This is a genomic window from Flavobacterium sp. CFBP9031, from assembly GCF_034044945.1.
Lineage (GTDB): Bacteria > Bacteroidota > Bacteroidia > Flavobacteriales > Flavobacteriaceae > Flavobacterium.
Window position 1 is genome coordinate 288,357 of the sequence record NZ_JAXCWF010000006.1, and the last position, 52,018, is coordinate 340,374.

Consider the following 52,018-nt stretch of genomic DNA (forward strand, 5'->3'; position numbering starts at 1 on the left):
ATATCCTGTTCCCCATTCCCACATCATTGCCGTGTCGTTGGCACCAGCTGCTGCGTAAAACTTAGGAAATCTTGTTTGGTCTAGCGTATTTTGTTCTGTTTTAATACCCAAACCAAATTTAATCTGCTTGTATGACGCAGAAGGCACATTGCTCAAAACATAGCTTAATGAAGCTACTTTTGCCTGATCGATTACTGTTGCACCTTTGTCTAAATCATTTACGTTGTAAGGCACTTCACTTCCATCATCTTTTATTAGACGAATATTACTAATCACATATTTTACTTCAGAAAAATGATGCACTTGTCCTACCGCTGAAGTATTTGTAGACGCAGATGTTGAAGTTGCATCTCCCAAAACAATGGTTTTATCTTTGAACGTATTGTTGAATTCTAACGTTACATTGTTTGCTGCTGGAGCATCGTCATCGTTTGAACATGAAACAAATGCCAAAGCAGCCACTGATAATAAAAGGTATTTTTTAAAATTTTGCATTTTTATGATTTTAATTTCTGTACTGATTTTAAACCATTTAGCTAAATTATTCTAACACATAGAAACATAGTTTTCTAAACTTAAAAAAGGCGTTTCACTAATTTAAATTCACCTAGCAAACTATGTGTTAGAAACTAGTTTCTTTCAATTTCCTTTACCAAAAAAGAAAAATATATGCTTCTATGTGTTAAAATTCAATCTAACGCAATGGCTATTTTATTAATCGAAAGGAAGATTATAAAATAGGCGGCGGTACAAAAATTTCAAGGCAAGGTTCTAGTCGATCCGATTCTTTGTAGATTGACACTTTCTTGAGGGTTATAGTTTTTAATAGTGGAACCTGAAACTCAAATGCTGTGTTTAAAGCAATATCGATCTTTTTGCTAATGCTTCTCAATTCCAAATCGGTATTTTTTTCCGATTCTTGAAGTTCTTTCTTCAAATGGCATTTACCATGACATTGCAATTTTGGCTTGGCTTTGTTAACACAAAATTCTTTTTCTATAGCAACTTGATTCAGTTTAAAGTGCACCACGATAAGCGCCTGCTGGAAAGAAACCAGCAGGAACAGAATCGTCATTGTGATACTAAAAACTTTTTTCATTTTTAATTATAATTTCCTTTTTATGCACTTTTTTGTCATCCTGACAAACGTTGTCGTAGAACTATGTGTTAGAAACTAGTTTCTTTCTATTCTCTATTCTCTATTCTCTATTCTCTATTTTCTTTTCAACATTAAAAAAACTATGTTTCTATGTGTTTCAATTTAATTTTACTAAACAGATTAGAAATTCAATTTTAAAGACGTGAAAATATTACGTCCCATTCTCGGGATATTTCCCCAGTCAGCATAAGTACTGTAATACGCATTTAATACGTTCTCTGCACCAATTTGTATTGTGCTTCTCACCTTATTTATTTTAAAAGAATAATCGGCAGAAATATTCCAAATGGCATAAGACGCTGTCTGATCTTCTCCATATTCTGGACTGTAATTAATCTGTTCAAAATCACCATTTACAGAAGTCTGGATTCCAAATTTTTTATACATATAATGAATAGAAGTCAAATAGCTTAACGGACGTATAAAAGGCAGATTTCCTCCTTTATTATCCATTCCGCGTGCATAGGTAAGTGTTCCTTTCCAATGCAAATGCTCTAAAATATCGTAACTTACATTGGCAGACATATTTAAAAGCGTTGCATAATCTAATGACGTATATCCTTTTACTCCAACCGATTGATAATTCATCGGACTTCCCATGCTCAGGATTTTGCCAATAATATAATTCTGAATATAGAAATAGTTGACTTTTCCTTGAATGCTTAATCTTTCGGTTTTAAAACCTGCACTAGCATTTCCTTCATACGAAATTTCATTTTTTAGATTCGGATCTCCAATGTAATCATAACGGTCAAAACTATTATAGATATAATAACCGTAACCCTCAGAAACAGAAGGCGCTCTATGGCCATAACCCGTTCCGACAGAAAAATTAAACTGATCAATATTTAAGTTATATGCCGCATTTAGACTCGGCAGAAATCTCGTTTTTTCCTGAGGTGCTCCTGGATGAAAAATCCAATTGAATTCTACATATTTAGAATAATTGTAATTCACTCCCAATGAACCTCCCAAATGCACTTTGCTTTTTTCAGAAATGTCCCAAGAATTATTCATAGAAAGTCCTGCATAGCGAGTGGTAACCCAGGGCCAGCTGTAAGCAAACATCGTTCTTTCGCTACGATCTTGCGGATACATGCGCATTTCTGCAATAGACAAATTATCGTAAGCATTTAGCTGAATTTCAGAAGAGTAATCATTCTTTTTCAAATTCGCTTTCGAAACCAATCCGTATGTTGTGCTCCAACCCGGCATATCCATATGAACCAAGTTTTCTGGTCGTGTTGTATCGTCCATATAATGCTCAATGGCATTAAAATATACTTTAGTGTCCACTACTCTAACCAAACCTTCTTCGAACAATTGCTTATAAGAAGCTGAAGTAATTAGCGCTCGCGAAAGCCACAAATCCATTGGCAAAGCAGGATAACCCACATCTTTTGCCACATCAAAAATCGCGTCTAACCTAACCGATGATAAATCGCTGGTTTTATAAGCCAAACCTAACGAAGTATTGAATTTATTGTATTGAGAATGCTTTACTTCGTTGTTGTTTCCGTCGTAATAATTATCGGCCGTACGATACGAAATGCTTCCGTCTGCCACAAATTTTTTACCTGAATAAGCAATATTTCCTAAATTGAAAAACTGCTTATTATTAAATTCAAATCCTGTTTGATACGCTCCATTCCATTTCTTCTGAAGTCCAAATGGCGTGCTTTTTCTTTTTAAATCAATACTTCCCGCAACAGTTGCTCCATGCAAGCTTCCCTCCTGACCCGATTTAATATCTACTGCTGCCAGATTATTACTTTCAACATAAGACGTAATTGGATCCATTTTATCGGTACAAGCGCCAAAAACATGCATTCCGTCAATGGTAACCGTAGAACGTTCTGTACTCATGTTGTTTAATAAAGGTTCCCAAGCGTAAGCTCCGCGTTTTATAAAACTAATATTATCTGATGAAGACAAAAATTCATCCACAGAAACAGCCATTTTCATCTCGGTTTCTATTTTCTTTTTCGTCGCGTTTTTTACCGTTACTTCTTCTAAGTTTTTTATGCTATCGTGATGTGCATGCTGATTTTGAGCTGTAACTGAAAAACCCAAGAAAAGCAGCATTATAATATATTTCATGTTTTTAAAATAAAGTGTCAATATAAAGTTCACTTTTCACGCCTTCTACTCCTGGCGTATGATCAGTTGGAACTATAGTTCCCTTTACGATTAAACCGTTTTGGTTCATCATAATTAAGTTTAAGGTCCAGTTTCCTGTCATCGTATAATTAACAACACCGTGATACAAACCATCGTTTTCTTGTGTCAAATCCTTATTATTTGGCGAAGAATGATTTCCCATAGAAGGTTCTGGCATTCTAGGATCTAACTTTAAAGTGTATCCCACAACTTTAGAATAAGAAAACTGCGACGGATCTGGAAAAGTTCCTGCTGGAGTTGTTGGCTTATTGTATTTGTAAACACCCGCAACCAACGCGTTTTCTGAAACTGTAGGTTTTTGAGGCGAAATCAAGGCAATTACATATTGCTCGCCATCATTTCCTGCAAAAGCAGTCATATTGAGGTTTTTATTGCTTTGTTTTTGAACAGTAACATCTTTATTGATCTCATACTTTTGGTTATCAGCTGTAAAACTGATGTACAATTTCCAGCTTGCTGTTGTAGTGCTTTCTCCCGTAAAAACAGCATAACCGTTGTAGTATTTATTGGTAGAATCATACAACACATTATACTCATGCGGACAAGAACTTTTGCTTCCGTCGGCATTACTTATTATGGGTAAAAAAGTTACCGCAGCTGTCGTCAATTCTTGGTTGTTTTGAGTATTGATAATTTTAAAATGAAGCTCATTATATCCTTTATAAAAAGTTCCGTTTAAAGCTTCTATACTAATCTTATAGTTACCGCTTGTAAGAGATGTTGCTTCTTTAAATTCTAGATTTTCAGGAACTTCAGAACCTATTTCAGCTTCGTAATCTGTTTTATCAATTGTACAGGAAGTAACCGCAAACAATAGTGCGATTATCCAAAAATTAAAAGATTTCATTTGATGATATTATAAAAAACGTTTAAAATATAGCACCCTGCCATAAATTTTTGAATACCAAAAAAAGAGCCAAAATGCTGTGAGTGAGCCAAAAGAATGGCAACGTAAATGAAAATGGAAAAATTTTCCCTTTCAATTACAAAGAAGATCAAAATCAGTTTTTAGAATAATAAATTATATAATCCTAGCCTAAACTTAGAATTTTTAATTCGAGTAATTCTGCCAATCCATTCAAAATTCAGAATTGAATTTGGAATCTGGAACTTGGAATTTGGAATTTGGAATTTGGAATTTGGAATTTAAAACTAAATAGTGATCTCTACACTGTGTAGAGAGGAGGATGAAAAGTAAGATTAGAAGCTCCGATTGGTTTCTTCTCAAACAAAATTGAAGTGTTATCTTTTGATTCCATCACTGGAATTGCGCCAAAAGTGATTTCAGCAGTATTTTGAACATACACAAGCTCTAATTTGTCTTTTAGACTGTCTTGCATTTTTCGTTCATTATCAGAATATTTTTTAATGCTTTTTTGAAGTTCGCATCGACCGTTACAACTGTTAAAAGCCTGTTTACGCTGAACGCAAATCGTTTTCGCAATTTCTTTCTGATTGATTTTAAAAGAAGCATAAATAAACAAGCTGCCAAAAGATGGCGACATAAGTAAAATAGAAAGTGCTATGATGATTAACCTTTTCAAGTGCTTGTTCAAATAGTTTGCTGGCAAAAGTACATACTATTTTGTATTTATTTTAACTATTCTGATTTTTTATTTAATAAAAGACAGATCAATCTTTATTTACAAAAAACGGATTATTCATAAAATAACGAAATATCGTAAATAAAAAAACATCCATTTTTAAACAAACCCCTTAAAATAAAGACACTGCGAATAAGGCACGTTAATTGGCAATTGTTATGGCATTCTACTAAATCACTTAAAAATGCTACACATTATGAGACCAAAATTACAGCCATTTTCAGGTCAAAATCCAGCTTTTTGTAGAAAAGAAAAAGCAAACTTCTCTAGGAAAGATTCCGATAAGCTAAATTTTTTAACATCATTTTTCACTTCTTAATCTAGGTTAATCGATGCAGATGCTTTTCCGTAATAAGTTTGCATCAGAAACATCACAACATTGAACATCTATTAAACCATTTGTTAAAAAGTTAAACATATTTATTAAGTATTCAAATATTTCAAAATAAAATTAATCCTAAAATCAAAAAAATCATGAGCACATTTACAGTAAAAGACGGAACACAAATTTATTACAAAGACTGGGGAACAGGACAACCAATTGTTTTTCACCACGGATGGCCTTTATCAAGTGACGATTGGGATGCACAAATGATGTTTTTTCTTCAAAAAGGCTACAGAGTTATTGCACACGACAGACGCGGACATGGTCGTTCTAGTCAAGCCTCTGAAGGAAATAACATGGAAACTTACGCATCTGATATTGCTGAATTGGCTGAAGCTTTAGACTTAAAAGATGCTATTCATGTTGGGCACTCAACAGGTGGTGGTGAAGTAATTCGTTACGCTGCAAAATACGGAAAAGGTCGTGTTGCAAAAGCGGTAATCATAAGCGCAGTTACGCCAATAATGATTCAAAACGAATCTAATCCAGAAGGAGTTCCATTGTCAGTTTTTGACGAAATCAGAAAAGGAACAGGATTCAACAGAGCACAATATTTCTACGACTTCCCTATTCCTTTCTACGGATGGAACCGCGAAGGGCAAACTGTTCAAGAAGGTATCAAAGCAAATTGGTGGCGTCAAGGAATGATGGGTTCTGTATTGTCTCACTACGAAGGAATTAAAGCATTCTCTGAATCTGATTTTACAGAGGATTTAAAAAGTTTAGATATTCCAGTTTTAGTATTGCACGGAGAAGATGACCAAATCGTTCCTTATGGTCAAGCACCAAGAGCTGCAAAATTGTTGAAAAACGGAAAATTAATTTCTTATCCTGGATTTCCTCATGGTATGCCTACAACAGAGGCAGAAACGATCAACAACGATATTTTAGATTTCATCAAATAATCCATAACCACTGCCTGTAAAGGTTTATTTACAGGTAGTTTAATCTTCTCAAATTATGAGTTTTTTCCAACAACCCTCTTTTGATACGGTTACAGAAGCTTTGCAATGGTTGAGTACACAAGGTTTTACAGAAAACTTTAATCTGGATTCTAACTGTATTCGCTACAATAACAATACGCAAAGCATGTCACCAGAAGAATTCAAAATCGAATATCTATTCCGTTTTGAAGGAGATACCGATCCAGGAGATGAAGATATTGTCTACGGGATTAAATCTGAAATCTACAATATCAAAGGTGTTTTAACCAGCGCTTTTGGAATTTATGCAGATTCAATTTCTTCTGAAATGATTAAGAAATTGTCTACGCACTAATCTTAAAAAAACACGAAATATCGCTAATGATTATTGTATTTCATTAGCCTAACCAATTAAAAATCTTAAAAATAAATAGTATGAAACCATCAGTTAACTTATTATCACCAGATAATCACGCATTAGTATTAATCGATTTTGAAGGACAAATGGCCTTCGCAACGCACAATATTCCAGTAAGCGAATTACGCACGAATGTGGCAATTGTTGCTGGAGCATCGAAAATTTTCAACGTAGCAACAGTTGTAACTACAGTTGCAGAAGAAAGCTTTTCTGGACCTGTTTTTCCAGAATTAGAAGAGTTTTATCCAATTGCTACTTCTGGGTACATTGACAGAACTACCATGAATACTTGGGAAGACGAAAATGCTTATAAAGCTATCGTAGCAAAAAACAAAAAGAAAATTGTGCTTGCTGGACTTTGGACAGGCGTTTGTATCGTAGGACCTGCATTGTCTGCAATTGAAGAAGGTTACGAAGTGTACATTATTACAGATGCTTGTGGTGATGTTACTGCTGAAGCTCACGAACGTGCTGTACAAAGAATGATACAAGCTGGAGCAATTCCGGTAACTTCTATTCAATATTTATTAGAACTTCAAAGAGACTGGGCACGTGAAGCAACTTACGGTCCTGTTACTTCTTTAATGAAAAAATATGGCGGTTCTTACGGAATTGGTATTCACTACGCACATAACATGTTGAAACACTAATCGGACTAATTCATTTTATTATAAATCTCTTACGCTTCATTATGTTGGAATCATCAAAATCCATATTATCAAAAATCATTTTCCTTTGTATTGTTTCTTTTCTTTTGATAGGAAACACGGCATCGGCTCAAAGTTTTAAGCTGCTCCGTTACGATGAAAATTATGAATTCTTAAAAGATTCAAATAGAAACTTTTACGAACGATTAAAGTTCATTCCCTTAAATCAAGATAAAGACGTTTACATGTCAATTGGTGGCGAAGCCAGATATGAATATGTTGATTTCAACAATGAAGACTGGGGACGATTCAATATTGGGCACAACAATTTCTTACTCCAGCGTTACGATCTTCATGCCGATGTGCATTTGGGAAAACGCTTTAGAATATTTGCCCAATTAAGAAGCGCCCTAGAAGATGGCCGTGTAAATGGCGCTCGCGGAATAGACGAAGATCAGCTGAATGTGCAGAATCTTTTTGTAGATGTGAATGTATGGCAGCAAAAAGACAAAAAAATAACCGTCCGCGCTGGAAGACAAGAATTGGACTATGGTTCTGGAAGGTTAATTTCTGTTAGAGAAGGTCCAAATACGAGGCTTTATTTTACAGGAGGAAAATTAATGTACACTTCGTCAAGAGTATCAGTTGACGCCTTTGCCATGATGGCCGACACGGTTCATAACGGTGTTTTTGATAATAAAATGTCTAAACAGCTTAACCTTTGGGGAGCCTATTCTAAAATAATTTTTCCAAAAGCAGGAAATCTAGATCTGTATTATCTCGGATTCAGAAGAGATGAATCTGTTTTTGAAGAAGGAATTGCTCCTGAAAGAAGGCATACAATCGGTTCGAGATTATGGAAATACGGTGGCGGTTTTATTTACAACCTCGAAGCAGCCTATCAATTCGGAACTTTTGGTTCTGGAAATATCAATGCCTGGACTGGCTCTGTAGATATTGGGTATATGTTTGAAAACGTAAAATTTAAACCCACCATAAATCTTAGAAACGATTATATCTCAGGAGATAAAAATCAAGGCAACGGAAATCTTCAAACATTTAATCCGCTGTATCCAAAAGGAGGATATTTTGGTTTTAGTCCGCAAGTTGGACCAGTAAACCTTATCGATATTCATCCGTATGCTACGATGGATTTATTGCCACAGCTAAAGATGCAGGTCGATGTGGTTCTAAACTGGAGATTTTCAACACAAGACGGAGTTTATAGGCCAAGCGGAATTCTAAATCTTCGCGGAAGCGAGTCTGACGAAAGATATATCGGAACTGCCTATCTCGCCAATTTTACCTATAGCGTAAACAAATATATTTCGATTGTCAGCGGTATTCAGTATTTCAAAACAGGTGCTTTTATCGATGACATGATTCCGAACTCAAAAGACGGGGTTTTCTTTAATGCTCGTCTTGGATTCAAATTTTAATCAAATACATAAATTAATTTTTAACACATAGAAACATAGTTTTTGAGACGTAAAAAAGGCGTTTCACTTGCAATAACACACATAGAAGATGTACTGGCGCTATTTGCATTACAAACTTTGTCAAAGTTTAAAACTTTGACAAAGTTCTCACAAAGCATTCAACAAACTATGTGTTAGAAACTAGTTTCTTTCTCTACTCTTTTTCAAAGTAAAGAAAATCTATGTTTCTATGTGTTTAAAAAATTTCAACAACACTAAACCCTTAACAATGAAAACAAACACTTCAAAATACAGTTTTAGATATTCCCATCTAATACTTCTAATTATAGCATTTGCAGGCTCTCTTAGTAACAATGCTTTTGCACAAACAGCTTCAATCGGTTCTACAGTAACTTGGGGGAAAGTAGACGGAATTGCAGTAAACGGATTGGTTCAAGGACCATCTGCAGCAGAAGCTGACTTGCAAGTTGCCTGCGTTTTTGAATATACAGAAGGTGATATTTTTAACCCTCCTGCCCTTCCTGCCAACTTAAACGGAATGGTGCATTTAGACGATGCGTTAAAAGGCATTATTACAGAATTACGCAAAAGCGGCAGATTTACAGGTCATTCTCTTGAAACTTTATTGATTACGCCTCCAAAAGGAACTTTAGCATCCAAACAATTACTATTAATCGGATTGGGAGACCGCAATAAATTTACTCCCGATTTAATGATTAGTGTTGGAAGCACTGCCATGCGCGAAGCTTTACGTTTAGGGGTTTCAAACTATTCTTTTGCAAGCGATATTAAAGATGCAGGAATCGATTCTCCAACTGCTCTAGTAGCCGAAAATGTGGTTTTAGGTTCTTTCGAAGCTTATAGAACTCAATCGTATTTAAAAGAAAAAAAGCTAACAGATTATAAGCCTCTAACCAAAGTTATCTTGCTTGCTGGCCCCGCTTTTTATACCGTTGCCGGAGAAGGAATAAAAGAAGCAATTACCAAATTGAACGCTAAATAACGGAACTATGAAAGCAGATTTAATTTTATTCAACGGAAAAATTCATAGTTTCAACGCTGAAACTCCAAACGTTACAGCTGTTGCAATTAAAGACGGAAAATTTATTGCAGTAGGAAATGACAGCGATATAATGGATTTTGCATCTGAAGAAACCAAAATAATTGATCTTCAGAATAAAAGAGTCGTTCCTGGAATCAACGATTCGCACATTCACCTTATTCGAGGCGGATTAAATTATAATCTTGAGCTACGTTGGGATGGCGTTCCTTCTTTGGCAGATGCGCTTCGAATGTTGAAAGAGCAAGTAGATCGTACTCCAAATCCGCAATGGGTTCGTGTCGTTGGTGGTTGGTCAGAATTTCAGTTTGCAGAACGAAGAATGCCTACCTTAGAAGAAATCAATGCGATTGCACCAGATACTCCTGTTTTTATTCTGCATTTGTACGACAGAGCCATTATGAACAGAGCAGCATTGAGAGCCGTTGGTTACAACAAAAATACGCCTGCACCTCCAGGCGGACAAATAGAACGCGATTCAAAAGGAGAACCAACTGGACTTATTATTGCGACTCCAAATGCAATGATTTTGTATTCGACTTTGGCAAAAGGTCCAACGCTTTCTTACGAGCATCAGATTAATTCGACGCGTCATTTTATGAAAGAATTGAACCGTTTCGGAATCACAAGTGTAATTGATGCTGGAGGAGGATTTCAGAACTTTCCAGATGATTATAAAGTGGTTAACGAATTGAACGAAAAGAAACAATTGACCGTAAGAATTGCCTACAATCTTTTCACTCAAAAACCAAAACACGAATTTGAAGATTTCTCCGATTGGATTGATACCGTAAAATTATATCAAGGAAACGATATGTACCGTCATAACGGAGCTGGTGAAATGTTGGTTTTTTCTGCTGCCGATTTTGAGGATTTCCTTCAGCCAAGACCAGATCTTCCTGAAAACATGGAAGCTGAATTAGAAAAAGTAGTTCGCCTTTTGGTAGAAAATCGCTGGCCTTTTAGACTTCATGCGACTTACAACGAAAGCATTACAAGGTTTTTGAATGTTTTTGAAAAGATCAATCAAGATGTTCCTTTCAGCGGACTTCCGTGGATTTTTGATCACGCTGAAACGATTGACGAAAGAAATATCGAACGTGTAAAAGCTTTAGGAGGCGGTATTGCAGTTCAAAGCAGAATGGCGTATCAAGGAGAATATTTCACTGATCGTTACGGAGCAAAAGCAGCTGAAAACACACCGCCAATTAAAAAAATGATTGAGATGGAAGTTCCTGTCGGCGCAGGTTCAGATGCTACACGTGTGAGCAGTTACAATCCGTGGGTTTCTATGTATTGGATGACTGTCGGAAAAACTATTGGAGGATTGCAATTATACAATGAAACCAGATTGAACAGACAAACTGCTTTAGAATTGTACACCAGAGGAAGTGCTTGGTTTTCGCAGGAACAAACTAAAAAAGGAGATATTAAAGTGGGAATGTTTGCCGATTTAGTGGTTTTAGATCGAGATTATTTTACCATTGACGACGAAGACATCAAAAAAATCGAAGCCGATTTGACGATTGTCGATGGGAAAATTGTGTATGCTAATGGAGATTTTTCTTCGTTCTCGCCGCCTCACATTCCGATTTTGCCAGATTGGTCGCCAACCAATATTTACAACGGATATCCTGCGAGAAGTAGTTTCCAGAGTGCGATTGAAAAAAACGTAAAAGCGGATGCAAAACCAAAACTGACTTCGCAGATTCACAGCTGTACTGGAAGTTGCGATGTTCATTTGCACAATCACGATGCTGCGAGAATGAGCAATGTTCCAGTAAACAATTATAATGCATTCTGGGGCGCTTTGGGCTGTTCTTGTTTTGCTTTCTAAATTTTAAAAATATGATCGAAATTATAAAACAAATATTGAATTCCGATTTAGGAAATTCATTCAACAACGCGGCGCTTTTAGCATTTAGAGTGCTGCTGGCGATTGAGCTTTTCAGAGTACACGGAATGAAGAAATTCAGAGTCGAAAACGGTCAGAAAGAACAAGTTCCAAATCCGTTGCATTTGCCCGAAAAATTAAACGGTTTAGTTGCAACATTTTCAGATACTGTAATTCCGTTTTTCATTATTCTCGGACTCGGAACACGTCTTGCCGTTCTCCCAACAATTGGTGTCACTGCAATTGGGTATTTTGTGGTTCATAGAAATGATTCGCTAGAAGTGCGCGATGTTCCGTACATGTACACATTATCCTTACTATTGCTTCTTGCCCTAGGCGCAGGAACGTATTCACTTGATTATTATTTATTATCGTTACTAAACAATTAATTTTTAACACATAAAAACATACCTTTTTCAACTTTGTCAAAGTTTAAAACTTTGACAAAGTTCTCGCAAAGAACTATGTGTTAGAAACTAGTTTCTCTCTTTATTCTTTTCCAAAAACAAGAAAAATCTATGTTTCTATGTGTTTAATTTAATTCCCCTTAAACATAAATATTATTTACTAAACCTAATTTAAAAATGAAAACAAACATCGGAATTAAGCAAGATAACATCTCAAAAATCGTTGATGTATTAACTAAAATTCTTGCAGACGAATTCGTACTTTATACCAAAACAAAAAGAGCACACTGGAACGTTGAAGGCCCAGATTTCTACAACAAACACCTTTTCTTTGAACAGCAATACGACGCAATTGACAAAATTGTAGACACGGTTGCAGAAAGAATTAGAGCTTTAGGTCATTATGCTCCAGCGACTTTAAAAGATTTTTTAGCGCTGACACATTTAACAGAAGAATTAAAAGAGAAAAACGACAGTAATGGTTTTATCAAAGAATTGCTTTTAGATCACGAAAGCATTATTATTTATCTTCGAGAAAACATTAACCCTATTGCCAATGAATTGCAAGATGCTGGAACAAGCGATTTTATCACAGGTCTTGTAGAAAATCATGAAAAAATGGCGTGGATGCTTCGTGCACATTTAAACTAAAAACAAATTATGGAAATTCAACAAAAAAATATTTGGTACGTAACCCTGCTTCTCACCATAATAGCAGGGTATTGCGATACCGTCACTTTTGTCGCAGCCGATTCTATATTTTCGGCGCACGTAACAGGTAACTTTATCGTTTTTGCCTATCAGATTGTAAAAGGTTCAGACATTCATGCCTGGGTAAAACTGCTTACTTTTCCTGTTTTCATTATTGCTGTAATTACAGGAGGAAGAATTGCGCTAAAAGCAACCAATCGCTACACTATTTTATTTTGGGAAGGCATAATATTGGTTTTAAGTGGTATCGCATCCTATGTCTTTGGCTATTTGCAAAACTTCGAACAATGGACCATGTATACGGTTGCTATGACAACAGTTTTTGCAATGGGACTTCAGAATGCTTTTGGAAAACTTTATGCTAAAGAAACCTATGGACCAACCACTATGATGACAGGAAATGTGACTCAAGCTTCTCTTGATTTAGGAAGCTTATTAAAAAATGGGTTTAAAGATGCCGAAGTTCTTTTAAGTTTTAAAAAACAGTTTATAACCTTAATCGGATTTCTTGTTGGATGTTTTCTAGGAGCAGTTGCAGGAAAGTTTTTCGGATTAGGAACTTTAATTCTACCAGGAGCAGCCATGATTATTTGCTATTTATACCACCGAAAAAGCTAGTCAAACCTACATTTTCGGATTGCAGATTTCTGATAATATAGTATCTTTAAAAAATGATTTTAGTTCCCTTTTCTCGAAAAGGGAATTCTAAAATTGGTCCAAAAGAAATTTCTAAAAAACTCCAAATTCTTGGCTATTCCTGAAAATTCTGAAATTATACAAACAATGTAATGAAGGAGAAACTACTAATTGTTGAAGATGAATTTATAGTTGCAAATGATTTAAAAATCATGCTGCATAAAGCGGGTTATCAAGTTGTTGGTATTGCTGCGTCTGTAGCTCAGGCTCGAAAATTAATCGAAGAAAAAAGCCCTGATTGGATTCTGCTAGATATTATTTTAAAAGGCCAATTGACTGGAATTGATCTAGCTTGGGAACTTCGCCAAAAAAATCTGCCTTTTCTCTATATTTCAGCAAATACCAATCAAAGCACACTTGAAGCTGTAAAAGCTACACATCCGTACGGTTTTATGGTAAAGCCTTTTAGAGAAAAAGATCTTGTTGTAATGCTTGATATAGCCAGATATCGGTTTAATCAAGAAAAAGAAGATTTGGCAGTAACGCATGCAAATCCAGAAACTCAAGAAATTCAAGGAATTATTGGTCAGAGTCCTCTCCTAAAAGAATCCATTGAAAAAATAAAAATTGTCGCTCCAACCGAAACTTCTGTTTTAATTTTAGGCGAAAGCGGTACAGGAAAAGAAAGAGCAGCAAACGTCATACACGAACTTTCGGCACACAACTCTCATCCGATTGTAGTAGTAAACTGCGCCGCTTTACCTCAATCTCTAATAGAATCTGAGCTTTTTGGACACGAAAAAGGCGCTTTCACAGGAGCTAATGCCTTAAGAATCGGTAAATTTGAGCAAGCCAATAACGGAACTATTTTTCTGGATGAAATTGGAGAATTAACTCTTGACTCTCAAGTTAAATTATTACGAGTTCTGCAAGAAAAAGAAATTCAGCGTCTTGGAGGCAATAAAACAATTAAAATTAATGTTCGCATTGTAGCGGCCACCAATAAAATTCTTGAAAAAGAAGTTGCAGAAGGCCGTTTTAGATTAGACTTATATTACAGACTAAATGTGTTTCCGATACAATTGCCTTCTTTAAGAGAACGAAAAGAAGATATTGAAATGCTTGCTACTTATTTTCTGAAAAAATATGCATCAATTTCGAGAAGAAACGTCAACAGTATAAGCGCAAAAGCCTTAGAACAATTAAAAAATTATAACTGGCCAGGAAATATACGCGAATTAGAACATTTGATTGAAAGAAATGTACTTCTCGCCAAAACAAACGAAATTGAAAAATTTGATTTATCTTCCATTGCCCCTATCGTGCCTTTAGAAATCGGTACAGATAAAATAAAGTCTATGGAAGAAATGGAAAAAGAACATATTATGAATGCACTTCTAATGTGCAATGGCAAAGTTTCGGGTATCGGCGGCGCTGCCGAACTTTTAAAACTGCAACCGCAGACTTTGTATTCAAAAATGAAAAAATTAGGTATAAAACAAGGATATAATTAAAAATTTTAACCGCAGATTTAACCGCAGATTTAACCGCAAAGTTCGCTAAGGTTTACGCAAAGTACGCTAAGTTTTAATTAAAGATTAATTGAAAAATTTAAAGTTCGCAAAGGCTTTATTTAGACAAAGTTTTATCCGCACAAACCTTTGCGAACTCAATATTTAGATCTAGCTTAAGTTCTTAAAAAAAAATCTTAGCGAACTCTGCGTAAAAAACTTCGCGAACTTTGCGTAAACCTTGCGACTTTGCGTTTAAATCCCACAAACCATTAAAAACCAAAAATATGGAAACAATAAAACTAGAATTAGACGAGAAAAAACATGGAGCTTTCAACCTTTATGTAGACGATAAAAAACTCGGAGAAATGACTGTAAGCATCAAACCAGATTTACTGACCGTTTACCACACAGGAGTTGAGCCAGAAGCAGAAGGAAAAGGCTATGCTAAGAAACTTTTAGAAGAAATGGTCTCTTACGTACGCACCAATAACCTGAAAGTTTTACCGCTTTGTCCTTACGTTCACGCGCAATTTAAAAGACATCCAGACGAATACGAAGATATCTGGAAGAAATAATTCTTGATAAAATGGTGTAAATTTTCTCTCGCAGATTTGGCAGATAATGCAGATTTTTAGCTGAAAAAAAATTACGCACATTTTTTATAATCAACTTTAAAATCAAAATCTGCGTAAATCTCTTTAAATCTGCGTGAAACATTAATTCGCTGTTCTAATAATTTAAAACAAAAAACTATGAATACAGATATTTTAACAGATGGTATTCCTTTAAATGAAGCTAAAAAAGCCCTGATTCTCATTCACGGACGCGGTGCTAACGCTCATGATATTCTTTCGATTGCAAAACATCTTAAGGTGGATGACTTTGCATTGGTTGCGCCTCAGGCAGAAAATAGAACTTGGTATCCGTATTCGTTTCTAGCTCCTTTGAACGAAAATGAACCATCCTTTTCAAAATCATTGGAAGCGATACATAAAGTTGTGGTCGCTGTACAGCAAAACGGAATCGAAAAAGAGAATATTTATTTCTTAGGATTTTCTCAAGGCGCTTGTCTTGCTTTAGAATTCACTACAAGAAATGCAGCAAAATATGGCGGAATCGTAGCTTTCACTGGCGGATTAATTGGAGATCAAGTTTATGAAAATCATTATTCAGGAAACTTCGAAAATACACCTGTTTTTATCGGAACAAGCGATCCAGATTTTCACGTTCCTGTAGAAAGAGTTCATGCGACCGAAGAGCTTATGGAAAAAATGGGCGCAGATGTTACAAAAAAAATCTACCCAAATATGGGACATACGATCAGTCAAGACGAAATAAATTGTGCCAACGCATTAATTTTTAATAAAAAATAATGATTACGATAACTCGTGTTTACAGCGATGCCAATGGAGAAAGTCATTTTGAAGACTTTGAAGTTCCGTTAAAAAACAATGGCGATATCGGATTTTTATCTGACGATGAACCTGTCAAATCTATCGTTTTTAGAGAAGTTAGCCCTTCTTACGATTACGATTTTCACAATGCCCCAGATCGCCAATACATTGTTTTGCTGGAAGGAGGCGTAGAAATTGAAGTTCATTAGGAGAAAAAAGAACATTCAATACGGGTTCTATTTTGTTGGTAGAAGATACCACAGGAAAAGGGCACAAAACCAAAAATATGGAACCTAAACTGAGAAAATCTATTTTTATAAAGTTGGTTTAAATTGTTTCAGGTTTCAAGTTTCAAGTTTCAAGTTTCAAGTTTCAAGTTTCAGGTTTCAGGTTTCAGGTTTCAGGTTTCAGGTTTCAGGTTTCAGGTTTCAGGTTCTGTCGAACTTTGTCAAAGTTTTGAACTTTGACAAAGTTGATACTGTTTTCTTAATCTTGAAAAAGACTTAAAAAAAGAAACTAGTTTCTAACACATAGCGCTATGTGTATTCATGCAAGTGAAACGCCTTTTTACACAAGCTAAATCTATGTTTCTATGTGTTAAAACACTTTACACTTTCAAAAAAATCAATCCAAAAAATGTTCTTTTTTAATTCCGAGCTTCTTCATTCTAGAAGTCAATGTTGTAGACGGCAAACCGAGTAAAACAGCTGCGCCCTGCGGCCCCGAAATTCGTCCGTTGCATTTTTTTATCACTTTTAGAATGTGCTCCTTTTCTACTTCTTGAAGGGTTTTGGTATAAAAATCATTGACTAAAGTATCTGGGCTAGCCATTACAATTTCAGGAAAAATCATTTCTTTGATCTTTTCATCTTTGGCAAACAAGATGCTTCTTTCTACCATATTTTCTAGCTCACGCACATTTCCAGGCCATGCGTTAGTCATCATACTATTGAGTACTTTTTTAGAAAACCGTTTTACATTTCTCCCCATTTTTGTGGCATGCTTTTCCAAGAAAAAATGTCCCAAAACCGGAATATCTTCTTTACGGTCGCGTAAAGCAGGAAGCTTTATCGGATAAACATTCAATCGAAAATATAAATCACTTCTAAAACGGTCGCCATAAACTTCTTTTTCAAGTATTTTATTGGTTGCGGCAATAACTCTCGCATTCACTTTTATGCTTTTGTTTCCGCCAACCCTTTCAATTTCCTTTTCTTGTAAAACACGAAGCAGTTTACCTTGCAATTCTAATGGCAGCTCTCCTATTTCGTCTAGAAAAATGGTACTGTTTTCGGCTTGCTCAAATTTCCCGATTCTTTGTTCGGTTGCTCCTGTAAAAGCCCCTTTTTCATGACCGAATAATTCGCTTTCGATTAAGTTTTCGGGAATTGAAGCGCAATTTACCTTAATCATTTTTTGGTTGGAAACTTCAGATAAATTATGAATTGCACTAGCTACAAGTTCTTTTCCTGTTCCTGTTTCTCCCAAAATTAAAACCGTAGAATTTGAAGAGGCTCCTTGAGCAATCAATTCATAAACGTCTTTCATAGCATCGCTAGTTCCTATAATTCCATGAAAACCTTCCTTTTTTAGAATGTTTTTTTCTTTCTTTCCTAAAATATGCTGTTTCAATTTTTGCAACTCGGCAAGCGTATTTTCATTTTGTTGAGTCAGCATAATGTTTCTCACCGTAATAGAAAGCTGCACCACAATTCCTCTCAAAATACGATTAGATTCTCTGCTGAAAGTTTTAGCATTTTTAAAAAATAGAAAAAGTACATATCGATTTCCTTTTATATAAGGAAGCCCAATTCCAAATGCATTTTTAGAGCCTCTTTTATAAATGTTCTGAATGTAATCTGGATACTTTGAATTTGATAAATCGGAAGAAACTACATCAGCAGAATTAAGGCAATCATCAAAAAAGCCATCATTTATAGCATAACTTTTTGAATCTACATATTGATCTGTTGAATGAAAAATGAAATAATCTCCTTTGCTTTCATCAGAAGAAGCCAAAATAAAATCATCAAATTGAAAGTTCTCTTTTAATATTCCGTTTACAACAGATTCTAGTTCCTTTTTGTTTAAAGCCCGAGAAAGTGCTGTACAAATAGACATAATATTCATTTGTTCATTTTCTCTTTCCTGCAATCGGCTTATTGCGATCGCAGCTTTATCTAAAGGCTTTTCCATAAACGGTATTTATTGTGGTATTTTGGCGGTGATAGCGTAAAAATAAGGAATAGCATTTAGTAAACAAGTATAGATTTTCTAAATATGCCATTTTTAAATCATAAAATTACGATATATCGTAGGTACTAAAATCTGATACTTCTCCGAAAGCCTTGTTTTCAAAGCCTTTATTAAATCGGAATGTTATTTGGTTTGCTTTTGATGTTTTCAAAAAACAATGCGTTTTTATTTCTTAATCTAGGTTAATCGATGCAGAAGCATAACCGCCGTAAATTTGTAAAAGAAAAATCAATAACAATTTAATATAAAAAATACCATGGAAAATAAAATTTTAGGCTTACACCATATTACTGCAATTGCAGGTGACGCTAAACGCAATTTTGACTTTTATTCAAAAATTTTAGGATTAAGATTCATTAAAAAAACAGTGAACTTTGACGATCCAGGAACATATCACTTTTACTTTGGTGACGAAGTAGGAAGCGCAGGAACTATCTTAACCTTTTTCCCTTGGGGAGCAGGAATTCAGCAAGGAAGAAAAGGTTCTGGAATGGCAACTGAAATTGGATATTCTGTTCCTAAAGGAAGTCTAGATTTTTGGCAAAAACGCTTCGAAAAATACAACGTAATTTACAATAAACCAGCTGAAAAGTTTGGTGAAAAATATTTGACTTTCTTAGATCCAGACGGATTAAAATTGGAGTTAATCGAATCTAAAACAGACGATAACAGAAAAGCGTGGGAAACTGACGAAGTAAAAGCAGATGTTGCTACAAAAGGTTTTCATAACATTACGTTGACTTTAAACAATATTAAACCAACTGCGGCTATCTTAACTGATATTTTTGGTTATAAATTGATCGATCAAGACGTAAACCGTTACCGTTATGCTACAGATGCTGTAGAAAATGCTGCAATTGTTGACTTGGTAGAATTACCTGAAGAAAAACGCGGTTTAAATGCAAACGGAACTGTTCATCACGTAGCTTTCCGTGTACCAAACGATGAAATTTTAATGAAATTTAGAGAAAAAATCGAAGATTACGGCTTGCAGATTACTCCGCAAATTGACAGACAATATTTCCACTCTCTATATTTCAGAGAACCAGGAGGAGTTTTGTTTGAAATTGCAACAGATAACCCTGGATTTACAGTAGACGAAAGCTTAGAAGAATTAGGTCAAAACTTAAAACTTCCAGCTCAATATGAGTCTCAAAGAGCTGCTATTGAAGAGCATTTGGTTAAAATTAATTAATTTAAATACTAAATTGGGTTCATCCCGAATAACACAACTATATTTTGAAAAAGCTATCCTATTTAGGGTGGCTTTTTTTGTTTGGGGAATTAAAGTTTTTTTATTTTTTATTAAGAAAACATTCTATATTTGGAGGGAAAGTGGACAAAAATAAACTTTATGGGATATCAAATGATCACAAAATATAAGATTTTGATGAACTTGATATGCAATTGTATTAATCGTAATAAAAATGAACCTAAAGACAATCCAACATCACCGATATGAGAAAGGACTTCCCCAAGAAGGAAATTTTATACTTGGACAAAAAAAGGGATCCAATATTTTTGTCTATCAGGCATTCAATGATAGCATTGCAGACTATGCTATAAAAAATCAAAAATTCGGAGGAAGAGATTACAGCTTCGAGAGAATGACTTGGATAAAGCCCAATTTTTTGTGGATGATGTACAGAAGTGATTGGGCTGAAAAAGATAATAACCAAAGTCGCATTTTAGCTATTGAGATGACTTTTGAAGGTTTCGAAGAACTTCTCGCTAATGGTGTTTTGACAAGCTACGACAAATCATATGGAGATGAATCAACATGGCGAGAAAATCTAAGCAACAGCAATGTAAGGATTCAGTGGGATCCAGACCACAATTTTAAAGGAGAAAAGCTAAAACGTAGGGCCGTTCAAATCGGAATTAAAAATGAGGCATTACAAAAATTCAATAACGAATTCATAAAATCTATTCAAGATATTACCTCTTTTGTAAAAGAACAAAAAACGAAAATTGATAGCGGTGACGAATGGTTTTATGTAATGAATGAATCCATAATTGAAGTCAACAGCGCTTTAAAAAAGAAATTTTCAATTCCTGAAGTCTTTCGCACACCATTTGTAGAAGGAATAATTTCAGAATTTAACAATACAAAGACAATCACCCAAGCCAATTTTGAGAAATTGTTAATCGACAGTGATGAACCTGAAAGAGATGAATTTGTTGGTTATGTAAAAAATTACAAAAATTCTGAACTGTCAAGATATCTATTAAAAACTGCCATTGCGTACAGAAGAGATGATGAATTAGGAGCATTTGATTGTATGTGCGAAGACCTTTTAATGTTTAGTTACTTTGCTAGCAAAAATAAAGATGCAATTGATCTTCATTTAATTTTAGAAGCTAAAATGGTTGATTTTGACACTTGGTGTGGATTTGATGGTGAAATGATTTTTTATCCATTGGGTCTTCAACCAACAAAAGAGTACATAGCAGCGAATAAGGATTTTCTGGTAGAAAATATTGAAGGCTTTGCGCCCCAAACGGCCGACTATTTTATTGAATCTTTTAGTGAAGAATATGTGTATAAAGAAATCCATAGTAGAGCGTTTTGGTATTTTTGATCAAAAAACATGTAACAAAAAAGCCATGTAAAAATTACAATTTAAAAAGAAATAAGTGCATTAGCTCAAAAAGTATATGAAATGATTATAAAAAAAGCTGTCTACATTCTAGGCAGCTTTTTTTATAATCGTTTCATCACATAATTCTTCTTCGGAGCAATAAATTATCTATAAAAATGTTTTTTAAACACTTTTAAATCCCTTAGTTTTACTCCTCCAAACAATCCTAAACATGAAAAAAGTAATTTTCTTACTTTTACTAACTTTCTCTACCACAACCACTTTTAGCCAAAATGAATCCAATAAACTTAAGCTTCAGAAAGATAGATTGATGCTGCATAATGTTGCCATTTATCTTCGGAACGTTAATCAAGGTTCGATAGATATTGACAGCGCGATGATTTTGGCTAGCAAAGCGCACAAACTTCCGTACACGCTTGCCAATGATGAAGGTTTTAATGATGGATCTAACTTTCCCGGAAACAATTTAATTACCAATAATTACGCCCGCGGAGCAGAATTGCTATTGCCAAGATTAAATACAGTCGATCAAATTAGACTGTCCTTGCAAATTGGGAGTTTTTATCTTTTTAAAGCTGGCGCAAAAAAAGATGATCTAAAAAATGCGCTTTTGTATATTAACAAAGCCCAAAAACTGGCAGAAAAATCCAAAATTCAAAAGTGGCATTTTCAATCTAAATATCTTCTTGCCAAATATTATTACCAAGCAGACAAACCACAGCTTAGCAGCACCATTTTTTCGCAACTGGTTAATGCGGCAAGAAAAACACAAAACGAACAAATATTAGCAGAAGCTATTGACAACCAAGGCACATTTATGCCCGATAGCAACAAAGAAAAAGCAGTTATTTTAGCTGAGGCTTTGGCTATTTATAAAAAATTAGGCAACAAAGAAAAAGAGCTTGAAACCTATATGAAAATAATTCCGGTTCATTTTTGGACTGGTAAAATGAAATTGGCCAAACAAGAACTCCTTACAAGTCTTAATCTTCAGAAGAAAATTGGTTTTCTATACACACAATATACCGAAACTACTATTTCGTATATCGAATTATTCAACAATAATTTTAAGGATGCGCTATATTACGCTTTAAGGAGCGTTAGCTCGATGGAGAAAACAAAAGATTATGCTTTTGCAGATAGTTTTTACATACGCCTCGGCAATATTTACAACAGCACGGGCTATTATGATGATGCTATTAAATTTTATCAGAAAGGAATTGAATACAATCAAAGAGAAATTAATGCGGGGACTTGGTACAAAAGTTTTTTTGGTTCTGTAAGGGCATTAATGGATAATTCTAAATACTCAGAAGCTTTAAAATATCTGGAAAGCAACTCTAAAAAATACCCTCCAAAAAACGATTTGGATAATATGATCCTGAATCAGCTTAAGGCGCGCTGTTATGAAGAATTAGGAAAGTTGAAAGAAGCAGAAGCTTGTTATGAAAAACTTGATTTTTTTGCAAAAAAACTAAATTCGGCAGAAACGCTCAAAGATGTCGCGACCTGTACTTCGATTATGGCGCTGTTTTATGTCAAAATTAATAAACCTCAAAAAGCAGAAGAAATAACCAATCGCATTCTTGCTATGACTCATCATACAGAGGGTTTTAGCCGTTATGCTTTGGAGCTTACTTTATTTAAAATTGATTCCTTAAATGGAAATTATCTTTCTGCAACTGAGCACATGAGAAGCTATAATCGAATTCAAGATTCGATGGATAACATGCGTAAAAACCTTGATTATGAAAATTTGAAATTCAAGTTTGAAACAAGTGCCAAAATACAAAATATAAAATCTTTAAAACAGCAGACCGATCTTCAGAAACGTGAATTGCATTCTTCCAAACTTTTAAATACAATCTCTATAAGCAGTTTATTTTTATTGCTGATTATCATTATTTTATTGTACAACAGAGCCAAAATTAAACAGCGCAGCACGAGCCGTCTTCAATTAAAAGAAAAAGAAATTAAGCTTAAAAATGTAAAACTAGAACGTTTGGTCGAAGAAAAAGAATGGCTTCTAAAAGAAATTCATCATCGGGTAAAAAACAATCTTCAAACCATCATTAGTCTGCTTAATTCTCAATCTTCTTATTTAAAAGATGATTTGGCGATTTCTACCATAAAAAACAGCCAAAACAGAATTTATGCGATGTCATTGATCCATCAAAAACTATATAAGGAAGACAATGTTTCTATGATTGATATGCCCGATTACTGCAATGAATTGGTTGAGTATCTAAAAGAGTCTTTCAATGCAGAATACATTCATTTTGAAGTTCAAATTGATGCAATAGAATTGGATATTTCGCAAGCAATCGCATTGGGTTTAATTATCAACGAAGTAATTACCAATTCGATAAAATATGCTTTTAAGGATACGCAAAATTGCATTATTAGGCTTTCTTTATCTGAGATTTCAGAAAACTGCTATAAGCTGTTTATTTCTGATAATGGAATCGGCATACAGGATATCGTAGAATTACAAAATAGCAATTCGTTCGGAATGACACTTATAAATGGCTTAAGCAATACACTTGAAGGAGATTTAGCTATTAAAAATGAAAATGGACTTAGCTTTGAGTTAGCATTTAAAAAGGAATTTAGATAAAAAACTAATCTTCGGCGCCCATTAATTCTATTTTAGCCATAATTAAAGCAAGATTATTTTCTAAAGTAATCTTGCCATCACGCCATTCTTTTTTATTAGATCCTCTTGAAATTCTAAAAATGAAATCGCCTGTAAAAATGTAGCCAGAAGTTTCTCTTAAACCTGTTTTGGTTATTCTTTTCTGCGCTTCTCTCAAATCGATTTTTATTTCATTTTCATTTTTAAAAATGATCGTATCCAAACCATCAAGACCTTTTCTAAATTCATGTCCGCGATATTGAATCAGTTTGATTAAAGCATTCATAAACAGCAAAGCCCGATTCACGTTGTCTTTAGAAACATTTAAATCTAAAATCTCCAATTTATCTGGCTGAATATCTTGATTTAAAGTTTTGTCTTCCCAATATTGCTTGGTTGCCGTAATAATCTCAAACGGATTTTCTAGCTTATCGCTAATGGTCAACGGAGCATCGACATCGTTTTTGATGCTTTGAGCCAAATCAAGCAAAGGTGTAGATTTTGAAGGAACTCGAAGTTGCATTTCGTACGTTTTTTTTTAAATGGCAATTTCATTATTTCCTTTAAAATCCGATGAAAGTTGAGGAACATTTTTCCTCTTATATGCGGGTCCAATCCAGTGTCTGCTTTTAGGAAGCGGAATATTCATTTTTTCGCAAGCATTTTTAATTCCCATACTAGAAACTTCATAATGTTTTGCAATCTGCGGAATTGGAAATTTCCAAACCAAGCTATAAAGTTCTGATCGGGTAAAAGTAATTTTGTCCATAAATCAGATAAAATCAAATCAAAAGAAAATTCACCATCGCTATAATTTCTTATAGTAATGGTGAATTAAGAAAAATTAAGTACTACTCTACTCCGCCTCCTAAAGCAAGGTACAGGTTAATTGCTGCATTCAGTTTTTCGAGTTTTATGGTTACCAGATCCAATTCGTTTTGAAGCGAACTGTTCTGCGCTGCGATTACTTCAAGATAATTGGCCATTCCGCTCTTATAAAGTAGAGAAGCATCTGAAGTTGCTTTATCTAGAGATTCTGCTTTATCTTTTGCTAAAACAATACGTTCGTCTGCATATTTCAATCTAGACATGGCATCATTTACTTCGCCAACTGCTGTTATAAATGACTGTTTGAATTGTACAACCGCTTTTTCTTGTTCTAAAACTGCTACTTCATAAGCTGTTCGCAAGGCTTTTTTTCTAAAAATGGGCTGTGCTAAATTTGCCGCAATTGTTTTGGTAACAGAACCTGGAAAATTAAACCAGTTTTCAAATTCAAAAGAGTTCAAACCAATCGACGGACTCAGACTTAAAGTCGGATACATCGTTGCTTTTGCTAATCCCGTTTTAGCATTGGCAGACATTACCGCATATTCGCTCGCTTTTACATCTGGCCTTCTGCTTAAAAGTGAAGCTGGAATTCCTGTTGGAAAAAGTACCGAAACTTCGGCAGCATCAATATTTCCAGCTCTTTCAATCTTATCTGGATATTCTCCGCATAAAATCTGCAAAGCATTTTCCTGAACTGCAATATTCGCTTTCGCTAAAGGCACTAGCAATTCGGCCGTTTTTTTCTGAGCCTCAGTTTGGTTTACTGCCAAAGAACTAATAGAACCCGATTTGTATTGCAATTGCATCATGCTCAAAGTATTCGTGCTCAACTCGATGTTTTTTTCTGCAATTTTCAGCTGTTCATCTAAACCTAAAAGATTATAATAAGACTGCGCTACCTGAACAATAATTCGAGTCTTTAATGCTGAAAGGTTTTCTTTTTGAGCAAAATAAGCCGCTTTAGCATCTCTTTTCTGCATGGCTGCCTTTCCCCAAATATCGACTTCCCAAGAAAGGCGAAGATTAGCGCTGTAGTCATCCATATAATCTTTACCAATAAACTGTTGGCTCAAAGATCCATTCAAAGAATTTTTTGATGGATAAGAACGGCTCGCTCCAGCATCGAAATCTAGTGTGGGTAATAACGATAATTTGGCTTGTTTATAACTGAGGTCGAGCTGTTCCATACTTTTCATAGCAATGATAACTTCATTGTTTTTGATTAAAGCTTTTTCAATCAAAGCAACCAGCAAAGGATCTTTGTAATAGTTTTTCCACGGAAGCAAAACTGTATCTCCAGTAACCGCGACTTCTTCGCGGTACTTTTCTGGAGCATTTAAATCTGTACGAGAATATTTTTTGCCTACCACACACGATGTCATGATCGCTCCGGTAAGTAAAACCATTCCGATTTTATATAATGTTTTCATTCTTATTCTTTTATCGTTTGAACTTGAGTTGCGATCTTTTTTCTAGATACTTTTTCCTGTAAATATTGAAATACAATGAAAAGCAACGGAATCACAAAAACGCCCAGTACAACACCGCTAAACATTCCGACAGCCGCACTCACACTGATTGATCGGTTTCCAACTGCAGTTCCTCCAGAAGCAAACATTAGCGGAATCATACCGACAATAAAAGCTAGCGAAGTCATGATAATTGGTCGTAACCTTGATCGTGAACCTTCAATTGCAGCTTCAACTATCGTCAATCCGGCAAGACGTCTCTGCAAAGCAAATTCCACAATCAAAATGGCATTTTTAGCTAGAAGTCCGACAAGCATGATTAATCCGACCTGAACATAAATATTGTTATCTAAACCAACCGCTTTAATTCCCGCGAAAGCGCCTAAAATTCCTGTAGGGATAGAAAGCAATACGGCAAGCGGCAATAAATAACTTTCGTATTGAGCAGCAAGCAGGAAGAATACAAACAATAGACACAACCCAAAAATGGCAACTGTCTGGCTTCCTCCTGCTTTTTCCTCCAAACTTAAACCTGTCCATTCGTACGTATAATCAGATGGTAATTTGTCTAAAACCTTTTCAAGATTCCCCATAATTTGTCCGTTACTATAACCTGGCAACGCCATAGCTGTAATATTGACCGAATTATAAAGATTGTAACGGTTTACCGATTCTGGTCCGTACACTTTATGGAGCTTCACAATTGATTTTACTGGAACCATTTGCATATCAGCATTTCTAACGAAAATTTCATTAAACGCATCTTCATCCATTCTAAAAATACCATCGGCTTTTACATTGACACGGTAAAATTTACCAAATCTCGAAAAGTCAGCTGATTGATCTCCTGCAAAATACGTTTGGATATTTCCTAAAAGTTCTTTGATATTGACACCCATTTGGCGCGCTTTATCTTCGTCAACTTCCAATTCCAATTGCGGATAATCGGCTCTAAAAGTCGTGTAGGCATATTGAACTCCTGGCTGCTGCATAATCTGGGCGATTACTTTATCAGACATGGCTTTTAAAGTTTCTGGACTTCTCGCCATTCTGTCCTGTAATACAATTTCGGCACCACTTGTTACCCCAAAACCTTCAACTGGAGGCATTCTGAAAACCATAATCTGGCCTTCTTTAATTTTAGCCAGTTTTCCGCTTACGATATTCATGATTTCTTCAATATCCTTAACCGCTCCCCTGTCTTTCTTAGGTTTCAGTTTAATAAAACCTAATCCGTAAGCTGGGCTGGCACTATTGCTCAAAATATTAAATCCTGTAATACTTGTATTTACATCGATAGCTTCTAGAGGAGCCAATTCTTTTTCTAATTTCTGAATTACAGCTGTTGTACGATCCAAAGCCGTTCCTGGTGGCATTGATAAACTGTACACCATGAAACCATCATCTTCTAGAGGCACAAAACTTTTTGGTGTTGATGTCATCATGTACACTGCAAGCGCTGTAATTCCAGCCACTAAGCCAGCTGCAATCCATTTTCTTCCAATTAAAAAGCGAACGCCTTTAATATATCTACCCGTTAAATTGTTAAAACTCGTATTGAATCCAACGAAAAAGCGGTCTTTAAAAGTAGTTTTGTGCTCGTGATCACCATGTTTAGATCCGTGATTCTTTAGCAAAAGCGCACATAATGCAGGCGTTAATGTTAAAGCATTTACTGCCGAAATAATAATCGCAATAGCCAGCGTATAAGCAAACTGTTTATAGAAAATCCCCGAAGATCCTGTCATAAATCCGATCGGAATAAATACCGCTGACATCACCAAAGTAATCGAAATTACCGCTCCCGTGATTTCTGCCATGGCACTGTGTGTTGCTTCTTTGGCCGAAATTCCTTCGTCTTCTTCCATTTTACTGTGCACCGCTTCGACAACCACAATCGCATCATCGACCACAATTCCGATTGCCAATACCAAGGCAAAAAGCGTTAAGATGTTAATCGTAAATCCGAAAACCAAAAGGAAGAAAAACGTTCCCACAATCGCAACCGGAACTGCAATAGCTGGAATGATCGTCGAGCGAATGTCTTGAAGGAAAATGAATACTACAATAAATACCAGAATAAAAGCTTCAAAAAGAGTCGATTTTACCTGACCTGTAGCTTCATCCAATCTTTCTTTGGTGCTCATTACGTTAACATATTTAATACCTGGAGGAAAAGATTTAGACAATCGCTCTACTTCTTTGTTGATTCCGATTTCAATATCATTCGCGTTAGAACCCGAAGTCTGTAAAATCGCCATTGTAACAGCATTTTTACTATTCGATTTGTTATCACCGCTATATGAAATAGAACCAAATTCTACTCTCGCAACATCTTTAAGTCTCAAAACATTGCTGCCAACGTTTTTAACCACAATATTTTCATATTGTTCTGGTTTGTTCTTTTTTCCTTTATAACGAATTACATATTCTAATGCCGCAGAAGATTCTTCTCCCAATTTACCTGGAGCCGATTCTAAACTTTGCTCTGCAATAGCCTGAGTCACATCTGAAGGCACTAAACCTGCATTGGCCATTTTACGCGGATCCAGCCAGATTCTCATCGAATAATCTTTTACCCCAAAAATCTGAACCTGCCCTACTCCCGGAACACGTTTCATCTGAGGCACTAAGTTGATATTGGCGTAATTCTGCAAAAACAACTCATCATATTTGCTATTATCATCTGTATATAAGTTGAAGATAACAATCATACTATTTTGCTGTTTCGAAGTCGTTAATCCCATACGGATAACTTCCTGAGGCAATTTTGGAGTAGCTTGCTGTACTCTATTCTGTACGTTTACCGCAGCCTGATCTGGGTCTACACCTTGTTTGAAAATGACACTGATCGAAAAAGACCCATCATTACTCGCAGTAGATTTAATGTACTGCATATTTTCAACTCCGTTAATCTGCTCTTCTAAAGGCGTTACTACCGAACGGATAACGGTTTCACTGTTTCCTCCTGGATACGAACCACTTACCATTACAGTCGGTGGCGAAATATCTGGGAATCGCGTTACCGATAATCGGGTAAGACCTATAATCCCCAGTATAACTAGTACAATAGAGATAACTGTGGCCAATACTGGCCTGTCTATTATTTTCTTTAACATGGAAATGTTATTTTATTAAATGAAAAATTATTTACTGCTTGCGTTTTTAGCAGCGATTTTTGGAACGACTTCCATACCATCATAAAGGACATCGATATTATTCAGCGCCACTTTATCTCCCGGTTTTAATCCAGATTTTACAAAATAATCTGCTCCAGCGCTTCCAGCGATTTCAATAGGAACCATGCCTACTTTGTTTCCTTCTTTTAGAACAAAAACAAAAAATTTATCCTGAATATCTTTTACACTCGCCATTGGAACTGTAATGACAGATGACAAGCTTTTATTCAAGACAATTCTTGCAGAACCTCCAGAACGCAATTCTTTTTTCGGGTTTGGAAAGATGGCTTTCAAAGCAATTGTTCCCGTTGCGCGATCAATGTTTCCGCTGGCAACTTCTAGTTTTCCTTTTTGATCGTATTCGCTATCATCGGCCATAATTAAGCTTACGGTCTGATTGTTTTTTGCATCTTTCGAAAAAGCCAAATAATCTGCTTCTGTTAAAGAGAAATAAACAAATACGCTGTTAATCTCTGAAAGTGTCGTTAACGGAACGGCATCATTTGGCGTAACCAAATTTCCGATACGGTTTGGAATACGGCTAATATAGCCGCTTACGGGAGCTTTAATCAAAGAGAAATCGGCATTTAACTGAGATGATCCTAAAGCGGCTTTAGCCTGTGCTACTTGTGCAGTCGCGGCTTCGTAATTGGCTTGCGCTGTTTTTAACTGCATGTCTGAAAATACTTTTCCTTCGACCAAAGGTTTGATTTTCTCTACTTCTAGTTTTGCATTGGCCTGATTGGCCAAAGCGCTTTTGTAAGCTGCACGGCTATTGTTTACTTGTTCGGCGTAAACATCGCCTTTTATCTTAAAAAGAGATTGTCCTTTGGCTACATAGTCTCCTTCTTTTACATAAATAGCTTCCAAATAGCCTGATACCTGAGCTTTTATGTCAACGTTTACAGTACCTTCGACTGTTCCTGGATATTTCTTTTCTACTTCTCCTGTTGCCGAATTAGTCTGAAGAAAGTCTACTTCTGGCTTTGGAGGAGCCATTTGTGCCTCTCCGCTTTTTCCGCATGAAGAAAGGGAAATGGTTATTAATAAAATTGCAATCCTGCCAATTGCTTTATTATTTTTAAAAAACTGTTTTGTCATTTTACTTTTCATTTTTAAATGAATTACCTCAAATTTTGGCGCAAAATAACAGCGTAAAACCCGTTTTTTAGGGAAGAAATTTACCCAAACGACATATTTTGATACCGAAACGGAGGATTTTTTTTAAGGTGCTAAGTGGCTAAGATGCTAAGGTTCTAAGTTTTTTGTTTTGCCGCAAAGGTGCTAAGACGCTAAGTTTTTTCTAGAATAATGAAAAGGAATCTCGCAAAGTCGCTGAGATGCGAAGTTTTTATGCCACAGATTAAAGGATTAAAAAGAATTATTTCTCCTTGATTGAGTAGATTTTAACGCATTCTTTGTCATCCTGACGAAGGAAGGATCACACTAGAAGCTCGTCAAAGATTGTCCTTCAAACCTTGCCGAATTCCGTGTGTGATCCTTCCTTCGTCAGGATGACAAACTTGGTGTAAACCAAACTTTTCGAAGAAAAGAAGAATCTTTAAAACTTTGTGCCTCTAAACCTTTGCAACTAAAAAACCTCAGAATCTCAGCACCTTAGAACCTTAGCATCTTAAAATCAGCGATCCATCCACTGTTTAAAGAAAGGTGTTTTTTCTCTGCTAATGATTACCTCGCGTTCGGGGTCGAGTTTTAGTTGGATTTTGAGTTTTGCGTTGAAGTAGTTCGCAATAGATTTAATGCTTTCGGCACGAATGAAAAACTGACGGTTGGCACGAAAAAAGAGATTAGGATCCAATTCTTGTTCCAGTTCTTCCATGGTTTGTGGAATCGAAATAATTACGCCGGATTTTAGGAATAAATTACTTGTTTTGAATTCCGAATATATAAAGTCGATATCGGAAACGTCTACGCTTTTGTATCCGTCACGATAGGTTACTAAAAAGCGCATTCTGAAAACTGGTTTTTCAATCAGTTCTTTTAGAATTCCGGCGATATTGGTCACGCTGGATTCGTTTTTATTTAAAGATTTAAATTTGCTTAAGGCAAACTCCAATTCGTTCTTTTCGATAGGTTTCATCAGATAATCGATGCTGTTTACCTTAAAAGCACGAATCGCATATTCGTCGTATGCTGTAGTAAAAATTACAGGGCAAGTGATAGTAATTTCGTCAAAAATGGCAAAACTCAATCCGTCTGCTAAACGAATATCCATTGTAATCAAATCTGGACAAGGGTTGGATTTTAACCATTCGACTGTATCCACAACAGTATCAATGATTCCTAAAATCTCACAGTTAGGTTCCAGTTCTTCGAGCAGCCTTTTTAATCGGCTTGCGTTAATACTTTCATCTTCTACAATTAAAATTTTCATAACTTTTAAATTAATGGCAGACGTACCTCATAATAGCTGCTTGATTCATTAAAAATCGGCATTCTCTCAGATAAAATTTTATAACGAAATTCGATGTTTTTATTCCCTATTCCTGTTGAAGCCAAACTTTTTCCAGCGGTTCTCTGCAAGTTATTTCGAACAATAATATCACCAGAATCAGAAAAAACAGTAATGGTAAGCGGATTGGCCAAAGTGGCCATATTGTGTTTTACAGCATTTTCTACCAACAACTGCAAGGTTAATGGCGGTAAATGAAGTGCTAAAGAAGGAGAATCAACTTCAATTTTCAAATCGATTTTATCGCCTAATCTTTTCTTTAGTAAATAAAAATAAGCATTTAAGAATTCTATTTCCTCTTTTACAGTAATGGTATCTTTATTTGAATTGGAAATCATATAACGATATACTCTCGTTATATTTTCTAAGAACGAAGCCGCTTCTTTCTGATCTTCATAAATCAGCTCTGTCAAAGTGCTGAAATTATTGAACACAAAGTGCGGATCTAACTGCATCTTAAGAGATTCCAATTTTGAACGTGTTACCGATTCTTGAAGTTCTGATGCTTTAATTTTTAATTCGGCCGTTTCAATAGCGTTTAAACGCCATCTGTTTAGCAAAAATATTCCAGTATGAATGGCACTAATGAAAAGCGAGATAATCGCTGCCATAATTTTAGACTGCCAAATGGTAACCAAATCATTTTCTTCCAGCGCTGTACAAGGGTACAAATAATCCCAAAGGCAAGAAAAAAAGTAGTTTAAAAGTATGTTTCCAGCAATAAGACAAATAAACTGTGCTATTGCTCTAAATGCTGGATTTTGCTCCCAACTTATGTAGTAGTTTAATTTTCGGCCAACAAACAAAGTTAGTTCTGTAAGGATGGCGCAGTAAAGCAAAATGATGAAGATATCGAAGGTCTGATCTAAATCGAGCAAACCTTCCTCTTCAAAATTCCTATATGGATTTAGAAAGTAATAGGACGAAAGATAGACCAAAAAAACGGCTGGAATTACTATAACCCTGTAGTATTTATAGAAAAAATTCTTGCCTGTTTTTTTATTTTGGTTCTTTCTACCCATTTATTCCCTCAACTGTAAAAATTGAAAAATCCTATCTTATTAGTGTTCTACTAGAACACCTTCTTCTTTTTTGTCTGCTTTTATGGTAGCAGTTGGATTTTTCTCACGCATAACGCCCCATTTTAAGCACGTTGCACCCCAAGAAAATCCTGCACCAAAAGTAGTAATCAATACATTTTGTCCTTCTTTAAAATCATCTTTGAAATCCCATAAACACAACGGAACTGTTGCAGATGTTGTATTTCCGTAACGATCAATATTTACTTTTACTTTGTCAAAATCAATATTCAAGCTTTCGCTTACAGCATTAATGATTCTCAAATTTGCTTGATGTGGTACAACCCAATCAATTTTATCTGCTTCTAGTTCATTTTTTGCCAAAGCATCTTGCGAAACTTGGCTCATTGCTGCAACGGCTCTTTTAAATACAAAAGCACCGTCTTGTTTTAAATAATGCGTTCTGTGCAAAAGACTCTGCATAGAAGTTGGATTTCTAGAACCTCCAGCCGGTACAGCCAAAGAAGAAACTCCGCTTCCATCCGTTTTTAGAATCGTTTTCATTAAACCAGCATCAGATTCTGTTTTTTCTAACAAAACAGCTCCTGCTCCATCTCCGAAAAGAATACAAGTATTACGGTCTTCATAATCTACGATAGAGCTCATTTTATCTGCTCCAACGATGATTAATTTTTTGTAACGACCGCTTTCGATCATGTTTGCTCCCATTTCTAGTGCATACAAAAATCCGCTGCAAGCCGCATTCATATCAATTCCAAAAGCATTTGTAAGTCCGCTTTTATCGCAAACAATACTTGCTGTTGGCGCTAAAATATGATCCGGAGTTGCTGTTGCTACCAACAGCGCTTCTATTTCTTCGCGATCTACCTTATAGTTTTCGATAAGATTTTCAATCGCTGCTGCGGCAAGATCAGATGTTGCTGTGTCGTCGTCTGCGATTCTACGTTCTCTAATTCCAGTTCTTTTAATGATCCATTCCTCCGATGTATCAACAGTTTCTGAAATCTTTTTATTGGTCAAAATTGATGATGGCACGAAACCACCTATTGCTGTAATAACTGCGCTCATTGTTTTTATTTTTTTTTAAGCTTTGTACTCTTAGAACGCAATGCTTAATACTTTTTCTCTTCTTTTACAGTCCAGCTCAATTAAGAACTGATGCAGGAAATAGAGTTGTATTCCTTAAAAAGCCGATTAAATCTGGTGGCAATATCATTTACTGAGAAATATTGTTTTAAAAAAACCTGAACAAGCTAAAATCATTATACAAAATCCAATTAAAATAAATTAAAAATATACACCAAGTGCTATCTCGGTATTACTTTGGAATAAAATCTTTAATTTATTTTATTTTTAAAATCATACAATGCTATTTCAGTTTGTAGATAATTCCCAATTATAGCTGTTGCCATACTGATAAAAAAACCTATTGCATTTAAGTTTTTAGAGTGCCACAAAATTAATTTAAAAAAATCTGAAACTAGCAGACAATTAAGAATAATTAACAAAACTGCCTTAAATGTTAAAATATATTTTTGAAATTCGGCATCAAGCACTAAAAATTATAGAATCCCTAAAATCAAAAAAAATCTGTTAAAATTTATTTTGATAAAATTTCTTCAAAAAAACCTTGTAATTTTTATATCATTGTTTTTAAAACAAATTAATCTTTAATAATTTGGAAACGACAATAATGGAATATCTAGCCCTGCTGCCAAAATTCTAGTTTTACTTCTGTGGACCAAAGAATCCCAAAAACCGTATTTTTGAGGCACCATAATCAGCAAATCGGCCTCATAATTCTTTATTTCCTTCTTAATTTCGTTAATAACCGCATTCGATCTTACGGTTTTATAAAGATATTTTACGTCTTCAAATTCTTTTTCGATATTCGAATTCATTAAAATTCTGTGCTGCTCTTCTTTTAAATCGTCCAATTTTTCGTCTACGCTAAAAAATTCGATTTCTGCTCCAAAATCTCCTAAAGCATTTTTGATCCAGCTAAACTTTTTAATAGCCGAAAAACTCAAACTATCGCAGGCGTATAATACTTTTTTGATATTTAGGAAAAGGGCATTTTCAGGAACTGCCAAAACTGGAATTTGAAGATTCTTAATGGCTGTTGTAGTTGAATTTCCTAGTAATTCTTGTTCAAAAGAACGTTCTGCCATTCCCATTACAACAACATCTGCATTGGTTTCCTTGATAATTTTTGGAAGCTCATCTTCCAAAAAAGAATAGGTGCAAATTGCTGCTGTTTCAATTTTAAACGAATCTGCAATTTCTTTGGCTAAATTTTCTAGTCTAGAAATTGCTTTATCAATCTGTTTCTGCATTGCATCTGCAGTAATATGCGAGTTTGCACTGTGTACACTCAGCGAAAATGAATTAAATAAAACCAATTTTGCTCCTGTAGCTTTTGCAAGCCCAGCGGCATAATTAACTGCATTAGTGGCAATGGCAGAAAAATTTGTTGCGGCGATTATAGTAAGAGGTGAATTCATAAAATATAATTAAGCTTTTGCGCAAAATTGCTTAAATAAAGGCTTCAAGCATTTTTTATATAACTGAATGATCATTTTTAACGACTCAACCGTAAAATATCATTTCTGAAAAAACAGGCTTTCCTTTTTTGTTTCTTACTTTAAAAACCATAAAAAAATAATCGGCTCTGACCGTTTTAATATTTATTACTTTTACTTTTATTAAAACTTCAGCAATGGATGCCAAATCTTTATTAAAAGAGCATGTTTCTAAAATTGTCACCTTAACAGACGAACAGTTTGATTATTTCTTTTCGCATTTTAAAACAGAAACTTTTAAAAAAGGGCAAACTATTATTATTGAAAGTCAGGATGTTGACAAAGAGTATTTTGTAGTTTCGGGCTGTTTAAAGTCTTTTTATGTCAATGATGACGTAAAAATGTACATCCTACAGTTTGCTATGCCAACTTGGTGGGCTTCTGATTATGCGGCACTTTACAACAAAACTAAAGCTACAATTAATGTAGATTGTGTGTCGGATGTTGAAATTCTTTCTCTTTCAAATCAGGATCGAGAGAAAATCTGTAGTGAAATACACGAAATAGAACATTTTTTTAGATGGAGAACCAATCGCGGTTATGTCGCTTCTCAGAAAAGATTGCTTTCTTTTATGAATAATGACACCAAAACGAGATACGAAGAATTGCTTGCCCTCTATCCTGCCTTATACAATACTGTACCTAAACATTTAATCGCCGCTTATCTTGGTGTATCCAGAGAAACTTTAAGCCGATTGTACAACGCTTCTAAACCACATTGACGAATGTGATCTACATCACGTAATCTATTTTGAATACCGCCATTACTTTGTACTATAAATTAATAACAATTTAAAATACAGAATAATGGAAACTAAAAATTTTAAAATTTCGAATACTGAAAGTCAAGTAAACTGGATTGGAAAAAAAGTTACTGGACAACACAATGGAACAATTAATATCGAGAATGGTAATTTTACTTTTTCTAATGACGAACTTAGTGGAGGAAATGTCGTTATAGACACTACTTCTATCTCTATTCTTGATGTTACCGACTCTGCAACAAATCAGCAGTTTGCGGGACATTTGGCTTCTGAGGATTTCTTTTCTACAGACAAATTCAAAACTGCATCTTTAGACATTACGGCTGTTTCTAAACAATCTTCTTCAGCTTATTTTATCGAAGGCAATCTTACCATTAAAGCCATTACACATCCAATTGGTTTCAATTTGGAAGTGGAAAAAAATGAAAACGATTTGAAAGCTTCTGCTAAAATCATCGTTGACCGCACCAAATATGATATGAAATTCCGCTCTGGAAATTTCTTCACCAATCTTGGAGATACTTTGATTTACAACGAATTTGAATTACACGTAAACCTAACAGCAAAACTTGCTTAATACTTAGAAATCATGCCATATGTAAAAATTGAAGTAACTCGTGAAGGTGTTACAAGAGAACAAAAACAGCAGCTCATTTCTGGCATTACCCAATTAATAACTGATGTTTTGGACAAAGATCCGAGCCTTACACACATCGTGATTCAAGAAATAGAATTAGACGATTGGGGATTTGCAGGTGAACAGGTTTCTGTCTTGCGCGAAAGAGGCATTACAGCTCAAAAAAAATAATCATTTAAAATCAGAAAAATGAAAACAATTATAGTAACCGGTGCCTCAACAGGCATCGGTAAATCAATAGCTCAGTTATTTTTAGAAAAAGGCTACAATGTAGTGATCAATTCTGCCAATTTGCAGAATCTTGAAACTACTTTTAAAGAATTAGGACATGCGAATCAACTTGCAATGGTACACGGTGATGTAAGCAGTATTGCAACCGGAAAAGAATTAGTTGAAACTGCTTTAGACCGTTTCGGAAGTGTTGATGTATTGGTAAACAATGCGGGGATATTCCAGCCGCAAGCTTTCTTAGATGTTGAAGAACAAGACTTAGATCGTTTTTTAAACATTAATTTAAAAGGAACTTATTTTACAAGTCAAGCGGCTGTAAAACAAATGCTGCAACAAGGTGAAGGATCTATTATTAACATCGGAACTGTTTTAGTAGATCATGCCATCGACGGATTTCCTGCAACTGCGCCTATTTCTAGCAAAGGCGGCGTTCATGCCTTTACAAGACAACTTGCTGCAGAATTCGGAAAAAACAATATTAGAGTAAATGCGATTGCTCCAGGGATTATTAGAAGTCCGCTTCAAGCTAAAACAGGTGTCGATAATGCCGATAGTTTGGCAGGATTACATCTATTAAAACGAATTGGAGAAACCCACGATGTGGCGCAATTGGCTCTTTATTTGGCCGAAAGCAATTTTGTAACTGGCGAAATCATTAATTTAGACGGCGGACACGTTGCTGGACACAGTATCCGATAACTTCAAAACTTAAAATCATGGAAAATTTTGGCACAAATGCAGCTCTGATTACAGCTATGCTTATGAATTATTTTAACGGAATTTATACTGGTGATGTTCCTTTATTGCGAAGTGTTTTTCATCAAGAGGCAATTGTTGGTTTTGATATTAATGGGGAAACTCATTTTAAAACCGTAAATCAATATCTGGAAGGCGTAAAAAACCGTAAAAGTCCAAAGGAATTGGGAGAAGAATTCAAAATGAAAATCCTATCTTTAGAAATTATCAATAATACCGCTGTCGCGAAAGTTCAAGTTCCGATATTCGAGTATAATTATTATGACCTTTTAAGTCTTATCGTTGTTGATGGCAAATGGGTTATCAGTAACAAATTAGCAACTAAAGTAAATTAAAATACAATGTGGAATTCAACCAAAATAACACAATTACTAGGTATTGAGTATCCAATTTTACAAGGTCCAATGGGTGGTGGTTTTTCAACTGCCGCTCTATTGGCTTCTGTAAGCAATGCCGGCGGATTAGGCAGTTATGGCGCTTACACACTCACACCTGAAGAAATTAGAGAAGCTGGAAAAGAAATTAAACTAGCTACTTCTAAACCTTACAATATCAATTTATGGGTTAATGATGTTGACAAAGAACTTCTAAATTATCCTCCAGAAAAACTGGAAAAGATAAAACAGAATTTTAAACCTTATTTTGATGAATTAGGGATTCCGCTTCCTGATTTATCTTCGAACATTCCTTCTAAATTTGAAAAACAAGTAGAAGTTTTATTCGAACTCCAACCCGCTGTTTTCAGTTTTATTTTCGGAATTCCGTCAAAAGAAATACTGAAAGAAAGCCGAAAACTAGGCATAAAAACCATTGGCGCGGCAACAACTTTAGAAGAAGCACTTGCGCTAGAAGATGCAGAAGTAGATGCGATTATCGCAGCAGGATTTGAAGCTGGCGGACACAGACCTTCTTTCTTAAAACCGGCACAAGATTCTTTTACAGGATTGTTCAGTCTTGTTCAGCAATTAAAAGCAAAAACTAAAACACCAATCATTGCTGCAGGCGGAATCATAGACGCAAAAGGAATCGCCGCCGCTCTAACCTTAGGTGCCGATGCTGTACAATTAGGAACTGCTTTTATGGTTACAGATGAATCGGGCGCCGCGCCTGTTCATAAAGAAATGCTTTTTACTCATCCGAATGTTCCAACTACGGTTTCAAAATCGCTTACAGGAAGAATGGGTCGAATGATTAGCAATAAAATCTCTGACGCTGTTCCTTTTGAAACAGAAGTGCTTCCTTTTCCTCTTCAAACCAAATTAATTGCACCTTTAAAAGTAGCCGCACTCGCCCAAGGAAGAACCGACATGATTAGTTTTTGGTCGGGACAAAATACAAGCAATTTAAAATACCATAAAGCCAGCGAATTAATGCAGTATTTAATTGCTGAAATGTCGGTGTAGTTTTTTAACGCAAAGTTCGCGAAGGTTTTTTATATATAAATGCTGGAGATTTTAAGTTCGCAAAGGTCTTACTAGCTGTTAAGCTTGTGCGTAATTTTTTTTAATCTCGCAAAGTCGCAGAGTCGCAAAGTTTTTTTACCTCTCGCAGATTTGGCAGATTGAGCAGATTATATTTTTAATATTAAAAAATCCCAATGAATGTGCCAAATCTGCGAGAGATAAATCCTTTTAATCTGTTTAATCTGTGGCTTTAAAAAATAAAAAACTTTGCGACTCTGCGACTTTGCGAGAATTTCATATTGTTTTTCTTCACAAAGCTTTGCGAACTTAAAACGCAATCCAGAGAGAAAAAACCTTAGCGAACTTTGCGTTAAAAAACACAAGCCCAGCAGCGTCCAGTTCACCCCGAAATTTGTCCGCTTCAACATAATTTCGATTTCGTTTTTAAGGCTTTCAACGCACATTTGTACCGTTAAATAACTTTAAATATCAAAATCATGAACTCAAAAACAACAAAAATTATCTATTGGACAGGCGCAGTATTAACTTCTTTATGGTTTGGCGCAAGCGGTTTCTTCGAATTAACAAATAATCCATTGGTTTGGGGTATCACACAACAATTGGGTTATCCAGCACATTTCATTTACATCCTTGGCGTTTTTAAAGTAGCTGGTGTCATTACGCTTTTAATTCCGAACAAATTATTACGATTGAAAGAATGGGTTTTCGCAGGCATATTTTTCGATATCATCTTTGCTTTCTTTTCCAAAATTGCCGTTTTAGGTTTTGGCGCAGCAACCGATGCCATTATTGCTTTTGTAATGGTAAGTGTTACGTATGCAATGTATAGAAAATTATACACCGCAACTTATACTCCATCAGAAATAAACTAAAGAAAATATATCAAAATAAAAATGCCTAATAATTGATATTAGGCATTTTATTATTTTTTGTCTAATTCTCTACAATAAATCACAATGAAAAAGATCATTCTAATTCTCTGTTTTGTACTTTCAGCTTTGTTTTTTATAAGCTGTTTTATGTTTCCAGGATTATAAAATGAAGCCAGTTAATTATCTCATAAAAAGAGAGATTAACTGGTTTATCGGTTTTCTAACCAGCTTAAAAATGCCGTTGCTTTTTCTTTTCCAACCAATAATTTTTCTTCTGTTGGAACACTTAGTTTTACAATTATTTTTCGCGAAAAATAATGTTCTGCTTCTCGAATAGCCGAAAAATTAACCAAATATTGTCTGTTGATTCTAAAGAACTGAATTGGCGATAAAAGCTTATGAATTTCGTCTAAAGACTGCGTTAAGGGATATTCGTTTTTGTCTAAAGTCATAATCGTTGGCGTTTCGTTTTTGATGAAGAAAAACGCAATATTCTCGGTTAAAACGGTTTGATATTTATTGTTTTTGAAAACTAAAAAACTGCTTTTCCCTTTATTTTCGCCATTTCTAGTCAATAAATAATCAAAATCGGGCATGGCTTTTTTATTTCTCTGAAAGAAGTTTTTCAATTCTCCCGCTTTCTTTAAAGCCTGCGAAATGCTGTCTCTAGAAAAAGGTTTTAGAACATAATCAATTCCGTTTGATTTGAATGCTTCGATGGCATAATCATCAAAAGCGGTACAGAAAATGACAGGCGACAAGACCTCAACATTCTTAAAAATCTCAAAACACTGACCGTCTGCCAGTTGAATATCCATAAAAATAAGATCTGGCTGATCGTTTTCTAAAAGATAATCTACTGCGCCGTCAATGCTTTGTATATAAGACAAAATCTGAACATCGGGTCTGATGCTCAGAATTAATTGACCAAGTGCTTTGGCCGTTTTTACTTCATCTTCAATTATTATGATAGTCATAATTTAGTGGTATTTTTACTTTAAAGGTAGTTTCGTCTTTTTCAATTTCAATTTCTTTATGAATCAGGTGCATAAAACGCTGGTTGATATTATCTAAACCAACACCTGTAGACACAGCGCCTCTTTTAAGCTGAATTTTATTTTCAACTACCAAAAACTCATTTTCTGTATACAGTTTTATTTTGAGAGGTTTATCTAAAGAAACGACATTGTGTTTGATGCAGTTTTCTATTAATAACTGCAAAGTAAAAGGCGGAATTGCCGAATCGTATTGCTTTGGATCAATTTCATTTTCTAAAACAAATCCGTCTTCAAAACGCGCTTTCAGCAGATAAACGTATGAATCCAGAATTTGAATTTCTTCGCTCAGCGGAATCAAATCCATTTTTCGACTTTCAAGCGTAAAACGATAAAAATCGGATAATTTCAAGATAAAATCAGAACTCTGCGGATCTTGAATGTCGACCATAGATTTTAGCGTATTCAGACTATTAAATAAAAAATGCGGATTTACCTGTTGTTTCAATAATTCGTATTGAGCGCCAAGGTTTACCGCTTTTGTGCGTTCTAGCTCAACTCCCATTTGTTGCGTTTGGTAGTTTTGAAAAAGAAGATGCAAGAACATATAGACAATCAAGTTGATCAAAACTCCACGAAGTTCGAACATGATTGGCGCATCCATTTTTGAAACCTGAAACAGTTCCTGATGTGCGATTACCAAAATCACCATTAAGACAATCCCTAGAATAACACTCAGTAAAAGCTTCCAGTTAAAAAGGCTTTTATTGGCATGATTAGCAGAAAATTTTGGTAAACTATAAATATTGTAATACCATATAAAAAGGGAAAACAACAATGTAATCGAAGAGTTTATGACAATATCTCCAGATGTTGAACCGGCATCAAATAATTTAGGAATCGAAGCCAGAATCGCCAATGCAATAGAACTTCCCCAAATGAATTTGAGCGAAACCTGAAAACGTTTTGTTTTTTCCATATTGTAATTGGTTTGTTATGATCAAAGATAAGTTTATTTGAAAAAGATTTCACGCAGATTTAAATTGATTTTAGGAGATATGCGCAGATAAATTTTAATCTCGCAAAGTCGCTAAGGCGCAAAGTTTTTTTTATTCTCATTTTGTAGAGCTACTCACGGAGATCCCTCGTTCCTCGGTATGACAAACAGGGCGGAAAACTAGAATCAAAAAAAATCTGCAAAATCTGCTAAAATCAATTTAAATCTGCGTGAAACAAAAAATCTAAGCCTTCTTAACTCCCAAAATAGCACCTGAATTCATATCTTGAACAAAACCAATGATTTCAAAATCCTGTGCATTATAATTTTTAGGAAGATGAATTGATGCTGTTCCTTTTTTGGCTTTGTTTAAATCTACAGATTGGAGATTACGAACAATTTGATAATGCGATAAAACCCGATGCGCATTCTCGCCTCTTTTTACATTGCTTTTAGCTTCTTTCTGAACAACTGCAAGCAATAAACGACTATTTTTTGAAGTGCCTTCAACGTTATAATTTACTGAAAGTGAATTTTCATTTTGACTCGTCTCTAAATTTAAACTCGCCGAAACTGGCTTTGAAAGTGCCGATTTAATTCCGTTTCTGAGACTCGTTTCCTGAGAACCGATATAATCAGTTTTTCCGTTAATGATTACTTGAGGCGTATAAATCGGTTCTTTTCCCATAAATTGGGCGTAATCGTATTGTCTTTTGGTAAAATCGGCATTACTAAAAATGTCTTTCCAGCCCTGTTTGTCCCAATAATCGACATGATAAGCCAATACATAAACATTTTTATCTCGGTATTCATTCTGAATTTTCCCTAGCAATTCATCCGCAGGCGGACAGCTCGAACAGCCTTCGGAAGTATATAATTCTAAAAGTGCAAAACCTTTTGAGTTGTTTTGACTAAAAACGCTGTTTCCAATTAAAAAAAACAGCAGTATAAAACCACTTAAAATTTTTATCTTTTTCATAATTTATTTTATTTCCTGCAAGGTTTTAAAAACCTTGCAGGTTCAGCAACTTAAAACTCTTTTAAAGAATATTAATCTCAACGTTTATATTCCCTCTCGTTGCTTTAGAATATGGACAAGTCAGATGCGCTTGCGCCGCCAAAGCTTCTGCTGTTGAAGTGTCAATTCCAGGAAGACTAATATTTAATCTTGCCTGAAGCGAATATTCTCCTTCTGTTACGCACAAATCTACTTCGGCATATACCGCAGTTTCGGCAGGAAGTCTAACCCCAAGTTTAGAAGCCGCAATTCCTAAAGCTCCAATAAAACAAGCCGACCATCCCGCTGCAAACAATTGCTCCGGATTTGTTCCAGGACGTGAAGATCCCGGTGCACTTAATTTGATATTCAATTGTTCGTCTGAACTTTGAGAAGCTCCTTCTCTACCGCCTGTCGTGCGTGTTTTTCCTGTGTATAAAACTTTTGTTTCCATGATTTTTTTGTGTAAAATGTTATTTGTAAAAAGTGAAATGTTTATTGATATTGATTTTGATATTGTAATTGCAATTAAATTTGGAATTTGGAATTTACTTCGAGACATCAATTATCGCTTGTGCAAACGCCTTTGGATCTTCTTGGGGAACGTTGTGTCCGATTCCCTTTAAAACTCTGTGTTCGTATTTTCCGGTGAATTTGTTGGTGTACGCTTTTCCATCCGCGAAAGCGCCGTCAAAATCACTTCCTATTGTAATGGTTGGCACTTTAATCTCTGGTTTTGTAGCAAGGCGTTTTTCTAGATTATCGTATTTTGTTTCTCCTCCTTCAAGAGATTGTCTCCATTTGTAATTATGAATCACAATCGCTACGTGATCTGGATTATCAAAAGACTGTGCGGTTTGATCGTAAGTTACTTTATCAAAATTCCATAACGGAGAAGCGATTTTCCAGATTAGTTTATTGAAATCGTAAGTGTTTTGTGTGTAACCTTGTTTTCCTCTTTCGGTTGCGAAATAATATTGGTACCACCATCCTAACTCAGCTGTTGGAGGAAGCGGTTTTAAATTTGCTTCTAGATTCACCACCAAATAACCACTTACTGAAACCAAACCTTTTACGCGTTCTGGCCAAAGTGCCGATACTACCACCGCAGTTCTCGCTCCCCAATCGAAACCGCCAATTACAGCTTTATCAATTTTAAGCGCATCCATAAAAGCGATAATATCACTGGCTAAAGCAGCTTGTTGACCGTTTCTGAAAGTATCTTTCGAAAGAAAAGTCGTAGTTCCAAATCCGCGTAAGTATGGTGTAAAAACGTGATAACCTTTTGCTACTAAAATCGGAACGACTTCGTTATAACTGTGAATATCGTAAGGCCAGCCGTGAAGCAATATCACTGGAGTTCCATTTGACGGACCTGCTTCGGTATAACCTACATTTAATAATCCAGCGTTGATTTGTTTTAAAGCTCCAAGTGAACTGTTTACCTCAATTGTTTTTTGTTTTGAAGTTTGTGCTTGAGTAAAAGCTGCATTCATAAAAAGAATAGCGATTAGAATATTGGATAGTGTTTTCATAATTTTTATTATTTGATTAGTTGATTATCAGTTATTTTCTTCGTCAAAGGTATCTTGACATTGTTTGTTTTAAAAGGTAAAAAAAGGTGAAGTGGACAAAGTTGGGGCTGAAATGGACAGGCTTTAATTTGGGATAATTTTAACGCAAAGAGCGCAAAGCATTCGCAGAGAACACAAAGGTTTTTTTGAGTTGAAACTAAGTTTCTTTTAAGTTCGCAAAGCTGTGTAAATAAAACTTTGTGACTTCGCGTCTTTGCGAGATTAGAAAAACCCAATAATCAGACAAAGATCGCAGAGTGCACAAAGGATTTTCCCAAAGCTCACAAAGGTTTTTGAGTTGAAACTAAGTTTCTCCTAAGTTCGCAAAGCTTTGTAAGAATAAAACTTTGCGACTTAGCGCCTTTGCGAGATTAAAAAAGCCCAATAATCACACAAAGCTTTGCGAACTTAATATCTACTGACATTCTCTTTAAGCAGAACTTCACGTACTTTGCGAAAATACTTTGCGCACTCTGCGTTAAAAACTACACGCATTCAACGTGAAACTATTTTTTCATAACCAAAATCGGTTTCCCTTTTTCCACAATATAAGTCGCCAGTTCTGATGCTTTCGCATTTGTATTATTTCTAGCCGAATGCACCACACCTGCTGGAATAAAAAGCACTTCGCCCGCCTTTAAAGTCACTGGCTTTTCTCCTTCAATCTGATACTCCAGCGAACCTTCAACCACATAAATCACTTCTTCGCCCGGATGAGAATGTTTCCCAAAAGCCGAATGTCCGTCAAAATCGATTCTTGCCTGAACCATTTCGCGTCCCGGAACGCTTAGATCATGTTTTTGCAAATCAACGCGTTTAACGCCAGTTTGTGCTGTAATTTGATTCGGAACTAAAAAGGCAATGATTCCTAAAACAATAATTGCGATTATAACCCATGTTTTTTGTTTTTTCGTTTCCATTATTTTTTCTGTTTTTTAGTTTGCGTATTTTGTATTTGTTTAATAAAATTTGAATTAGTGTTTTCCTCTTAAACTTCTGAAAGCATCGCGAAGTTCAATAGTAAAAATTTGTGGCTCTTCCCATGAAGCGAAATGCCCGCCTTTGCTTACCTCATTATAGTAAGACAAGTTTTTGTATGCTTTTTCAGCCCAGCTTTTTGGTGCCTGATAAATCTCTCCAGGGAATACCGTAATCGCAACTGGAACTTTAATCTCAGCTGTTTTCTGTTCGAAAGCATTAAAATTGTTATTGTTATTTTCCCAATACAATTGAGCCGAAGAATTAGCTGTATTAGTTAGCCAATACAATGAAATATCGTCTAGCATTTCATCTTTCGTAAGTGCTTGTTCGGCATTTCCTCCACTGTATGTCCAATCATTGAATTTATCCAAAAAAAATGAAGCCAATCCAACAGGAGAATCTGTCAATCCATAACCTAAAGTCTGCGGACGTGTTACCATCATTCCAGCATAACCGCCACCTTTTGTATATAATTTGTTTAGTGAATTAAAAGCCGCTTTTTCCTTGACCGATAATCCTTGAGGAGCTGAATCACCGTCTTTTAGCGCCTTAGCAATATCAGCGGGAACTGTCGCTGGCATATTTACATGAATTCCTAACAAACCTTCTGGGGCTTGTCGCGCCATAGCATCTGCGATTACAGAACCCCAATCGCCACCCTGCGAAACATAATGTTTATAACCTAAACGTTTCATTAAAACATCCCAAGCGTTTCCAATTTTCTCTGGCCCCCAACCCGTTCCTTTTGGTTTTTCAGAAAAACCATAACCTGGCATTGACGGAATTACTAAATCGAAAGCATCTTCTGCTTTTCCTCCGTACGAAGTCGGATCTGTAAGCGGCCCAACCACTTTTAAAAGCTCAAAAACCGAACCTGGCCAGCCATGCGTAATAATTAGTGGCATTGCATTTTTGTGTTTCGATTTTACATGTACAAACTGAATATCCAGTCCGTCGATGTTGGTTATAAACTGAGGCAACGCATTTAGTTTATCTTCGGCCTTATGCCAATCATAATCTGTTCCCCAATATTTTACCAGACGCTGAATCTGATTTAATTGTACCCCTTGTGACTGATCGCTAACCGTTTCTTGATCTGGCCATCTTGTAGCATTGATACGATTTCGAAGATCTGTAATCGCTTCCTGTGAAACGGCAATATGATAAGGACGAATTAAATTCGCATCATTTTTATTTTGCTTGTCTTTGTTCTGTGCGAAAGAAGCTGATGCTAATAACATAAAAGTTCCCGCAGCAATTGTTTGAATAAAAGAATGTCTATTTCTCTGAGATGTTTTCATTTTTTTTGATTTTTAAATTAGTGTTATTTGTTAATTTCTTTGTCAAAAGTATTTCGATAACCCTTCATACGAAATCAGAAAATAGGTGAAACGGACAAACTCTAAGGTGAAATGGACAGGCCGTGAGTTGTGAATTTTGAGAGGTAAAATGTTTGAGAGATTAACCGCAAAGAGCGCAAGGATTTACGCAATCCCGATAGCTATCGGGAGCGAAGTTTTTAATCTCGCAAAGACGCGAAGTCGCTAAGTTTTATTCTCACAGCTTTGTGTTCTCAATACCTATAATAAGTTTGACTCTAAAAATATCTTTGTGTGCTTTGCGTAAACCTTTGCGCTCTTTGGGGTTAAATAAACAGCATGTAAAGCCTTTGTGAATTCCTGCCTTTGTGGCAAAATGAGCAAAAAAAAAATCAGGATTAGTATTTTACCACCATCCTGATTTTCTGAATTAAATTTAACCTTCACTTTTATCTTCTTCCTCTAAAGCCTCCTCCGCCTCTGAAACCGCCACCGCCGAAGCCTCCACCATTAAAACGGCCTCCATCTCTTTGGATATTTTGGAAATTACGCGTTTGCATTTCTCCGCGATCTCTAGAAAGAGCCGAGCGATCCAAATCGTTTGTAATGTCTGGATGTCCAGCTTCTCCGAGCGGTTTATTTGACTGTCCGAGGGTTTGATCTGCTTTAGGGAAATTATCGCGCTGCATTCCGTCTCCCATTCGGGTTTCGCCTCCTAGGTTTTGATTCGCTTTTGGCAAATTATCACGCTGAATTCTTTCGCCAGCACCATTTGCGCCAAGCCCTTCATTAGGTCTGTCACGCTGAATTCTCTCTCCCGCTCCATTTGCACCAAGTCCCTGATTCGGTTTATTACGCTGAATCGCATCGCCCGCTTTTTTGGACGAACCCAAAGTTCCTGCTTGCGTCCAGCCACCATTTCCATTATTGTAATGACTCCAGTTTCCGTTGGCATCTCTTTTATAAACATGTCCATCGTGACCAGCGTACACATTATTATTGGTATGAATCGTAGTTCCTCCACCTCTTCTATGCGTAATTACACCTTTATTTCCACCCGAAGTTTCATAACCAATTGCCGTACCGCGTCGCGTTGTAATATGACCTGTCTGCGCCCACTGATTTCCGTTTGTAGCAGCCGAATGTCCCCATTGTGCATACGCATTATGTCCTTGGTTGGTTCTCGCATAATTTCCCGTCCACGGATTATAAGTACTTGCAGCAGTGCGCCCGCCATACCAGCCCTGAACACTTGCAGAACGCCCGTATCTTCCTGTTGCAGGATTATACCAAGCCGAAGTTCCAGCAGCACCATAAGGTCCGTAAACGCGTCTTCCTGCGGCATAACCTCCCGTCCACGGATTGTAAACCGCTCCTCCTCCATACGCATAAGGCCACGGACGATAAATTGGATACAGTCCGCCATAATACATATAAGGCGGATAATACCATCCTGTGCCATAAGTCAATATCGCGCCGAATGTTGCACCAATAATAAAAGCACCTAAATAACCCGCTGTTGCACTACTTTCTACCGTTGTATCGGTTGTAGTTTGCGTTACATACGTTACGTTGTATACTGGCGAACTTGGCGGAATCGTATATATTTCTTTCGGCACAGAATCGCATGTTTTCCAAGGTCCGTTCGGATTTGTCGACATAAACCAAACCGCCTGAAAACACAAATAATACAAGTCGCCTACCTTTATAATCTTCTCTTGTGTATTGCTTGCATATTGCATTTTGGTTCCGTCAATAGGTTTAAACTGAGGCGTTCCTCCATCGTAGGTTACTTTTACTTTTGCCTCAGCATCCGATTTCTTTAAAATAGCCGTTGTTGGAACCTGTGATAACATTACCGCATCATTGGCTTCCTGCGTTCCTGGCACCGATGACAATACATTGGCACGCGGAGAATCTTTCGGAATTTTAGCAAAATCAGCAGGAAGACTATTACTGGCATAACTCCACGGTCCAGTTAACTCTTTAGACTTAAACCATCTTCCAGATAATAGTACATAATACTGACCTTTGTTTTCATCGGCAAAAATATCATTTTCAGTATTGTCAATATATAGTAATTTAGTTCCTGGAATTTTAACGAATTTCGGACTTCCGTTTATCGCAATCAATTCAGCAGGTTTATTGCTGTAGAAAACCTCTGGAGCGTTTCCAGAAGAAGGCGGCGGAATCATTTTCTTAACATCATCAAAATTCTGTCCCGAAGGCAGACTGCTTAAACCCGAAGGCAATTTGGTTGTTTTTGTCCATTTACCTGCAATATTTTTCGAAGTCAGCCAGATATTCTCTACCAATAAATAATAATCTTTTGTGGTTTTATCAAAAAACAAATCCCAATTGGTATTTACCACATATTGGATATCCGATTTTTCTACAGGCACCAAAACCGGTTCGCCTTGCACAATAAGCAAAATCGATGGATTCGTACTGTAAAAAATGGCTGGAGGATCGTTTTTAGCCGCAATTCCCTTTGGCGGACTTTTGGTATGACTTAAATCTGCCAAAATACGATCTACCGAAATAGGATCTCCGCTCTGAGGCAACGTTTCTTTAAAAAGCTTTTCCATTTCAGGAACTTTCTTTTCATCAAGAGCTGGAAACCGGATATCGGTTACCTGAAGATTTTTAATAAAAGCGCTTCGATTGTCTTTGTCTACCAATGTTTCTGCCTTCAAAGAAGCCACTCCCAAAACCTGTTTTCCATCTTTTGGAGTCAGCGAAAAAGCTACTCTCGCTGTAAGTTCCTTAAAATCTTTCCAGTCGTCTACCTGAGGCTGATAATAAACTAGTTTTGTCCCGTTATTTTCGGCTTCCCGAGGCCAGCCACGATCTGAAATTAATGTAGAGTCGGCAGTATCAGACTTTCCAGTTTCAGAACTTGACTGCTCAGTATCTTTATCTTTTTTGCAGGAGAACAAAATTGAACTCAAACAAACTCCAATTATTAGAAAAGCATTTCTCATAAATTTAAAAGTTAGATTATTCATTGAAAATTTATTTTCTCGATCGTCTTATAAAATTCTTTCGTATAAAATTAAATTCACCGCATAAATAAAACTACAAATCAGACACTTACTTTGTTTCAGATTATAATTTGAAACCAAATAAGTATCTAAATGCTCTTTCTTTTCTCAAACCAAAAATTTTTAATCTGCACCTATAAGGTAAGGTAAAATGAAGCATTGATATTGATTAGGAGCTGTTTCCCGCTATCCGTTACAATCTTTTGTGCTGAACCCCAGCACAAAAGGATTTCCACTTCTATCGGGGCTAGGGCACTCATTTTCAAAAGGAAGTTTTACAGAAAATTATTATTTTAAGTCTTTTGTGTTCTAACCTCAATCTAATCAATGGTTATAAATTATATTTATAACTATAAAAAATTATTAATTTGATTAATAAACACTTTCCCTATACCTTTGTCTCATCAAAATCAAAGAAATGATTTGAACATCTTAAAAAATAACTTTAAAAAATAGAAATCATGAAATTTACAAGAAGAGCAAACGCAAACTGGAAAGGTACAGGAATGGAAGGAAAAGGAACCATTAGTACACAAAGCACAACTTTAGATAATGCCCAATTATCATTCAAAACTCGTTTTGAGCAAGGTGTTGGAACCAATCCTGAGGAATTAATCGCAGCGGCACATTCTGGGTGTTTTACTATGCAGTTAAGCTTTTTATTATCTGAAGCAGGTTTCGTTCCAGAAGACTTAGATACAACAGCTAAAGTAACTTTTGAAGACGGAACGATCACCTTAATTCAGTTAGAATTGACTGGAAAAGTACCCGGAATTTCTGCAGAAGAGTTTCAGCAAACCGCTCAAAAAGCAAAAGAAATTTGTCCAATTTCTAAATTGCTGAATACTGAGATTACTTTATCAATCACTTTACTTTAAATAAATCCCAATACAAAAATCCCAAATTCCAAAGCTTTGTCTTCCTGAGCGAAGTCGAAGGACACGCCAGAAATTCCACAAAGAATATCACCAATCTTTGTAGAGTTGCTTGCGAAGATTTGCTTCGCCAGTTCGCTATCGCTTGAGTCTCCTTCGTCGAAATGACAAAACTGGGACAAAACATATTTACAATCTAAAATTTTATAAAAATGAAAACAATATTTAAAAGCTTTTTAGCATTCGCAATACTAATTTTTAGTTTCGCATTCACAAACGTAAACGCACAAACTAATCCTAAAATCAAAAATGTCGTATTGGTTCACGGTGCATTTGCAGATGGCTCTGGATGGCAAGGTTTATACAAAGTTTTGACTAAAAAAGGCTATAATGTAACCATTGTTCAAAATCCGTTGAGTTCTTTAGAAGATGATGTTAAAGCCACAAACTTAGCTTTAGACAAACAAGACGGACCCACAATTTTGGTTGGACATTCTTGGGGAGGAACAGTAATTACAGAAGCTGGAAATCACCCTAAAGTAGCGGCTTTGGTTTATGTAGCGGCTTTACAGCCTGATAATGGCGAAAATTCTGTTCAATGGTTGCAAACTGCTCCTCCAGCTCCAGAAAATGGTGTATTGCCTCCAGATGAAAAAGGAATTGCGTATTATGACAAAGCTAAATTTCACGCTGGTTTTGCGGGAGACTTAAGCAAAGAACAAGCCGATTTTATGTATGCTTCGCAAGGTGCTTTTCATGCGCAAGGCTTTTTAACACCAATAACTAAAGCTGCTTGGAGAACTAAACCTTCTTACGGAATCGTAGCGACTGAAGATAAAAGTATTGTTCCGAGTATTCAGCACGCAATGTACAAACGTTCTAACACCAAAATCACTGAAATTAAAGGTAGCCACGTGGTATTTATTTCTCAGCCAGAGAAAGTGGCAAATGTGATTATTGAAGCATCAAAATAATTGTGAATGGTTAATTGTTAATTATAAATTCATACATAAGCTTGTCATTTCGATTTCTATGATAAAACCAAATCTTTTTCATAAAAGGTTTGGTTTTTTATTACTGCAAAAACTCTATGGATTATTTTGTTTCTCACA

Annotated in this window: 49 protein-coding genes (1 of these 49 running past the window's edge); 25 read left to right on the top strand and 24 right to left on the bottom strand. The window is 35.7% G+C overall.

Annotated elements, in window-relative coordinates; genetic code table 11:
- From SOM12_RS12715 to SOM12_RS12735, 5 genes are all read right to left on the bottom strand, one after another.
- Positions 1–495 carry the 5' portion of an MbnP family protein gene (locus SOM12_RS12715; protein WP_320493680.1) on the bottom strand. 372 nt of this gene lie to the left of the window's left edge, so only the first 495 of its 867 coding nucleotides appear in the window; the start codon lies at positions 493–495; its stop codon lies beyond the left edge, outside the window.
- A gap of 235 nt (positions 496–730) precedes the next feature.
- Positions 731–1,099: a hypothetical protein gene (locus SOM12_RS12720; protein WP_320493681.1), complete on the bottom strand. Its 369-nt coding sequence runs from the start codon at positions 1,097–1,099 to the stop codon at positions 731–733.
- 180 nt (positions 1,100–1,279) lie between these two features.
- On the bottom strand, positions 1,280–3,259 hold the full coding sequence (locus SOM12_RS12725) for a TonB-dependent receptor (protein ID WP_320493682.1): 1,980 nt from the start codon (positions 3,257–3,259) through the stop codon (positions 1,280–1,282).
- A gap of 4 nt (positions 3,260–3,263) precedes the next feature.
- Entirely contained in the window at positions 3,264–4,187 is a 924-nt protein-coding gene (locus SOM12_RS12730) for a hypothetical protein (protein WP_320493683.1), read from the bottom strand.
- Positions 4,188–4,506: 319 nt separating this feature from the next.
- Entirely contained in the window at positions 4,507–4,911 is a 405-nt protein-coding gene (locus SOM12_RS12735) for a hypothetical protein (RefSeq protein ID WP_320493684.1), read from the bottom strand.
- Positions 4,912–5,418: 507 nt separating this feature from the next.
- Between SOM12_RS12735 and SOM12_RS12740 the strand changes: the two genes are divergently transcribed.
- From SOM12_RS12740 to SOM12_RS12800, 13 genes are all read left to right on the top strand, one after another.
- Positions 5,419–6,234 (top strand): alpha/beta hydrolase, encoded by an 816-nt coding sequence (locus tag SOM12_RS12740; protein WP_320493685.1) that lies wholly within the window; start codon positions 5,419–5,421, stop codon positions 6,232–6,234.
- Positions 6,235–6,289: 55 nt separating this feature from the next.
- Entirely contained in the window at positions 6,290–6,607 is a 318-nt protein-coding gene (locus tag SOM12_RS12745; protein ID WP_095929150.1) for a phosphoribosylpyrophosphate synthetase, read from the top strand.
- A gap of 80 nt (positions 6,608–6,687) precedes the next feature.
- On the top strand, positions 6,688–7,320 hold the full coding sequence (locus SOM12_RS12750) for a hydrolase (protein ID WP_320493686.1): 633 nt from the start codon (positions 6,688–6,690) through the stop codon (positions 7,318–7,320).
- Between the two features lie 41 nt (positions 7,321–7,361).
- Positions 7,362–8,756 carry an alginate export family protein gene (locus tag SOM12_RS12755; protein WP_320493687.1) on the top strand — a complete coding sequence of 465 codons (1,395 nt, stop codon included), beginning with the start codon at positions 7,362–7,364 and terminating at the stop codon, positions 8,754–8,756.
- A gap of 268 nt (positions 8,757–9,024) precedes the next feature.
- Positions 9,025–9,759, top strand: coding sequence for a M17 family peptidase N-terminal domain-containing protein (locus SOM12_RS12760; protein WP_320493688.1), 735 nt, complete (start codon positions 9,025–9,027; stop codon positions 9,757–9,759).
- Between the two features lie 7 nt (positions 9,760–9,766).
- The gene (locus SOM12_RS12765; RefSeq protein WP_320493689.1) at positions 9,767–11,653 is read left to right on the top strand and encodes an amidohydrolase; all 1,887 of its coding nucleotides are present in this window, start codon (positions 9,767–9,769) and stop codon (positions 11,651–11,653) included.
- Positions 11,654–11,664: 11 nt separating this feature from the next.
- Positions 11,665–12,099, top strand: coding sequence for a DoxX family protein (locus tag SOM12_RS12770; protein ID WP_320493690.1), 435 nt, complete (start codon positions 11,665–11,667; stop codon positions 12,097–12,099).
- Between the two features lie 195 nt (positions 12,100–12,294).
- Positions 12,295–12,768, top strand: a complete 474-nt coding sequence (locus tag SOM12_RS12775; protein ID WP_320493691.1) for a DNA starvation/stationary phase protection protein — start codon at positions 12,295–12,297, stop codon at positions 12,766–12,768.
- Between the two features lie 9 nt (positions 12,769–12,777).
- Positions 12,778–13,446: a YoaK family protein gene (locus SOM12_RS12780; RefSeq protein ID WP_320493692.1), complete on the top strand. Its 669-nt coding sequence runs from the start codon at positions 12,778–12,780 to the stop codon at positions 13,444–13,446.
- Between the two features lie 170 nt (positions 13,447–13,616).
- Positions 13,617–14,978 (top strand): sigma-54 dependent transcriptional regulator, encoded by a 1,362-nt coding sequence (locus SOM12_RS12785; RefSeq protein ID WP_320493693.1) that lies wholly within the window; start codon positions 13,617–13,619, stop codon positions 14,976–14,978.
- A 284-nt stretch (positions 14,979–15,262) separates the two neighbouring features.
- A complete protein-coding gene (locus tag SOM12_RS12790; protein ID WP_320493694.1) occupies positions 15,263–15,553 on the top strand; it encodes a GNAT family N-acetyltransferase in 291 nt (96 codons plus the stop codon).
- Between the two features lie 177 nt (positions 15,554–15,730).
- Entirely contained in the window at positions 15,731–16,351 is a 621-nt protein-coding gene (locus tag SOM12_RS12795; RefSeq protein ID WP_320493695.1) for an alpha/beta hydrolase, read from the top strand.
- Positions 16,351–16,581: a hypothetical protein gene (locus tag SOM12_RS12800; protein ID WP_320493696.1), complete on the top strand. Its 231-nt coding sequence runs from the start codon at positions 16,351–16,353 to the stop codon at positions 16,579–16,581. The genes SOM12_RS12795 and SOM12_RS12800 overlap by 1 nt, the downstream gene beginning before the upstream one ends.
- A gap of 415 nt (positions 16,582–16,996) precedes the next feature.
- Here the strand turns inward: SOM12_RS12800 and SOM12_RS12805 are convergent, their stop codons facing one another.
- A complete protein-coding gene (locus SOM12_RS12805) occupies positions 16,997–18,568 on the bottom strand; it encodes a sigma-54 interaction domain-containing protein (protein ID WP_320493697.1) in 1,572 nt (523 codons plus the stop codon).
- A 316-nt stretch (positions 18,569–18,884) separates the two neighbouring features.
- Here SOM12_RS12805 and SOM12_RS12810 point away from each other — a divergent pair, with 316 nt between their 5' ends.
- The 3 genes from SOM12_RS12810 to SOM12_RS12820 all read left to right on the top strand — a co-directional run bounded on the left by SOM12_RS12810 (position 18,885) and on the right by SOM12_RS12820 (position 23,848).
- Positions 18,885–19,823 (top strand): ring-cleaving dioxygenase, encoded by a 939-nt coding sequence (locus SOM12_RS12810; protein WP_320493698.1) that lies wholly within the window; start codon positions 18,885–18,887, stop codon positions 19,821–19,823.
- 232 nt (positions 19,824–20,055) lie between these two features.
- The gene (locus tag SOM12_RS12815; RefSeq protein WP_320493699.1) at positions 20,056–21,210 is read left to right on the top strand and encodes a DUF4291 domain-containing protein; all 1,155 of its coding nucleotides are present in this window, start codon (positions 20,056–20,058) and stop codon (positions 21,208–21,210) included.
- A 232-nt stretch (positions 21,211–21,442) separates the two neighbouring features.
- Entirely contained in the window at positions 21,443–23,848 is a 2,406-nt protein-coding gene (locus SOM12_RS12820; RefSeq protein WP_320493700.1) for a sensor histidine kinase, read from the top strand.
- Between the two features lie 4 nt (positions 23,849–23,852).
- Here SOM12_RS12820 and SOM12_RS12825 read toward each other — a convergent pair whose 3' ends face one another.
- The 9 genes from SOM12_RS12825 to SOM12_RS12865 form a co-directional block, all read right to left on the bottom strand.
- Entirely contained in the window at positions 23,853–24,389 is a 537-nt protein-coding gene (locus SOM12_RS12825) for a hypothetical protein (protein ID WP_320493701.1), read from the bottom strand.
- 15 nt (positions 24,390–24,404) lie between these two features.
- A complete protein-coding gene (locus SOM12_RS12830) occupies positions 24,405–24,635 on the bottom strand; it encodes a hypothetical protein (protein ID WP_320493702.1) in 231 nt (76 codons plus the stop codon).
- 82 nt (positions 24,636–24,717) lie between these two features.
- The gene (locus SOM12_RS12835; protein ID WP_320493703.1) at positions 24,718–26,127 is read right to left on the bottom strand and encodes a TolC family protein; all 1,410 of its coding nucleotides are present in this window, start codon (positions 26,125–26,127) and stop codon (positions 24,718–24,720) included.
- A gap of 2 nt (positions 26,128–26,129) precedes the next feature.
- Entirely contained in the window at positions 26,130–29,285 is a 3,156-nt protein-coding gene (locus SOM12_RS12840; protein WP_320493704.1) for an efflux RND transporter permease subunit, read from the bottom strand.
- Between the two features lie 27 nt (positions 29,286–29,312).
- Positions 29,313–30,458: an efflux RND transporter periplasmic adaptor subunit gene (locus SOM12_RS12845; protein ID WP_320493705.1), complete on the bottom strand. Its 1,146-nt coding sequence runs from the start codon at positions 30,456–30,458 to the stop codon at positions 29,313–29,315.
- Positions 30,459–30,984: 526 nt separating this feature from the next.
- Complete coding sequence (locus SOM12_RS12850; RefSeq protein ID WP_320493706.1) at positions 30,985–31,740, bottom strand: LytTR family DNA-binding domain-containing protein; 756 nt, start codon at positions 31,738–31,740, stop codon at positions 30,985–30,987.
- Positions 31,741–31,745: 5 nt separating this feature from the next.
- The gene (locus tag SOM12_RS12855) at positions 31,746–32,840 is read right to left on the bottom strand and encodes a sensor histidine kinase (RefSeq protein WP_095929133.1); all 1,095 of its coding nucleotides are present in this window, start codon (positions 32,838–32,840) and stop codon (positions 31,746–31,748) included.
- A gap of 39 nt (positions 32,841–32,879) precedes the next feature.
- A complete protein-coding gene (locus tag SOM12_RS12860) occupies positions 32,880–33,926 on the bottom strand; it encodes a beta-ketoacyl-ACP synthase III (protein WP_095929132.1) in 1,047 nt (348 codons plus the stop codon).
- Between the two features lie 602 nt (positions 33,927–34,528).
- The gene (locus SOM12_RS12865; protein WP_095929130.1) at positions 34,529–35,362 is read right to left on the bottom strand and encodes a universal stress protein; all 834 of its coding nucleotides are present in this window, start codon (positions 35,360–35,362) and stop codon (positions 34,529–34,531) included.
- Between the two features lie 215 nt (positions 35,363–35,577).
- Here SOM12_RS12865 and SOM12_RS12870 point away from each other — a divergent pair, with 215 nt between their 5' ends.
- The 7 genes from SOM12_RS12870 (at position 35,578) to SOM12_RS12900 (ending at position 40,124) form a co-directional block, all read left to right on the top strand.
- Positions 35,578–36,162 carry a Crp/Fnr family transcriptional regulator gene (locus SOM12_RS12870; protein WP_095929129.1) on the top strand — a complete coding sequence of 195 codons (585 nt, stop codon included), beginning with the start codon at positions 35,578–35,580 and terminating at the stop codon, positions 36,160–36,162.
- An 85-nt stretch (positions 36,163–36,247) separates the two neighbouring features.
- Entirely contained in the window at positions 36,248–36,781 is a 534-nt protein-coding gene (locus tag SOM12_RS12875; protein WP_095929128.1) for a YceI family protein, read from the top strand.
- 12 nt (positions 36,782–36,793) lie between these two features.
- Positions 36,794–37,012, top strand: a complete 219-nt coding sequence (locus SOM12_RS12880) for a tautomerase family protein (RefSeq protein WP_095929127.1) — start codon at positions 36,794–36,796, stop codon at positions 37,010–37,012.
- Positions 37,013–37,030: 18 nt separating this feature from the next.
- Positions 37,031–37,771, top strand: coding sequence for an SDR family oxidoreductase (locus SOM12_RS12885; RefSeq protein WP_320493707.1), 741 nt, complete (start codon positions 37,031–37,033; stop codon positions 37,769–37,771).
- A 17-nt stretch (positions 37,772–37,788) separates the two neighbouring features.
- Positions 37,789–38,163, top strand: coding sequence for a nuclear transport factor 2 family protein (locus tag SOM12_RS12890; RefSeq protein WP_320493708.1), 375 nt, complete (start codon positions 37,789–37,791; stop codon positions 38,161–38,163).
- A 6-nt stretch (positions 38,164–38,169) separates the two neighbouring features.
- Complete coding sequence (locus tag SOM12_RS12895; protein ID WP_320493709.1) at positions 38,170–39,231, top strand: nitronate monooxygenase; 1,062 nt, start codon at positions 38,170–38,172, stop codon at positions 39,229–39,231.
- Positions 39,232–39,728: 497 nt separating this feature from the next.
- Positions 39,729–40,124 (top strand): DoxX family protein, encoded by a 396-nt coding sequence (locus SOM12_RS12900; RefSeq protein WP_320493710.1) that lies wholly within the window; start codon positions 39,729–39,731, stop codon positions 40,122–40,124.
- A gap of 209 nt (positions 40,125–40,333) precedes the next feature.
- On the opposite strand, the gene SOM12_RS12905 is transcribed toward SOM12_RS12900, so the two are convergent.
- The 9 genes from SOM12_RS12905 to SOM12_RS12945 all read right to left on the bottom strand — a co-directional run bounded on the left by SOM12_RS12905 (position 40,334) and on the right by SOM12_RS12945 (position 50,291).
- The gene (locus SOM12_RS12905; protein WP_095929122.1) at positions 40,334–41,101 is read right to left on the bottom strand and encodes a LytR/AlgR family response regulator transcription factor; all 768 of its coding nucleotides are present in this window, start codon (positions 41,099–41,101) and stop codon (positions 40,334–40,336) included.
- Positions 41,082–42,098 carry a sensor histidine kinase gene (locus SOM12_RS12910; RefSeq protein WP_320493711.1) on the bottom strand — a complete coding sequence of 339 codons (1,017 nt, stop codon included), beginning with the start codon at positions 42,096–42,098 and terminating at the stop codon, positions 41,082–41,084. Before SOM12_RS12910 ends, SOM12_RS12905 begins: the two co-directional genes overlap by 20 nt.
- 262 nt (positions 42,099–42,360) lie before the next feature.
- Positions 42,361–43,095 (bottom strand): DUF1223 domain-containing protein, encoded by a 735-nt coding sequence (locus tag SOM12_RS12915; protein ID WP_320493712.1) that lies wholly within the window; start codon positions 43,093–43,095, stop codon positions 42,361–42,363.
- Positions 43,096–43,156: 61 nt separating this feature from the next.
- Entirely contained in the window at positions 43,157–43,567 is a 411-nt protein-coding gene (locus SOM12_RS12920; RefSeq protein ID WP_320493713.1) for an organic hydroperoxide resistance protein, read from the bottom strand.
- Positions 43,568–43,661: 94 nt separating this feature from the next.
- Positions 43,662–44,648, bottom strand: a complete 987-nt coding sequence (locus tag SOM12_RS12925; protein ID WP_320493714.1) for an alpha/beta hydrolase — start codon at positions 44,646–44,648, stop codon at positions 43,662–43,664.
- A 545-nt stretch (positions 44,649–45,193) separates the two neighbouring features.
- Positions 45,194–45,607 carry a cupin domain-containing protein gene (locus tag SOM12_RS12930; RefSeq protein ID WP_320493715.1) on the bottom strand — a complete coding sequence of 138 codons (414 nt, stop codon included), beginning with the start codon at positions 45,605–45,607 and terminating at the stop codon, positions 45,194–45,196.
- Between the two features lie 54 nt (positions 45,608–45,661).
- Complete coding sequence (locus tag SOM12_RS12935; protein ID WP_320493716.1) at positions 45,662–46,969, bottom strand: epoxide hydrolase; 1,308 nt, start codon at positions 46,967–46,969, stop codon at positions 45,662–45,664.
- A 467-nt stretch (positions 46,970–47,436) separates the two neighbouring features.
- Positions 47,437–49,995: a hypothetical protein gene (locus tag SOM12_RS12940; protein ID WP_320493717.1), complete on the bottom strand. Its 2,559-nt coding sequence runs from the start codon at positions 49,993–49,995 to the stop codon at positions 47,437–47,439.
- A 170-nt stretch (positions 49,996–50,165) separates the two neighbouring features.
- Positions 50,166–50,291, bottom strand: coding sequence for a hypothetical protein (locus SOM12_RS12945; RefSeq protein ID WP_320493718.1), 126 nt, complete (start codon positions 50,289–50,291; stop codon positions 50,166–50,168).
- A gap of 201 nt (positions 50,292–50,492) precedes the next feature.
- On the opposite strand from SOM12_RS12945, the gene SOM12_RS12950 reads away from it, so the two are divergent.
- Both SOM12_RS12950 and SOM12_RS12955 read left to right on the top strand, forming a co-directional pair.
- On the top strand, positions 50,493–50,909 hold the full coding sequence (locus SOM12_RS12950; protein WP_095929114.1) for an OsmC family protein: 417 nt from the start codon (positions 50,493–50,495) through the stop codon (positions 50,907–50,909).
- Between the two features lie 209 nt (positions 50,910–51,118).
- On the top strand, positions 51,119–51,880 hold the full coding sequence (locus tag SOM12_RS12955; protein WP_320493719.1) for an alpha/beta hydrolase: 762 nt from the start codon (positions 51,119–51,121) through the stop codon (positions 51,878–51,880).
- Positions 51,881–52,018 lie beyond the last annotated feature (138 nt).

What these genes read in the sequence shown, in the direction of transcription:
- SOM12_RS12720 (WP_320493681.1), bottom strand. Translation starts at nt 1,099, where the DNA reads ATGAAAAAAGTTTTTAGTATCACAATGACGATTCTGTTCCTGCTGGTT.
- SOM12_RS12725 (WP_320493682.1), bottom strand. Translation starts at nt 3,259, where the DNA reads ATGAAATATATTATAATGCTGCTTTTCTTGGGTTTTTCAGTTACAGCT.
- SOM12_RS12730 (WP_320493683.1), bottom strand. Translation starts at nt 4,187, where the DNA reads ATGAAATCTTTTAATTTTTGGATAATCGCACTATTGTTTGCGGTTACT.
- SOM12_RS12740 (WP_320493685.1), top strand. Translation starts at nt 5,419, where the DNA reads ATGAGCACATTTACAGTAAAAGACGGAACACAAATTTATTACAAAGAC.
- SOM12_RS12745 (WP_095929150.1), top strand. Translation starts at nt 6,290, where the DNA reads ATGAGTTTTTTCCAACAACCCTCTTTTGATACGGTTACAGAAGCTTTG.
- SOM12_RS12750 (WP_320493686.1), top strand. Translation starts at nt 6,688, where the DNA reads ATGAAACCATCAGTTAACTTATTATCACCAGATAATCACGCATTAGTA.
- SOM12_RS12755 (WP_320493687.1), top strand. Translation starts at nt 7,362, where the DNA reads ATGTTGGAATCATCAAAATCCATATTATCAAAAATCATTTTCCTTTGT.
- SOM12_RS12760 (WP_320493688.1), top strand. Translation starts at nt 9,025, where the DNA reads ATGAAAACAAACACTTCAAAATACAGTTTTAGATATTCCCATCTAATA.
- SOM12_RS12765 (WP_320493689.1), top strand. Translation starts at nt 9,767, where the DNA reads ATGAAAGCAGATTTAATTTTATTCAACGGAAAAATTCATAGTTTCAAC.
- SOM12_RS12770 (WP_320493690.1), top strand. Translation starts at nt 11,665, where the DNA reads ATGATCGAAATTATAAAACAAATATTGAATTCCGATTTAGGAAATTCA.
- SOM12_RS12775 (WP_320493691.1), top strand. Translation starts at nt 12,295, where the DNA reads ATGAAAACAAACATCGGAATTAAGCAAGATAACATCTCAAAAATCGTT.
- SOM12_RS12780 (WP_320493692.1), top strand. Translation starts at nt 12,778, where the DNA reads ATGGAAATTCAACAAAAAAATATTTGGTACGTAACCCTGCTTCTCACC.
- SOM12_RS12785 (WP_320493693.1), top strand. Translation starts at nt 13,617, where the DNA reads ATGAAGGAGAAACTACTAATTGTTGAAGATGAATTTATAGTTGCAAAT.
- SOM12_RS12790 (WP_320493694.1), top strand. Translation starts at nt 15,263, where the DNA reads ATGGAAACAATAAAACTAGAATTAGACGAGAAAAAACATGGAGCTTTC.
- SOM12_RS12795 (WP_320493695.1), top strand. Translation starts at nt 15,731, where the DNA reads ATGAATACAGATATTTTAACAGATGGTATTCCTTTAAATGAAGCTAAA.
- SOM12_RS12800 (WP_320493696.1), top strand. Translation starts at nt 16,351, where the DNA reads ATGATTACGATAACTCGTGTTTACAGCGATGCCAATGGAGAAAGTCAT.
- SOM12_RS12805 (WP_320493697.1), bottom strand. Translation starts at nt 18,568, where the DNA reads ATGGAAAAGCCTTTAGATAAAGCTGCGATCGCAATAAGCCGATTGCAG.
- SOM12_RS12810 (WP_320493698.1), top strand. Translation starts at nt 18,885, where the DNA reads ATGGAAAATAAAATTTTAGGCTTACACCATATTACTGCAATTGCAGGT.
- SOM12_RS12815 (WP_320493699.1), top strand. Translation starts at nt 20,056, where the DNA reads ATGAACCTAAAGACAATCCAACATCACCGATATGAGAAAGGACTTCCC.
- SOM12_RS12820 (WP_320493700.1), top strand. Translation starts at nt 21,443, where the DNA reads ATGAAAAAAGTAATTTTCTTACTTTTACTAACTTTCTCTACCACAACC.
- SOM12_RS12825 (WP_320493701.1), bottom strand. Translation starts at nt 24,389, where the DNA reads ATGCAACTTCGAGTTCCTTCAAAATCTACACCTTTGCTTGATTTGGCT.
- SOM12_RS12830 (WP_320493702.1), bottom strand. Translation starts at nt 24,635, where the DNA reads ATGGACAAAATTACTTTTACCCGATCAGAACTTTATAGCTTGGTTTGG.
- SOM12_RS12835 (WP_320493703.1), bottom strand. Translation starts at nt 26,127, where the DNA reads ATGAAAACATTATATAAAATCGGAATGGTTTTACTTACCGGAGCGATC.
- SOM12_RS12840 (WP_320493704.1), bottom strand. Translation starts at nt 29,285, where the DNA reads ATGTTAAAGAAAATAATAGACAGGCCAGTATTGGCCACAGTTATCTCT.
- SOM12_RS12845 (WP_320493705.1), bottom strand. Translation starts at nt 30,458, where the DNA reads ATGAAAAGTAAAATGACAAAACAGTTTTTTAAAAATAATAAAGCAATT.
- SOM12_RS12850 (WP_320493706.1), bottom strand. Translation starts at nt 31,740, where the DNA reads ATGAAAATTTTAATTGTAGAAGATGAAAGTATTAACGCAAGCCGATTA.
- SOM12_RS12855 (WP_095929133.1), bottom strand. Translation starts at nt 32,840, where the DNA reads ATGGGTAGAAAGAACCAAAATAAAAAAACAGGCAAGAATTTTTTCTAT.
- SOM12_RS12860 (WP_095929132.1), bottom strand. Translation starts at nt 33,926, where the DNA reads ATGAGCGCAGTTATTACAGCAATAGGTGGTTTCGTGCCATCATCAATT.
- SOM12_RS12865 (WP_095929130.1), bottom strand. Translation starts at nt 35,362, where the DNA reads ATGAATTCACCTCTTACTATAATCGCCGCAACAAATTTTTCTGCCATT.
- SOM12_RS12870 (WP_095929129.1), top strand. Translation starts at nt 35,578, where the DNA reads ATGGATGCCAAATCTTTATTAAAAGAGCATGTTTCTAAAATTGTCACC.
- SOM12_RS12875 (WP_095929128.1), top strand. Translation starts at nt 36,248, where the DNA reads ATGGAAACTAAAAATTTTAAAATTTCGAATACTGAAAGTCAAGTAAAC.
- SOM12_RS12880 (WP_095929127.1), top strand. Translation starts at nt 36,794, where the DNA reads ATGCCATATGTAAAAATTGAAGTAACTCGTGAAGGTGTTACAAGAGAA.
- SOM12_RS12885 (WP_320493707.1), top strand. Translation starts at nt 37,031, where the DNA reads ATGAAAACAATTATAGTAACCGGTGCCTCAACAGGCATCGGTAAATCA.
- SOM12_RS12890 (WP_320493708.1), top strand. Translation starts at nt 37,789, where the DNA reads ATGGAAAATTTTGGCACAAATGCAGCTCTGATTACAGCTATGCTTATG.
- SOM12_RS12895 (WP_320493709.1), top strand. Translation starts at nt 38,170, where the DNA reads ATGTGGAATTCAACCAAAATAACACAATTACTAGGTATTGAGTATCCA.
- SOM12_RS12900 (WP_320493710.1), top strand. Translation starts at nt 39,729, where the DNA reads ATGAACTCAAAAACAACAAAAATTATCTATTGGACAGGCGCAGTATTA.
- SOM12_RS12905 (WP_095929122.1), bottom strand. Translation starts at nt 41,101, where the DNA reads ATGACTATCATAATAATTGAAGATGAAGTAAAAACGGCCAAAGCACTT.
- SOM12_RS12910 (WP_320493711.1), bottom strand. Translation starts at nt 42,098, where the DNA reads ATGGAAAAAACAAAACGTTTTCAGGTTTCGCTCAAATTCATTTGGGGA.
- SOM12_RS12915 (WP_320493712.1), bottom strand. Translation starts at nt 43,095, where the DNA reads ATGAAAAAGATAAAAATTTTAAGTGGTTTTATACTGCTGTTTTTTTTA.
- SOM12_RS12920 (WP_320493713.1), bottom strand. Translation starts at nt 43,567, where the DNA reads ATGGAAACAAAAGTTTTATACACAGGAAAAACACGCACGACAGGCGGT.
- SOM12_RS12925 (WP_320493714.1), bottom strand. Translation starts at nt 44,648, where the DNA reads ATGAAAACACTATCCAATATTCTAATCGCTATTCTTTTTATGAATGCA.
- SOM12_RS12930 (WP_320493715.1), bottom strand. Translation starts at nt 45,607, where the DNA reads ATGGAAACGAAAAAACAAAAAACATGGGTTATAATCGCAATTATTGTT.
- SOM12_RS12935 (WP_320493716.1), bottom strand. Translation starts at nt 46,969, where the DNA reads ATGAAAACATCTCAGAGAAATAGACATTCTTTTATTCAAACAATTGCT.
- SOM12_RS12940 (WP_320493717.1), bottom strand. Translation starts at nt 49,995, where the DNA reads ATGAATAATCTAACTTTTAAATTTATGAGAAATGCTTTTCTAATAATT.
- SOM12_RS12945 (WP_320493718.1), bottom strand. Translation starts at nt 50,291, where the DNA reads ATGAGTGCCCTAGCCCCGATAGAAGTGGAAATCCTTTTGTGCTGGGGT.
- SOM12_RS12950 (WP_095929114.1), top strand. Translation starts at nt 50,493, where the DNA reads ATGAAATTTACAAGAAGAGCAAACGCAAACTGGAAAGGTACAGGAATG.
- SOM12_RS12955 (WP_320493719.1), top strand. Translation starts at nt 51,119, where the DNA reads ATGAAAACAATATTTAAAAGCTTTTTAGCATTCGCAATACTAATTTTT.